Below are 49,605 nucleotides of genomic sequence, written 5' to 3'. Positions count from 1 at the left end.
ATTTTATCTATAACTCTTGCTTGAATATTTTACTAATCCTCCTATGGCTTTTTATTGAGTTTTTCAGCAAGCCCTAAATATCTACGATCAGTTTGTTGCAGTGCATGTAGGAGCAATGGGTTTAATGTTTGACGGTGCTCAAGGTCCTGCTGCTGGGCATGATGGCGCCCATGAAAGCGCTCTATTGTTACCGTGGCATCGTGAGTTGGTCTATAGATTTGAGAAAGCCTTGCAATCTGTAAACCCCAATGTAACGATTCCCTACTGGGATTGGACAGATCCTAAAGCATTGTCCGTTATTTTTAATGATGACTTTATGGGACCAAATGGTCAAGGAGTAACCCTCAACGTCCCGCTCGATAACGCTCAAGGTGGCCCTCCTGATATGTCGCTTGTTGATGGTTTCAACCCCAATCCAGGTTCAGGTAATCCTGGTGGTTTTGATCCGTCGCTTGTTAATAGTCAAGGAGCCAAGCCTAACATTCCGGCGATCGCTGTTCACGGAGGACCAGTTCAATCCGGACCTTTTTCCGCAGCTAGTGGATGGATTGCGAACCCAGAGTTACATTTCAAGTCGTCATCAGGAGAATCATTTGGCAGCCAAATCTTACGCTTTTTGCAAGTGCCGCCTACAAATAATTACCCTGTTCCTAAAGAAGATATAGAGCAAGTCCTCGCCTTTGACAAATATGAAACTTTTCGCCCAGCTTTAGAAGGATTTTTCAAAGTAGATAGCACTACTGGACAACAAAAGCCTGGAGTATATTTGCATAACTATTCTCATAGCTTGGTTGGTGGTGCTACTTTTGACTTTTCTGTAGGTCGTCCCGTACCTCTAGGTACATTAGCTGACCTTGCTACTTCCATCAACGATCCAGTATTTTGGCTAATTCATAGCAATGTGGATCGTCTCTGGGCTGAATGGCAGCAACATGGACATGCAGGTAGCAATCATTATCCTGCCGAGGGTGGACATTACGGAGAAAATCTCAACGACAGATTGTGGCCTTGGGACGGTGGTGAATCCACTCCGGCAAATTGGGGTTCCGGAGATTTGTTATCATTACTACCTAGTTTTTCACCTAATGATATTGTGACAGCAAAAGACACTCTGGAGTTGAGAAAGTACGGCTACACTTATGACACATTGAACGGTGCAGCTAACACACCTAATTGGAATTGGCAATGGAATTTTAACTAGTAACTTGTAGGGGTGAACAACTGTTCGCCCTTGTATTATGCGACTTATGCACTATTTACTAAAAAATAGATGGTTTTTCCAAAAGATTTTATATTGCCGATGTGAATGATTGTATCTAATGTATACATAATCACTTGTTCAACCTAGATTAAAGATCAGTCTTGTGAAGAAGCTCAAATCTTGACAAGACAATTACGTATGTATTATGAAAATATTCCGCAAAATCAAAACAGTATTGATTGCAAGTATGGTTGCTGCCCTGATCGTATTCGGATCTCCAGCAATGTCCTATAATGTTGAACAAGCATCTCATCAAATCCTCAAAGACAGTTATTCTTCACATCAAGCTAATTCCGTTCTTGCTCCCACAAACAACAACCTTCTCATTAGCAAAAAGATTCCGGCATCTCGAATCAAGGTGAGAAAAAACGTAGTTGACCTTACAGCACAAGAGAAATATGCCTTTATTGATGCTATCCGGACATTAAAAAATACAGTTCCAGAAGGTAGTAATATCAATATTTATGACCAGTTTGTTGCGGTGCATGTGGCAGCAATGGGTTTAATGTACGAGGCGGCTCAAGGTCCTGCTGCTGGGCATGATGGTGCGCATGAAAGCGATGTATTTCTACCGTGGCATCGTGAGTTTATATACCGATTTGAGAAAGCTTTGCAATCAGTAAATCCCAATGTAACAATTCCATACTGGGATTGGACAGACCCTAAAGCGTTGGAAGTTATCTTTGCTGATGACTTCATGGGACCAAATGGTCAAGGAGTAACCCTCAACATTCCCGATTTCGGTAACGCTCCTAATGGTTCGATGATGTCCGGTTTTGACGGTCAAGGAGCACCTAACTTCCCGGATTTCGGTAACGCTCCAAGTGGTTCGATGATGTCTGGTTTTGATGGTCAAGCAGCACCTAACCTCCCAGTAGTTAGTGTTCAAGGAGGACCTGTTCAGTCCGGTCCTTTTTCCGCTGCTAATGGATGGATTTTGAATCCAACCTTACATGTCAAGACAACGGGAGAACCGTTTGGTGAAGTACTCCTACGTTTTATGCAAGTTCCGCCTACAAATACTTACCCTGTTCCCCGTGAGGATGTGGAGCAACTCTTAACCATTGATGATTATAAAAATTTTCGTCTAGCTTTAGAAGGATTTATCAAACTAGATAGTTCTACTCAACAACCAACGCCAGGAGTCTTTCAGCACAACTATTTTCATAGCTTTGTCGGTGGAGCCACTTTTGATCCTGCTGTAGGTCGTCCTGAACCTTTAGGTACAATGGGTGCGCTGGCTAGTTCCATCAACGATCCAGTTTTTTGGCTAATTCATAGCAACGTAGATCGTCTCTGGGCTGAGTGGCAAGTAAATGGACATGCGGGTAGCGATTATTATCCTGCCGAGGGTGGACATTATGGTGAGAATCTTAACGACAGATTGTGGCCTTGGGACGGTGGTGAATCTACTCCAGCTAATTGGGTTCAAGGAGATTTGTTATCCTTAGTACCTGCTTTTTCCCCAGATGATATTGTCACGCCAAAAGACACTTTGAAGTTCCGAAAGTACGGCTACACCTATGACACTTTTAATGGTGCCGCTAAAACGTCTACTTGAAGTGTGCAATGAAAATTTAATGCCTAATCTGTAGAAGGGCGAATGGCTGTTCGTCCTTCTATTATACTTAATTAAGCGGATGTGTTAAGCTTAGAGGGGAGATCGCCCCATCCTGTATCTAGCTAATAGAAGCAGATTGACATTTTTATCAATCCGTATTAGATTAATGGGATTAAGGTGAGTGCTGTGGTAGTCCTAGATAGAGAATTAATCACAAAAGCGTTGGAAAGCAAGGTGGGTAAAGTTATCCACTACCAGTTAGAACAAGTTCGCGTAGAGCTTGACAGGCAGTTTTGCGAAAACTCTCTATCAAAAGAAGTAGTTAATGACCTGACAAAAATCCAATGTATCATTAATGATGCATTTGTAATTGGTGAAAAAAAAGAATTAGACCTAATTAATAAGATTGACCTAGTTTTAGATAAAGTCAAACTTATCAACAGAGAAATCAGAGACTTTCAAAAAAAACACGAAGAGCCTTTACCAGACAAAATATTTGAAGACTTAGACAAAATCATACTTTCCTGCGTAGAGAAACTAGTATCAGCAAGGAAACAGTTAGAGCAAATGCAAAACACTCTAGCTATAATTGTCCAAGCTGGAAAGGAACTTGAAAAAGACGGAAATAAAGACATATTCAAGAATTGGGCAGAAGCTGTTGAATTCTTAGCAGAAGCTTTAGAGGAATGCCTAGAAAACTTTCCAGATATTCCACTAGGCATGGTTGAAGATTTGGCAACAGGACTGTTATCAGCAACATCAGAAAAAACTTACGAATTAACAAGCAAAGAAAAATATAGGAGCAGAATCAAATATGCCGCAACATTTATTCTAGAGTTAGTAAGGAAAAAGCGATATCAGTACTTAAGCAGCAAAAGTGCCGAAGCTAAAGCAATAGAAAGAATAAAAAACACTGAAGAAACAGAATGGATTGTTGTATCAGAACCAGGAAAAACCATTAATATAGATCAGATTAACGAACGACTAAAGAAACGTGGATACAACGTCCAAATTTCACATAAAAATTCATCCGCAGGTTAAAAAACAAGACTTACCAGAACTGTCTCAAGAAATGCAGGACGACTTCTGGCAAGTCTTCATACCTATCCTAGAAATAGATCCGTATAGCTGTTGTGGATTTTCTAGTCACGACTTAGTAAGAGAGTTAAAAGGATGGCGAGCACTTGAAATAGAACGCGAAGTCGAAGGATACGAGGAAGTTTATCGCCTAGTTTACCAAATTACTGATACTCTAAAAAATAAAAGCGTTGAAATAATAAGCTTTGGTCTACACGACCCTGCATACGACAAAGCATACGAAAGGGTTGGGGGAAGAGGAAGAAGATAAAGAGGCTGATAAGGATTTAAGTAATATTACGAAAGAGTGAGGGGACGCGATCGCGTCCCGGCTTGACCTTTGAAAAAACCGTTACAATCGCCTCTTATGGAGAAGAAACTCTGCTCAATAAGATATCAATGTTAATATAAGCTTCTCCATTTTCATAAGTAATAAGCTGGTCCGTTAAATATAAGGGACTTCCAGCAGCGAGTCGGCGCAAATCCAATAAAGTTCCAAGTGCTTCAAAGCGATCGACTTTAGCAGGAAGAGTAACAATGATGTCTGAGTTTGCACACTTACTGCCTTTAGTTCTAGCAACACAAATTACACCAATCTCATTGATGATATCAGTTCTAATATATTGGAGCCAACCATTGTCATAATACTTTTGAAATCTTTGAGAAGCCTCTTTACATCGTAATTTTGGTGTGTTAGCTGAATGGTTCAAGTACTCAGATAACCAGTAAATCATGTGAATTTCATTACCACGCTTTGTACGAGCAATGGTTGCAGGTACAGTTTTTCCCTGGTCAGTAGTTCCTGTTCCGCAAAAGAACTTCTCACTCCTAGCTATACTAGGTTCATGAAAACTTGCTGCTACTCCAAGTACAATCGTAGCTTTAAGCAAAGTATGAGCAAATTTAGAGAGTTTCACAGTTATGCGACATATCTTAGCGCAATTTGTATTGGCATTTACCGTCATCTTGCAATCCTGCTAAAATCTTGAAGCAACATTTTCTAATTCAGCAATGTTTAAGGGTAAAAGTACTAAGATTATTTCTTTTGATGTCACAAAGCCTTTCATCCCTCGCCAGACAGAAATTTCAGAATGCTTGTCATATTTTGGGTAAGTACGCAATTGGATTTACTGCACCATTTATATCTCTACCATCTACGGGTGAAGGTGTACGAATCTCAAAGTGTAAGTGTGGTCCGGTACTCAACCCAGTGCTACCCATTAAAGCAATTGTTTCACCTTTGCCCACCTTTTTACCTACCTGCACCAGAATCTTACTGATGTGACTATAGCGAGTCATGATGCCATCGGGATGGCGGATATCCACAATGTTGCCGTAGCCATCGTTGTTCCATCCTGCCTTTTCAACTACACCATCAGCCGCTGCATAAATTGGCGTACCTGTGGAGTTAGCAATATCAATACCCTTGTGCATTCTTCCGTAGCGCCAACCATAGCCCGCAGTCACGACACCCTTTGCATGCCAAATGTATTTAACAGAGGCAGTTGAACTGTTATTAAGCTTTAATGACGGAAATCTCGGTGCGGCGGTAGAGGATACCTCTTGCTCTGAAAGAGGTTGATCCTGAGTAACACTTCGCTGAGATGCCAGGATAACTTCTTGTTCCCAGTTTCTAAAAGTTGCACTTGAAACACCATAGTTCCCAGATGCTCCTGTCAGCGTGCGAATTTCTGTAGCTCCATGAATAGCCACCAGTTCAGCATTCTCATTAAGAACTGGTCCACCACTCATACCTGATATAGCAAAGTTATCGTAACCCAGATTATAACCGTTCCATCCTCTTTTCGGGATAGTAGTAATTTTTGCAGTAATAAATGTATAATTTCGACCTAAGTTAAGCGGTCCGACTGCTGGATAACCAGCAAAAAAGACTGTCATTCCCTCCTTTAAGCTACTAGAGTCTCCTATCTTAGCAACTTGGTAGCTTTGGTTACTTCTAAATTCTAAAACTGCTATGTCTACTCCATGCTTACGCCAGATTTGGTCTTTGTTAACTTTATACAATTTATCATCGTAAGTCCGAACCTTATATTCACCTTTCCCTTCAATCACATGCCATACGGTAAGAACTTTATATACGTCGTCCTTTTTACCAATAATTACTCCTGACCCTGGATTGTAGCCCTCTATACTAACTGTGATTTTTTTAGTAATATCACTGACCTCAAACGATTGTAGGGCTGTAGCCAACAGAGGCTGAAGAGCCACTACTACCAAAATCATCACTATGCTAAATAGTGCTGATACAGTTCTATAAGAGAGCCTCATATAAAAGTTTTTTGCGGGTTAGAGAAGATGTTTTACTTTACACTAGCAAAAATTTTCATTGGTTGAATTATATGTAAACCGGGTATATACTTAATTATTAGTTGATTGTTTTGCAAAAATTTGTTATTGAAGAGGAAAAACACGTATCAATGGATATTGCTCCAATTATTACATCTACTGTAGCTCTGCTAGTTCCGTATCTAGCCAAAGTAGGTGATGGGATGCTTCAGAAAGCTGGCGAAGACGCCTGGGACAAGATGAAGAAGCTCTACCAAACCCCATTCACAACAAGTTCAGTCTGGACAAAGACGACTATGCTCAGCAGACTCTCAAACGCTTAGAAGAGAAACCTTCAGAGGAGAGACGCCAAAGGGCTTTAGCTGATATCTTGACCGAAAAAGCAGAAGCTGAGCCAGAGTTTGCACAGGAATTAAAACGGTTGGTGCAAGACACGATTCAAGACAAAAACGTTGGGCAGTTCCTCACTCAGGTCTTTGGGGGAGAAGTAGGGCAAATTCTTAACATCAATCAAGCAGGTAATATAACATTTAACGAGAACAAGTAACTAATACCTAGCTTTGTGTAATGCCACTTAATGACTTGCCAGAAAAAGAAGCTTTAAAAGCATTAATGGAAGAAAATCCTCTTAATCCAGAAGATATACTTGCATGGAAAATTCTTAAAAATTTGTTGCTTCAAGATACTGAAGGCAGAGCATTACTAGCTCAACTGAAAACAGGGGAAGAAATTTCAGCAAATAGTTTGAAGCAGTGGATTCGAGGGCATTCAGAGCAAATTGAACCAAAGTTAGAGACAACCGTATCAGATAGTCAACTAGATAAAATTATCAATATTGCGAGAGCGGAAACAATAGTTATCCAACAGAGAAATTGGACTCATAAGTATAACAAGCAAGCTAATCTTTTGCATCGTAAGATAGGAGTATCTCTACTTTCGATAATTCTGATAATAGCAGTATTTGTTTTAGTCGGTACTTTTATCAAAATAGGCGATCGCCTAAATCTTAAGTATTTCTTTAATAACCCATCTGTATCTTCTATAAATTTTTTGACATATAGAGATTCCAGTCACAATCTTGCAATCAAGTATCCAGAAGATTGGGTATATCAAAAGATTAATGACCCTTTCACCCATGAAGTTGTAGCTTTTATCCCCTCTTCTGAAGCCCATACAATGCAAGAGGCAAAGGCAGAGCTTATTATCACTCACGAGAAGTTGTCACAAACTTTAACACTTTCTAACTATGTTAACAAATTTATTAATCAACTCAAGAAAGATAGAAAGTTTAGTGAATTAAGATTTCTTCAAAAGGGAGATACAACATTTGGCAATCGTCCAGCCTATGGGATAATTTACACTGCTCAGATTGGAGCTAGGAATTGGAAATTTATGGAAGTAGTTACACTGAAAAATGCTCAAGCATATTTAATTACTTATAAAGGAGATATATCTGAATATTCAAGATATTATAGCACTAATCAAGCAGAAATCACCCGCTACAAGAAAGCGAGTGATTTTTGAGAAGTATTAATGCTTACCGTTCGTTACTGATGTTGAATCTGACATATAAATGCCTATGCTAACCTCGGCTGGTTTCTTGAACACCCTTAATGGCGGTAGTAGTCACGATCGCGTTTGCGATCGCGATCATACTCACGGTCGCGGTCACGATCATAGCGGCGATCGCGTTTGCGATCGCGATCATACTCACGGTCGCGATCACGACCACGACGATAGCGGTTTTCTTGATATTGCTCTTGATTGTTGCTACTTTCAGCGTTTTGAACGTTAGTACTATAATCTATAGCCTTACCGTCTTGCTCTGTGATCTGCTGATTGTATTGGTCCTGATCGTTAGCTTGGGCAGTAGTGGGAGCGATGAGCATCGCCGCCGCTACTAGACCAAGGGCTAAAGTTTTTTTCAACATCTTTTTAGACCTCAACAGTTGTGTGTGGTTGGAATAGAAATAGCGTTGCTTGAGTGAAAACGCTCTTATTTAGCAACGCCTAATACCTTTCTCCAATAGTAGCTATTTTAATAGCATTTTCGCCAAAAAAGTTATTTTATTGATAACATTTTCAACTGTTAATGATTAACATTAATCCTCTCTAAAAATGTTTAATAATAACTTTATAGTAATAGAAATGCCAACAAACATTACATTAAAGAAAACGAGTTTGTCATGAGTTTTGCGAGTGAATGGCTTGTTCACACAACAGTCAAAAGTGCATTACTTAGGTGAGCAGGGCGAGATAAACAAGGGCAGTGTCCTCCAGGTAACTCAATCGTATCGACTCCCAAGCGTTTACGTGCAGCGTACCGCGACCAAGTAGGAGAAAGTATCCGGTCGTCTGCGCAGACAATGTACACGCACTCCACGTCAGGGAAAGCTTGTAGAGGGCTTTTCTCATAAATATATGCCATTGATTGCTGCGATCGCATATTGGAAACTGCCCAACGCGCCACATCCGATTGACAATCGTGAAAGAAAAACTCCATTGCTACTGCTTCATCTGAAAAGTTTTTCCCCACAGAAGCTGGGTTGAACATATCAGGTTCATCACGGAATCGATCCAAAATCGCCTGTTCTGGTTTGTAATTGAGTGATTTAAGGGTATCAGAATCCATGTGATGATAAAATTGGTCAAGTGTACTGGTTTCTTGGTAAGGAATGAGTGCAGTCAGGAATACTAGCTTACGAACCCGACGTTGAGTGGCAACAATCGGAATAACAGTACCAGCCATTGAATGACCGACTAATATTACATCGTCCTCATCTTCAGGTAATGCCTGAATTACTGCATCGGCAAAATCGGACAAAGTAGCATCCGGGTTTTCAATAGGTAGATCCATTGCTACTGTCTTGTGATCCCGCGCTTCTAGATGAGGAATTAGCAGATCCCAACACCACGCGCCTTGATAAGCACCATGAACTAAACAAAAAAGAGTCATATCGATTTTGGATTTTAGATTGGTAATTGACTTGTAAGTAAGCGTAAATAAATGCTCGTTGGTAGTAAGGGCTTCAGCCCTTATAACCTACGCCCCTACGCTAGGAGTCGGTACTACGAACGTAGAGTTTATTTTATATTTAATTTTACCTACTTACTTAGTAGGCGCTACCATTGTAGTTGACTGGCGTCTTTCATGAGAGAATTTGAGAATGAAATGGACACTTGAAGAAGCCCAAAAACAGCTACCCTCAATAATTAATGCGACAAGTCTTGAACCTCAACTAATCTACACCGAAGAGGAATTAGTGGCTGCTGTAGAGCCTGAGCTTTTCCGTGAATTTTTAAACTGGCGGCAAAAAGCTGCACAAACATCTTTAGCTCAAGCCTTTAAAGAACTTCAGCAGTTATGTACCGAAGAAAACTATAGCTTAGAGATACCACTACGAAGTAATTTATTCCTGAATCAAAGGGAAAAAGTGTAAATTGTTTGAGACTGTCTCCTTTCAAGTAACAACTGGTCAAATTGTCTCCTGTGCCAAAAAAGGAGCAGTCTTGGTGGCGATCGCCAAGGTTGAAAATTATGTGATGGGTAAGGTTGCTATGTATCCTCAGGAGGAGATGCGACGGCTCCAACAAATGAAACAGGAATTTCGTAAAGAGTTCGATATAGATCCAAATAATGAGGCAAGATTAGAGGAGATAAAAAGGCTAAAGAAGAATTATGAACGTTCTCAAGAAATGTTTGAATCAATTAAAAGTATAGGATTAACAGATTCTGTTGATGACATTAATAAGATTATTTTACACTTACTCTTGGTAGGGGAAAAAGTAACAGTTGAAAATAGAGTTGAGCATTCAAGTAATCTAGAAGGAGCGAGTGGTCAACTTAAGGTTTTGAGTACATGGGTAATACTGCCAGATAGCACAAGATACCTGTCATCTATTCAGTTCCGTCGGTAGTACGAAACGAGCAAGGATAATTCGTATTGAAAAGTTTAGTTGGCTTAACTATGAGCGTCAAGTTTGAAAACTATTGTTCAATTTTTAAGTAAGGAGCCTAAGCAATGGAAATTAATGAATTAATGATGCTGACCGATCAGGATATAGATTACAGGAGTTTATCGGAAAATACACTCAAGGAACTTGCTTTAGGTGATGAATTATTTATTGCAACTTCTGCTCTTGGAGAATTGTCAAGACGAAAAATTAGTATAACGGCTTTAATTGCTTGGGAAATTTTGTCCAAGTCACGAGGCGATCGCTATTTACAGGCATCTGCACTAGAAATACTTTTTAACCTAAATCGAGAACAGGCTATGGACTATATCAGCAAACAAGCACAACACAGCAATCCTTATATCTTGAATACTATCTTGGAACTAATGATAGAAAACGAATCTGAATTTAAGTCCGAGCGTGCTTTATCTATTGTTCGCATTGTTGGTGAGCGACTCCAAGAGTTTGACGAGTCAGCAGAATATCCCTCAATGTTTCTTCGAGATAGCTTTTTAAAACTATACGGTTATGTAAAAAACATCCAGGCGGTAGATGCGATCGCAACACCATTTAACTAAAAACAGTTAGCGGAGATTTTGTTGAATTCAGCACTCCCCTATCTTTTGTAGCAAAAAAATGAGTAATATTCAAGAAAAACATACAGTAGCGATGGATTTAGCTGAAGCAGCATTTCTAGCTAAACTTAAAGGTGATTTGGAACAAGCGTTGCAATTAACTCGGCAAGCATTTGAGAGCGAGCAGGCAGCAGCAGCTTTAATTGCTAATCAATTAGACGCTGAACCAACACGCTCGGTTTTGCATCGAAGTGCCGCAAATCTTGCTGTTAACTGTGGAGAATTGCAAGCAGCAGAACGTTTGATAGCCACAGCTTTATCTGGAAATCCACCGACTGAAATAGCCGAAGAATTGAAAGATTTGTTTATTCAAATTAATTTACGTCCCTATTTACAACGTCACGGCATAAGTGTTGATAACGAACAAATTAAGGCTTTAATTTTAAAGAATGCATGATCAAGTTGAAAAGGAAGCGATGGGATATTGCGTCCGGGTAATGTATTAAATATGAACAAAAACTGCCAAAGATTCCATTGTAGCTGGGTTAGAGTTCAGTAATGTTTTCACTTTCGTTTCTGTTTCGGAAAGATTTGTCGGAGAATTGACTGCATTACTTGGCAAAACTTCTTCCCAAGTTAAAGTTTGAACCCCTAGCAACTGTGCTACTGCTTGGGCAGTTGTTTTGCTATTAAATAGCATTTGCCGCACTTGTATTTGCTGTTCATTTAGTGCTGGTGCTTCTTCTACCTGAGTGGCAACCTGTAAAGAGGTAGATTGCTTTACCCAAGATGGTTGCCAAGAGTCGAAACCACTCAACTTTTTGGGAAAACAAGCGGCTGCTTCTTTCACTAACACTTGTAGAATTTGGGCATGAGGGCGCAAACGTAAAATTAAACTGGGTAGCCACGGTAGTAAAACTGTATCTGGCACAGAGGCAAACACTTGACTTAACAGTTCAACTACAAACCGACTGATGCGGGGAGCAAATGTTAGTGCGAGGATAAATCCATTCAGATAATCAGGGAACGTTTTGAGTAGCATGGGATTGGTGAGTACCTGATTAAAGAACTCACGCATCTGTTCTATGGTTCGTCGTGACAGCAACCATTCTGTTGTCCACAGCAAACCTAGTTTTGCGGGATCTTCTAACTCTTGAGTTGCCTGTTGCACTCCAATCATTAACTGACTGCGATTACAACCTAGTGACAGTGCCAAACTTTCTAGGGTAAAGATAAAACCTAACATTCCGGCAATTTGTTCGGGCGAAGTACCTCTGTCGGCAAAGGCTTGGGGCAAGAGTGTGGCATAATGTCCGTATCCGGTGACGACAAATCGCTCAATCCAATTTGGTAAACCTGTTGGTGTAGCGCGGTAGTAATGTACTAAACGCCGCACCCGCTCAAAAATTTTCGGTGCTTCTTCTGCACCTGTCTCTTGCTTAAGTAATGAGATTGCATGTTCTCCTAATTCTTGGGTTAAGCGGGGACTATATAGATATAAAATGCTATCTTCTGCTGCTTTTAGGGTAGTGCTAGTTGTTGCCTGGGCGTCAAAAGCTGACTTTTTTAGCCGCGCTTCCAATACTTGCTCAATTGTCACTCCCTCGTAGCCCAGCATGATAATTTCTCGCTGATATCTACCGATACGAATTTCCCAAGACTCTTGCAACGGCTTATGCCCCAGACTTCGCTCTCCCATTATTGGTTGCACTAAACGATCGCCTACTAAATAATGTAGCCGCCACAGCACATCCGAACAAGGCAACCACTCCGGTTGTTGCTTAAAGTCCATTAAAGCACGTTGATTAGTTTGACCGAGTAAATTAATCCCCAGTGGTGCAAGACGATTGTATACATCTTGAGCTAAGGGTGGTAACGATGCATAACCAACTGTACCAACGCGATCGCCTCCTAGTAAAATTTGACATAGTTGGTAGATATTGCGTTTCTTGGGAGTGCGATCTTTCTCCAAACAAGTGATGGCAGCATCTTGAAAATCATATGGTGTGGGATGCGCCCGATTCCGCATCCCAGCTAACAACATTGAAGTTTGATAGATAGCGATGGCATCAGCAGTACTTGACAAATATCCATTTTTACGCGCTGATGCCACAATATCCGCACACCATTGCAGTAACTGTTCTGTATCCGCTGCTACCAAATCAGGTGGACGAGTCAGAAAATCTGCCAGTGTTGAGTTTGTGAGTGAGGGAGTTTGTGAGTGAGGGAGTTTGTGAGTGAGGGAGTTTGTGAGTGAGGGAGAAAAAGACAAATTCTCCTCTGCTCCCCTGCTCCCCTGCTCCCCTACTCCCCTGCTCCCCTGCTCCCCTACTCCCCTACTCCCCTGCTCCCCTGCTCCCCTGCTCCCCTGCTCCCCTGCTCCCTTTGTCTTCCCTGTCTTTTCCAAAACAAACGGTTTTAACTTGGCTACCTTTAGGCTCTTTTTCCAAGTTGCTTCTGCTAGTGTTACCGTGCCAGCAGGATGGTTAAACTGGTATTCAATTGCGGCAAAGCTGGATGGAATTAGCCCATAAAGCCATTTAGTCTCGGTAAGTTCGGGAATTGACCACACAGTATCATTTGCAACACCAAATTCGGGAACATCATTTACAGTATGTGCTGCGCCACAAATATAAATACCTTCATGAGGAGCAATGTTCTTGGTTTGCATGTGCTGCTTAATACGAGTCCACATGTAACTTTCGCGGAGGCGATCGCTCTTCTTATCCTTCTCCTGACGCCCCAATCGCCGCATCAAGCTACCAATCAGAAACATCACTTGGCGATAGGTTTCATAATCAGCACCAATAATTGCCTGCTCAACATACTGATCCCACCATTCCGCAAAGTGGCGCGTATTGGAGTTACGCAGCAAAAACCCCAGAAATTGGTCAAAAGTAGGCGTAATACTGCCAACTTCCACCCCAACCGCTGTACCGTGCATCTTAGCTTCCTCTGTTGGCGGTACTTCTGATTGTTCATGCTGTGGGGGTGGTTCCCATTGAAACACAAAATCAACCGCTCGATCTACAAACACCAGTTGTGTTTCAGGATGTTGTAAAGCATAGGCAATAGCTTGATACTCAGCAGAAGCTTCAGTTAAAGGTGCTACCACACTCAAAGGCATCAACTTGGGCGAAAATGTTTTCGACTCAGCCGCAAAAGCCTGCAATGCTACGGGTAATTTGCAATCGCGCAAATGCTCTACACAAGACAGCAAATCCTCACACATTTCCAGGTAAATTACTTTTGGTGATATCCGATGCAGTCGTTGTACCATCTGCAATGCCGAAGATGGTGAGTGATGACACACCGGAAATATTTCCAACGGTTCAGACGCAGCCCTTTCTACATCTTTGACTAAAGCTGTTAAGAGTTCACTCAAGGGTTGAGCATCTGTAGCAAACTTTTGGGCTGCATCAAGTAGTTGTTCTTGTAGAGCATTTAATGCGGTTGGCAGGTTAACCATAGTTATTTTCTCATCATTCCCATTGCTTGTTTTCCCCCTTCGAGAAATGCTTCCCACTCTCCTTTTTGCTCTTTGGTGCGTTTCTCGACAACTGTATGCCAAAATTGGTTGAGAACGGAGACATCTTCAGGCAGTCGGCGTACTAGGGTACCGACAAGTGATCGCGCTAGTGCTCCTGCTTCTATTGTAGTGCTATCAAAAAAGCGACTGTGGAGAATGGCATCTTCTAACACACCTATTTGTTCGGCGGTAGATAGGGAAGACTCTAATCTTTGATCTTCAGAATTGGCTGCGGCGGTTGTTTCCCGTAAATCGGCAAAGGTTTGCAACAGTACATCTAGTAATGTTGGCGGTACGTCAACTTCAAAACCATGACGACTCATTAATTCTTTAGTGCGGAACAGGATAATTTCTTTCTCCTGTTTTTTGTTTGTTACTACGGGCATGTGTACAAAGTTGAAGCGTCGTTTTAAGGCAGAGGATAGTTCATTCACACCGCGATCGCGACTGTTAGCAGTGGCTATAATGTTAAAGCCTGGTTGAGCAAAGGCAATGTTATCTGCTTTCAATTCAGGTATAGAAACGTACTTTTCGCTTAAAATTGAGATTAGTGCATCTTGTACATCAGATGTGCATCTTGTCAACTCCTCAAAACGTCCCATTGCACCAGTTTGCATTGCTGTCATTATAGGAGAGGGAATTAAAGAGTCAGGAGATTGACCACTAGCAATTACCATTGCTACATTCCAAGAATACTTGATTTGGTCTTCTGTTGTTCCCGCTGTTCCCTGTACTACATAAGTGGAGTTACCACAAATGGCTGCGGCGAGTAATTCTGCCAGCCAGCTTTTACCCGTTCCCGGATCGCCAATTAACAATAAACCTCTGTCTGATGCTAGAGTAACAATCGCACGTTCGGCGATCGCTGTATCACCATACCATTTCTGGGCAATAGGACGATCTAGTTTTTGGGCAGGAGTACTACCTAAGACAAATGTCCTTACCATCTGAGGTGATAATCGCCAAGAAAAAGGTTTGGTTCCTTTGTCGATTGAGGCAAGATATTCAAGTTCCTCTTTATATTTAATTTCTGCTGGTTGCCGGAGTATTGTTGTAGTAGTTTTTGTTTTTGCCATTTTATTAACTATATCTATTCAGTAATTGTTTCTAACTTAAATTCAACTTTATCGTATAGTTCTGGCAGGGGTATTTGAAATGGTACAGATGCTAGAGTCAGCACTGCATCACCTTCATATTCAGAAAAAAGCCATTTGTTATCCTCTATTTTTGAGTATTGTTCAGCATAAACTTCTGTTTGAGAAATCAGAATGTATTCTCTTAATGTAGGAATTGAACGATAAAGTTGAAATTTCCCTACTTTGTCATATTCTTCTGTAGATGGTGATAGCACTTCGGCAATCATCACCGGATTGGTAATTGTATCTTTACGCCCTGGGGCTAACTCTAATTTACCTGCTACCACCATTACATCTGGATATGTGTACAATCGCGTTTTTGGTATCCATAAACGCATATCATTCATAAATGCATCAAATGGTTGCTTTTTCAGAGCAAAATTTAGTGCAGCATAAAAGTTACCTGCTATCCGATTGTGATTTGGTGTTCCTCCGGGCATAGGGAATATCTGTCCTTGATAATATTCACTTCTAAGTTCAGCTACAGTTTCTAGTTCCAAATATTCTTCGGGGGTGTAGTAACGTTGTTCTGTGACTTGCATAGTTTTTCTTTAAGTAACAATGACCTTCTTCAATTCTTGAATTAATTTCTTCGGACTGCCTGTTAAGATTGGTGTACCTAATTCCTTCAAGCGATCGCGAAACCATTGGTTAACACTAAAGTAACCCGAACTTGTCACCGCTCCTACTGGTATAAAATGTAAACCAGATTCTTTCAAAGACTTGATGTAGTCAAACAAAACTTGGTCACTACCGCCTTCGTAGAAGTCGGAAATCAAGACTAATACCGTATTGCTTGGCTCCATAATTTTTTGTGCGGCTTCTACCAGTGCTTCATATATATAAGTACCACCTCCTAACTCAGTACGTAAAAGTACTTCAAAAGGATCGTGTACCCACGGTGTTAAGTCTAGTACTCGCGTATCAAAAGCCAGCAGATGCACATCGACATTGGGAAGTCCAGCAAAAATCGAAGCGAGAATTGTACACTGCACCATCGCATCAACCATTGAACCAGATTGGTCAACGACAACAATCATGCGAGTCGGTGTTTTCTTTTTCCCCGTATGACGATAGTATAAACGGTCAACCAACAATTGCTGTTCCTCTGGACTCCAGTTAGTCAGGTTTTTCCAGATAGTGCGCTTCAAATCCAGATTGCGGAAAACCCGTTTCGGCGGAACTGAGTAATCTATTTTACCAGAAACTGCCTCTCGCACTTGTAGGCGCAAAACTTCCGCCAATTCATCAATAAATTGCTGAATTAACCGTTTAGCATTTTTCAAAGAGTTACCCGACAAATTTGCTTTATCGCGGAGAAGTTGCTCTACTAATGCCATTGAGGGTGTTAACTGACTAGCTAATTTGTCATCTTTGAGTACCTCCCGCAACGCCATTCGCTCAACTAGTTCGCCTTCTAATGCTTTCAGTGTGGCGCGTAACTGTTCTTCTGTAACGGTAAAACCCTCGCCAGTACCACTACCCGCACCGCTACTACCCTTACCTACACCAATATTTGGTTGTTGCCCACGTAAGCTACCTGGTGGATAACCAAGCGCCTTTTCCAGATAGCTCAAATCTCTAAGCCATTGAGCATATTGCTGTGCAGAAACTACACTACTTTGAGTATTAGGACCAAAGGCATTCAGTAGCAGTTTAGAAAAAACCAGCGCACGACGCAATGTTGAGGAATTAACTTCCCCTGCTTCTCCTGCTCCCCCTGCCTCCCCTGCTTCTTCTGCCTCAGATACCATTAGCGCAAGAAAATCTGGTTCTAACTCAGGGTAGCGCTGGAGCAAGTTCTCAATACTAATGTTGGGATCGAGGATTAGCTGCGGCAAGTCTAACTCATCTACGATTTCGCCAGACATGCGCTCAAAGTTTGCACCTTCTTCAGTAAAGCCGAACATACTGGAGAGTAATCTCCAGTAAAGTACTTGACGACGTTGAGCTATCTGTACATCAATCATTTAAAGTCACCTCAACGCTTGCGGAGTAAACGGCTGGCTCGTTCTTGTAAAGTAGCAACTGTGCTTGTTTTTGGCGGTGTTTTGAGAATTTTGGCTGCTTTTTGCCCGGTGAAAATGGTTTTACCTTGCACTGTTGCTGCTAATGGTTGCACAGCCCAACGTCCAGCATCAAAGCGCAAAAGTCCAAATATTTCACTGGATTTACTCAGGGCTTCTGTGTTTAGTTCTGATAATGGGCTAATACGCTCAGTTGCTATGGGTAGCACTCCTCCATCTTGGCAATTTAGAGTGAGTACGTTGTTGTTAGTACTGGTTTTATAATTACTCAAGAATACAGGTTCGGCAAGTTGTACTGGATGGCGTAATGTGGGAGAAATCAAGCTGGGTGTGAAGATTTTAGAGGCACTAGGAGAGAAAAACTCTGCTGCTTTCTTCATCAGATTATAATTGCTGCCTACTTCGGCATCTCTTTGCCAAAGCAAGTCGCCTGTTGGTAATAAAGGAACATCATTTAAGTGTAGTACTTGATTCTGAGTCAAAGCATCTAGTAAAACAGTAGCGTGAGGAAATAGCAGCCAAATTTGATCGCCACTAATTACATCAACTTTATAAGCAGACAGTGTAATTCTCACTTGTTGAACTGAAGCATTTGCTGTCAGCAACCCGTAAGCGGTGAAACTAACTAAATGGGCGTGATGACGCAAGTCTAACCCTAGCAATTCTAAAGTGCCAGAGATCGTTTTTGGCTGTTGCAGTACTGCGGGATGCAAAGTACCTACCATAGCTTGTGTCCATAAATCTACCCAACGGTAGATAGGAATTGTGCTGCTGTCAGCTATTGGAACCCGATTGACTAATTCGTGATAAAATCCGGTGAGGAGAGCGGCTTGGCGAATCAAGTGCGGTTCTGCCTGAATTTGCTCTAGAGTTTTCGTGAAATGAACTAAAGTTGAGGTATCGAGGCGGGCATAACCCACCAAAGCGATTTCCATCAACCAGTGACGAACACTTTCCAACCAGACTTGCGCATGTTCGGGAACTTCGACAGGATCATTCTCCGCGATTATTACATCTCCCTCTTTTCTTCCTAACAAGTTTCTAGCTTGAGAAAGCAAGGTATCAAATAGTGAGCCTTGTAGGGCAGCACGTACAGCAGCTAGAACGGTGAAATGTCGCTCGACAAACTCATTGCCTTGGATGGCAGTACAGGCATCCGCGAGAGTTTGGTGTAGCGGTGTACCTGTGAATATCCGTAGGAGAGTGTTTAATGTCTGGTGGTGTTGATTGTCGAGATTAGCGAAACCAGTAATAAAGCATTGATCTAATTCGGCAATCAAGTCTAATGCTGCTTGAGTACCTTCGGGAAGTTGGTTCAGTGTGTTGATAGAAGTCATAAATGTTTAGTTGTTAGACGAACCAACTCATTTCGGGTATTGGCTGGTTTGATGTACCTAATTCTAAGTAGCGTAGATAATTGAGAAAACGACTAAATACCTCGCTGACTGATTCTTTTTTTACTGTGCCTTTACGGGCAAGGATATCCGCTGCGGCTTTGAGTTGGCTGATGTCGCCGGGAACTTTTAAAAAATTGACAACTTGCACAATGCCTACAGAAGCGATCGCCTCCTCTAGCAATGCTTGCAAATGCTTGCACGAGTATCCGCGTAAACCACCGCAAGGGCGATTGTTGTTAGTGCTGCAATAGAAGTTCAACGTTCCCGCTTCAAAGAAAGAAACATATACCCTTTCGATATCAGAACCACTAGAAACAACTCCTTGCAAACGACCATTAAACATTTCCACAAAGGGAACTTCTTTAATGTTTCGTTTGCCAACCACTGTATTTTGAGCCGGATAATTGAAAGATGAATTAGACATTTAAAGTAGTAATTTCTAACGAGCAAAGTAAAATGTATATTCTTTTTATAGCACAAAATACTTACCTATTCAGGTCGTATCTGTTATCCAGTAAAGCCGTCAATACTAGACTTCTGGTAACTTTATCTTATTACAGAATGCCTCATTACTTGAGTATAAAACAATGTGGACTATACGTAAATTCACAATAATTTGGAATATTAAATACGTAAAAATACTGTTTTTAGTAATTTGAGAATAAATATCTTTATTATTTTAAATAAATAAAATACAAATAATTGAAAAGAAAAAGTATACAAATCAGAAGCCCAACTTCTTTAAGAAGTCGGGCTTCTATCGGAATCTGAAAATTACGCTTTTATCCTTCTGCCTTCTGCTCTGATGCCTTTGTTTAAAATTAGAAGCGGAAGCCAACACCTGTTTGTAAGCTCAGGGCATCAGCATCACTGTTTTTGTAGGCGTCAATACCCCACTTAGCATCACCGTAAACAATTACGTTTTTCGCAACTTCGGACTCAGCACCCAGGGTAACTACAGGCGCATTCTGGTTGCCCAACTGACTAGCTTCACCTTCATCAGTCACGAAGGAGTAACCACCACCGATGTAAACGTTAGTGTTTTTGGCGATTGGTGCATCATAAGTCAGCATCGGCATAGCTGCGGTTGAATCACCACCAAATAGAACAGAACCACGAACAGATACAGGTGACTTGGGAATAGCAACTCGTCCTTGAATATTTCCACCTAATAAGGCTGCATCGTTTTGTTGTCCACCATTGGTTAACCCAGCAGAAAGACCTGCACCAAGGTAACTACCGTTCATACCGCGTGTTGTGGTTGATGTTGTCTGTGATATGGTGGTAGTATTTGTTTGAGCGCTGGCGATTCCACCAGTGAGAACAACAGAAGCAACAGCAAGTGCAGATACTGCCAAAGTTTTAATAAGTTTCATAAGTTTGTCCCGACTAGATTTATGTGTAATCAATACTCTCTAGTACTAGAATCTCTTTTTTGACAAACTTTGCCCTCACACACTTTGGTCATCCAAATGGGTGAAATAGCTTCCACCTAACTTGGTGAGCCTACTAGGGAAATTTGGGAGTATAATATATGAAAATTATTTCTCATCAACATTCAAAACATTCGTAGAGACGGGATATATCGCGTCTCTACAGGTAAATTCATACTAGCAACTTTATGGGATATACAACGGAATTCGTAGGGAACTTTCAGCTTAACCGTCCCTTGTTTGACTTTGAGGTACTTTACCTTTTAGAATTTGCTCGTACTCGACGAGTCAAGCGATCGCCTACAATACTTGCCACAATTCCCGATCCTGGTAGAGATGCCGTTGGTTTACCATTGGGTGAAGAAGGTGGCTATTTTATTAACGAGTTGCACCCACAAGCAGAATCCTCGGTGCTTGATGATAACCGTCCTCCCAAAGGACAACCCGGACTTCATTGCCAGTGGCAACCTACATCTGATGGGCGAGGTGTGGAATGGGATGGGCATGAAAAATTTTACCGTTATGTTGAATGGTTGCAATACCTCATCGTTCATTTCTTTATTCCCTGGAACTATCAACTCAATGGAACGGTAAGTTGGCAGGGGGAAACCTCCTCGGACAAAGGACAAATTGTGGTGGTAGACAATCAAATTGTACAGCCACAAAATGCTGAAGCTAAATTAGCTGTAGCCACCAGTCCTATTTCTGTACCAAGTAGTGTATGGAGCGGACTCCACGCCATTCATACCACCGATCCAACTATACTAGTAAGTTGGGTGGCAACTTTGAGATCCTGCGCTGACTTGGGCTACTCTGATACTGCTGGTTGGATTGAAGCGAATTTGACGGGATTGTATGGAGTAGGAATAGATAGGGGCTTTCAAGATCAAGAAACGGGAGAAGTATTTATACCCACCTACACGATTGGCTTCCACTAAGTTTTAGTGAAGGGGTGCAATCAGAAAATTTTTCAGGCGATCGGCTAAAATTTGGACATGGGGTTCTTGGAGAATGGTATAATGATCCCCTGGTATTTGGCGAATTTCTACACCAACCTCAGTTAACCTGCTCCAGCCTTGACTTGGGTCATAGGTTTGTTTCTTCAATTTCTCACTAGCGCACAAGAGAGTAATTTTACCTCGGTAGGGCTGGGGTGTATAACAAGACTTTGCTTGAAGGTTGGCTTTGAAAACCTGCACATAATAGCGCATCTGCTGCACTTCAACTTCTGGAGGCAAGATATTGAGCGTTTTTGCTTGTTCTAGAATGTAATTTAATTGCTCGTTCGATTCCATTTGCTTGAGTTCATCAACACAGACGGATAGTTCTTTCCCAAAAAGACCGCCTATGTCCATAGCAAGAGTAGCTACTACCATCGCTTCATCCATTTCTTCACGCTTGTTGCTTGTAATGGGCGCATAACTATCTATCAATGCCAGCAAAGCTACTTGATGCCCACAAGAGTGCAACTGCTGTGCCATCTCAAAAGCTATGATACCACCTAAAGACCAGCCTCCTATCCGGTAGGGACCTTGAGGCTGAATCGTTTGTAGTGCTTCAATATAATGAGAAGCCATGTCCTCGATGCGGGTATGGGGTTCTCGTTCCCCATTCAGCCCAGGTGATTGCAAACCATAAAACGGTTGTTCAATGCCCAGATGGCGGGCTAAATCAGCATAGCAGAGGACATTGCCACCGATTGGGTGGACGCAGAAGAAAGGTGGCTGCGCTCCTGAAGGCTGAATTGCTACCAACGGAGACGAGGTTTGGAAATCTGTTTGTTCGCCAAGAAGACTTGCCAGATGTTCAATAGTTGGATTTTGGAAGAGTGTCGCTAGGGGCAGGTTTTTCCCGAACTGCTTCTGAATCTGAGCCATCAGCCGGATGGACAAAAGGGAATGCCCTCCCAGTTCAAAGAAGTTGTCATGGATGCCTAAGCGCTCCCGCCCAAGAACTTCAGCCCAAATGGCGGCTAACATTTCTTCAGCTTTGTTGCGGGGTGCAACAAAACTGGCTTCTTGATGACTGCGGGATATATCTGGTGTGGGCAGGGCGCGGCGATTTACCTTACCGTTAGGGGTTAAGGGTAACGCCTCCAACATGACAAAATGCGAAGGCATCATATAGTCGGGCAGTTTCTTTTTGAGAAATGAGCGCAAGTCTACGAGCGATAATTCCTGTGCTTGAGAGGGATCGGCTACTAGATAGGCAACTAAACGCTTGTAGCCTGGTATGTCTTCTCTCACTTCAACCACTGCATTTCTGACTAAAGGATGATCTCGCAGTTGATTTTCTATTTCCGTTAATTCGACTCGGATTCCTCTAATTTTTACCTGATTGTCTTTGCGACCCCTCAACTGAAATGTGCCATCATTCAATAACCGTGCTAAATCGCCTGTTTTGTAGAGCAAATCATTGGGATCTTCACTAAATGGGTTGTTGACAAAAACCTTTTTAGTCAAGTTTGGGTTTTTGTAATAACCTAGCGTTTGATAGGGAGTTCGGATGTAAAGCTCGCCAAAAACTCCGCGAGGACATACATTTCCCCACTCATCCAGTACTACAGCCCTAGCTCCTTTCATCGGCTTGCCAATAGGAATGAACCCTCGTTCTAGATCGGACTTTTGGATTTGGTGATAAAATTTCACCATCGTGGTTTCACTGGCTCCATAAAGATTGACCAGTTTAATTCGACTCTCATACACTTCCATCCACCTATTGACATCAGATATAGGCAACGTCTCCCCTGCCATCAAAATGTATTTTAGTGACTGGAATTTCTTCTGATGTAGATGACTGCTGGCGATCGCCCCAAACACCGTCGGTACGCAGTGAATCAAATTAATCTTCTGAGTGTCAATCCAATCTACCAGTTCCGTTGTTCCCATCATCAATGGCTTTTCCGGAGGTATGCAGATAGTCCCTCCCACACATAGCGGGACAAAAACATCTCTTAACAAAGCATCAAATGTAGGCTGTGTAAACTGGCTTACCCGCCATCCATAATCAATATTAAATGTTTCGATCTCCCACTTGATGAAGTGAGAAATTCCTTTGAGTTTTCCTGCTATACCCTTTGGCGTTCCTGTAGAACCTGATGTATAATAAATGTAGCATAAATCGTTTGGATCAAGGTCAACAATCGGTCTTTCTGCACTGAAATCTACTAAGAATTTACTGCTCTTTATTTGCCCCTCATTGCTAAAAGCGTATTTACTATTTTCCCCCAAGTTAATAATCTTGTAATTGTTGTTATTTGCCGAATTTATTTTATTCACTAAATCTTCATATTTTGAGTTAGTAATAAAACAATCTGGCTCCACATCCGCAACAATTTGGCTGAGCCTACTTGCCGGAAAATCTGGATCGAGAGGTACGAATACGCAACCCGTTCTGAGGATTCCAATCAGCGTTACAATTATTTCGATCCGATCATCGAGAATCACCGCAACAATCGAACCCTTTGATAGCTGCGCCATCAAGCAATTTGCTAATCTGTTAGCCATTTCATCAAGGTTGCTATATGATACTTGGCAGCCTTTATACTCAAGGGCTATTTGTTCAGGGAATCTCTGACAAGCTTGATCGAGCCACTCTATGATTCCTGTACCCAAGCCATTCACGGGCGAACTGTGGCGTACTAAAGTGACTTGACGATTCATCTGGGAGTCACCGTTAAAACACTCATTAAGCATCGATAAACCTCCAAAAATCCTTTGCTAGCTTTAAAAGGGGGTCTACAATTTTATAATCTTTATTAACTTGACATTTGATGAAATACTTGGTGATGAGATGAAGTTCAGTACATGACTCCAGATGTTTGATTAAAATTTCCTCTGTTCCTGCCAAAATTGCCTCTGTACAATCGCCAAAGGTTAGATCGGAGTAAAGAATGCACGCGGGCAATTCTTGCTCAATATCGGTCAAATTTTCTTCATAAATGGTTTGTAGGAATTCAGCGGATGCCAATGGTTCCATCCCGCCCAAAATCCCCAATAGTTTTTTCATAAATTTGTAATTCTGGAATCCTGTAATTTTCACAAGCCGAAAAAACCTCTCGGCTCAATGGAGTGTAACTTAAAATTCCTCCTCCAAGTTATCGTTGAAAGTGCCAAGTAAGTCTTTGATCTCAGTTTCACTCAACAACGACAAGGAAGAAATCGGTCGATCGCTTGATTTGACGATGTCAGCCAACAAGTTCTGCCAATGACGCAGCATACTGGCGATCGTCGCATCTTCAAAAAGATAGCTATTGTAAGTCAACTCTAGTAGAAGTCCTTCTTTGAGTTCACCAACCGTCACAGACAAATCAAACTTTGAGCTAACTGTCAAATCCGGAAGGGTTTCGATTGTCAAGTCCGCAAGTTCTATGCGATCGCGATCAAACTTAAGCAGATTAAACCAAACCTGAAAGATTGGGTGACGGCTGACATCCCGTTCTGGCTGCAATTGCTCCACTAAATGCTCGAAAGGCAAGTCTTGATGTGTATATGCTCCCAGAGCCACTTCACGTACATGCAAGAGTAACTGCCTAAAACTGGGATCACCTTCCAAGTGAGTACGCAACACTAGGGTATTGACAAAAAAGCCAATTAGTCCTTCTATCTCTGTAAGATTGCGGTTGGCAATGGGGGTACCTACACAAATATCATCTTGCCCACTATAACGCCATAGCAATATTTGGAAAGCTGCTAACAACGTCATGAACAAGGTGACACCTTCAAACTGACTCAAAGTCACAAGCGAATCACTCAGTTGACGAGAAAGTACTATGGACTGCTTTGCCCCTCGAGAGGTTTGATGTGCTTTTCGCGGATAGTCGGTTGGCAGTTCCAACACAAAAGTCGCGCCTTCTAGTTGTTGTTTCCAGTAAGCTAATTGCGACTCGTAACCCCCTTGTTGGAACCACTGCTGCTGCCAATAGGCAAAATCTGCGTACTGAATTGGCAGTTGTGGTAGCACTGTTGACTTATTTGTACAGAAGCCCTCGTATAGTGCTGCTAACTCCCGCACAAATATACTCATTGACCAACCATCAAAAATAATATGGTGCATTACCAATGATAATACGTACTCATTTTGTTTCAAATGAAACAATTTAGCTCGAATCAATGGTTCATTACTTAAGTCAAATCCTTGCAGTGCTTCTAGTTTTAGCATTTCTTGGCAAGTCATTTCGCGCTCAGTTTCTACAAGTGCTTGTAGGTCTACTGTCGCTAATGATAAAGTTAAACTCAAAGCAATAACTTGAACTGGTTTCCCATCTTGTATAGCAAAGTTAGTACGTAAAACTTCGTGACGGCTGATGATACAGTTGAGGCTTTGTTGTAGACCAGCGACGTTGAGTTCACCGTAAAGACGCACAGCCACAGGGATGTTGTAAACGGCATTGCCAGGTTCTAACTGTGCTAAGAACCATAACCGCTGCTGGGCAAACGACAATGGTATTGCTTGCTCTCGTCTCACTGGTAACAGTGGCAACAATAGTGATGAACCGGACTGAAGGGCTGTTTCAACGCACTGTGCCAAGGTTGATACTGTAGGGTTTTTAAACAGATCGCGCAAAGGTATTTCTACTGCCAAACTCGTCCGTATTCGTGAGATGATTTGAGTGGCAAGTAAGGAATGTCCTCCTAAGGTAAAAAAGTTATCATCAACTCCCACTTGCTCAATGAGAACTTCTGCCCAAATGTTGGCGATCGCCTCCTCAATGGGTGTCCTTGGTGCGATTTGCTTCACCGGACCTACTGTCTTCGGCACAGGCATTGCGCGGCGATCTATCTTACCATTAGGTGTTAATGGCATGGCATCTATAAACACGAAGGCAGCAGGCACCATGTACTCAGGTAGCCGATCAAGCAAAAAGCTGCGCAATTCACTCGCTACTAGGGATTGTTCTGGTTTAACTACCACATATGCCACTATTCGCTTATCGCCAGGAATATCCTCTCGAACCATGACTAAAGTCTGTTGCACTCCTGGATGTGTACCTAGCGTGGCTTCAATTTCTCCCAATTCGATGCGAAAACCTCGTATTTTTACTTGGTTATCCAAACGCTCCAAGTATTCAATAGTACCATTTACCAAATAGCGTGCCTTGTCACCAGTTTTATATAATTTTGAATTTTGAATTTTGAATTTTGAATTGTAAAAGGGGTTGGGGATGAATTTCTCTGCTGTCAACTCTGGACGGTTGAGGTAGCCTCGTGCCAGTCCATCACCACTAATGTACAACTCGCCTGGTACACCAATGGGCAACGGCTGTAGTTGTGCGTCTAGCACGTAGGCTTGAGTGTTAGCAATGGGGCGACCAATTGTCGGTAAAAGCGATCGCTCCTCGAAAGGCACTCTTCCAGAAGTCGTCACAACAGTGTTTTCCGTTGGACCGTAATTATTCACCAGTGCAAAAGGATGAGAGGCATTGGGATAATGATGCAGTTGATCTCCACCTGTGAGTAATATACGTAAAGCTACCTCCTGTTGCCAATTTAGCTGCAATACCTTTTCTAAAAGAGGTGTTGGTAGGAAGCTAATGGTTATTGCTTTTGCTCCCAGCCACTTGACTAGTCTCTCCGGATCAAGGTAAGTTTCACTATCTGGAAAGTAAATACTGGCTCCCGCAGTCAGATAGGGCCAAATTTCCCAGCCGCAAGCGTCAAATCCTACTCCGGCTATCTGAGTTGCCCGATCTGATGGTAAAACCCCAAACGCTTGTTGATGCCAAAAGACGAGGTTTAACAATCCGCGATGTTGAACCATTACCCCCTTGGGTTGTCCTGTAGTGCCAGAGGTGTAGATTACATAAGCGAGGTTTTCGATCACATGATTGCTAGGATTTGCACCTCCATCAGCACTGTTCTCCCATTCTCCATCCAAGCAGACTACTTTTGCATAATGATTTGGTATCCTCTCAACTAACCGTTGTTGTGTCAACAGTACCGACAAGGCGGCGTCAGAGAGCATAAATGCCAATCGCTCACTAGGGTAAGCTGGATCGAGCGGTACGTATGCGCCTCCTGCCTTGAGAATACCCAACAGTCCCACTACCATCTCAATGGAGCGCTCTACACACAACCCAACTAGTACCTCTGGTGCTACACCCAATGACTGGAGATGGTGCGCTAGTTGATTGGCTTTTGTGTTCAATTCTTCATAGGTAATTTGTTGTTTGTCAAATACTACTGCCACAGCATTAGGTGTCCGCTCAACTTGTTCCTCAAATAGCTGATGGATACACTTGGGGGGATACGGTGTTTGGGTGTCATTCCATTCCACTAACAATTGATGACGTTCCACATCAGTTAACAGAGGTAATTCCCTCATCGGTTGGTTTGGATCGGCTACAATTGCTTCAAGTAAAGTCTGAAAATGCCCCGCCATTCTTTTGATCGTATCAGCATCAAACAGGTGAGTATTGTATTCCCATTGCCCAATTATTCCTTGGTTCGTGTTCTGTAAAGATAAAATCAAATCAAACTTTGCTGTGGCTGTTTCTATTGCTAATGAACTTACCGTTAAGCCTGCCATGTGTACTTGGGGTATCGGCTCATTAAGCACCAACATCACCTGCACTAATGGTGTGTAGCTTAAATCACGCTCCGGTTGCAATTCTTCTACTAACTTCTCAAAGGGAACATCTTTATGAGTATAGGCTCCCAACGCTACATCCCGGACTTTTGCCAGTAGCTGTGTAAAACTAGGATTACCTGACAAATCAGTGCGTAGCACTAAGGTATTGACAAAAAATCCAATTAATGTATTAATTTCCGGGCGATCGCGGTTAGCATGAGCCGTGCCTACACAGATATCAGTCTGTCCTGTATAACGAGAAAGCAATACTTGAAACGCTGCCAAGAGCGTCATAAACAAAGTAACACTTTGCCGCTGACTTAAACTCTTCAACGCCTCTGTTAACTCAAAACCAAGTGCAACTGTTTGACGCGCTCCCCGGAAAGTTTGAGTTGCTGTTCGCACGCGATCGGTTGGCAATTCCAATAAAGCTGGAGCGCCTTCTAGCTGTTGCTTCCAATAAGCTAGATGGGACGAAAGTACTTCTCCTTGCAACCACTGCCGCTGCCAAACAGCAAAGTCGGTGTACTGAATCGGTAACTCAGGTAGCTCTAACGACAAGTCATTGCCAGCTGAGTAGAAAGCTGCTAATTCCTGGACAAATACGTCCATTGACCAACCATCCCAGACAATGTGGTGGATTTTTAGCAGCAACACATGTTCTACCTGTGTTAGCTTAACCAGAGTGGCTTGGATTAACGGATCGCTGACAAGATCAAAGGGTCTTTGGGCTTGTGATGTGGCTAATTGCTGACAAGCGATTTCTCTGTCACTCTCAGGTAGTTCACCCAAATCCACTACTGGCACTGTCAAAGTCAAGCTGTCCGCAATCACCTGAACTGGTTGCTCATCAACAGTTGTGAAGTTGGTACGTAAGGCTTCGTGACGTTGGATAATCTTGTTGAGGCTCTGCTGTAGCGCGACGACGTTGAGAGAACCTAAGAGTCGCAGAGCTTCTAATTCGTTATAGAAGGGGTTATTTTGCTCCAACTGACTTAAGAACCATATTCGTTCTTGGGCAAAAGACAGAGGCTTCAATATTTGTGAAACTCTAACAAGGGGTAGCTCAGTATCACTTGCGCTTATGTTGCCTTGGCGCAGCAACTTGACAGTTGGTTTTTGTAAGTATTGAGCTAAAGCATGTACTGTCGGGTGTTGAAATAGTGTTACAATTGGCAGCCCTGCACCAAAGATTTGGATTAATTTTTTATGAACCTGAATCACGAGTAAGGAATTACCACCCAACTCAAAGAAATTATCATAAATTCCCACTTCTAACTGAAGCACTTCTTGCCAAACAGAGGCAATAAGTTTCTCCGTCTCCGATTGGGGCATGACTAGCGCCCCCGCCAATGGACGAGACAAGTCTGGTTGAGGTAGCGCACGGCGATCTATTTTACCACTGGGTGTCAGAGGCATTTGATCGAGCATGACGATCGCTGCTGGCATCATGTAATCGGGTAAGTGTTCTCTCAAATAACTCCGTAACGCCAACTCTAATTGAGGAGCCACTTGTCCCTGTACGGGAACTACATAAGCGATTAACCTTTTAATGCCAGGAACATCTTCTCGGAGGACGACTGCGTTCTTGAGAACAGTCGGATGTTTTGCTAATAATCCCTCAATTTCGCCCAATTCGATGCGGAAACCACGAATTTTAACTTGACGATCAGCGCGACCGAGATGTTCAATGTTACCATCTGGTAAATAACGTGCCAAATCCCCAGTTTTATAGAGACGTTCAAAATTAGAGGATTCCCCCCTGCTCCCCCTCCGGGTTCGCAGTCGCCTGCTGCGGGAAACCCTCCCGCAGCGCTGTCTCACCTGCTCCTGTGCTCCCCCGCTTCTTCCGAAGGGGTTGGGAATAAACTTTTCTTGAGTTAGATCTGGGCGGTTGAAATAGCCTCTAGCAAGACCCTCGCCACCGATGTATAATTCGCCTAGTACGCCCACGGGAACAGGTTGATAAAACTCATCCAATATATAAGTTTGGATATTGTTGATGGGACGACCGATGGGAGGAAGTATCTGCCAACTGTTCGCATCCCCCGTGAGGGTGAAAGTTGTTACATCTTGGCACTCGGTTGCACCGTAATGATTATGCAGCGTGCAACCTGTTTGCCGGAAAAAGTTGGCAATGGTGGGTGTAATATGTAACTGTTCGCCAGCCGTCATCACCTCACGCAAAGTGGTGGGAATCCGATCAATTACTGCCAACTGCTGTAGGGCAACAAAGGGAAGATAAAGTTTAGAAATCTGGTTTTGAGCGATCGCATTCAACAAAGCTTCGGGATCGTGTCGCACTTCTTCTTTGATCAACACTAGCGTTTGCGAAGAACACCAAGTGGAAAAGATTTCATGAAAGGAGATATCGAAGCTCAGGGAAGCAAATTGTAGCAAGGCTCCTTTTGTTCTATTTTGAAGATGCCAGTCAATCAGATTAGCAAGAGCTTGGTGTTCCATCATCACACCTTTGGGCTTCCCTGTAGAGCCGGAGGTGTAAATCACATAGGCTAAGTTATGTGGTTTCACTATACTGACTGGATTCGCATCACTCTCAAGAGAGATTTTTTCCCAGTCATCCAGGTAAACTATTTCTTGGTTTTTGGTATCTAGTGCTATTTGTGATGATGCGTTTAGTAAAGTCTTAGTAGTCAGTAGCACTTGCACGTTGGCATCTGACAACATGTACTCCAAGCGTTCCTTTGGATAGGCGGGATCTAATGGTAAATAAGCACCACCAGCCTTAAGAATAGCTAAGATGGCGACCATCATCTGTGGCGATCGCTCTTGATAAATGCCAACTAACTCTTCTGGTTTGACTCCCAGCTTTTGTAGGTGATGCGCCAATTGATTGGCACGGCAATTGAGTTCTCTATAAGTTAATCGCTGGTTTTCCCAAATTACCGCAACAGCTTCGGGAGTTTTTTCTACCTGAGCCTCAACTAGCTTATGAATACAAGTTCGAGCATATTCTGTTTTTGTGTTGTTCCACTCCACTAGTAGTTGATGCCGTTCTACTTCAGTCAACAGCGGCAGTTCGCCGATCCGTCCTTCTGGAGAAGCAACAATACTTTCGAGCAAATTCTGAAAATGCTTCAGTATACGGGCGATTGTCGCCGATTCAAATAAGTCGGTATTATACTCCCACGAAAAGACCAATTTAGAGTCTGTGTCTTTGATCGAGATACACAAATCGAATGGTACTGTTTTACCTTCTACATCCAGTGGTGTCATGGTTAGGGAAGGTAACTCTAGGGTTGGCATCACGGAGTTAAAGATAAACAACACCTGGAAAAACGGACTCAGAGCTAAATCCCGTGGTTGTAGTTCCTCCACTAACTTTTGGAAAGGGTAATCTTGGTGGTTGTAAGCTTGGGATATCACCTCACTCACGCGAGACAATAACTGGCGGAACGAGGGATTGCCTGACATATCAGTCCGCAGCACCAAGGGGTTGGCAAAGTACCCGATTAATTCCTCCGTATTAGGGAGGCGACTTGATACAGGCGAGCCTACTATGATATCTTCTTCTCTGGTGTAGCGGTAAAGTAATGTTTTGAATGCTGCTAGCAGGGTTGCAAACAGGGTAACTCCCTCCTGCTGACTCAGGTGCTTGAGTTGCTTACTGAGAGAGGCAGAGAGTTTCAGCCGTTGGCTTGCACCTGAATAAGTTTGAATGGCAGGTCTTGGGCGATCTGTGGGCAGTTGTAATATGGGTAGGTTATCCCCAAGTTGCTGCTTCCAGTAGGTTAGCTGAGTGTTGAGAATTTCTTCTTGTAGTTGTTGTCGTTCCTGAAGAGCAAATTCTTTATACTGTATGGGCAATGGTTTTAGTGGAGACGGTTTACCAGCACAGAAGGCTTCATACAGCGCAGCTACTTCTTGAAAGAAGATGGTGGTGCGATCGCCATCACACACAATGTTGTGCATACTTAATACCATTATGTGTAAGTCTAGCGACTTCCGCAACAAACTAACTCGCCACAGGGGTTCAATGCTGAAGTTGAAGGGAGAAAGGACAATTTGAGTAATCAGTCGTTGAGCTTCCTGCTCTTGTTCAGTTGCGCTTAATTTTTGCAGGTCTATTACTGGTAACTTGAACTTAGAGGGTGAATTAATTATCTGCCTTGGTTGCTCGTCAATGACATTAAAGGTAGTTCGTAAAATTTCATGCCGCCTGACAATTTCATTAATACTCTGCTCTAGTATTTCCGCTTTGAGCAAGCCTGTAATTTGAACTGCTCTGCGTATGTGGTATGCAGGATTTCCTGGTTTCACTTGTTCAAGCAACCACATCCGCTCTTGTGCAAAGGATATGGAAAAACTCTCTTTTTTATCTGAATTAAAACAAATAATTTGTGTTTCCATATCGTTTTATCTTTTACCAGCATTTGAATATTACTATTTTTCGTCTATCAATTTATGTAATTATTTATTATATTTATTTATTATTTTAATACTTTTTATTAAACTATTTTACAAAATAATTTAGGTTCAAGAAATAGTTTTATGTTAGTAAATCGAAATGGAAAAATTTTAAATATGTGCTGGCAGGGGTGATATAGCAGCTTTTTTAAGATTGATATAGCAGTCCTAAATGATTTATGAACATAAGTGTTTCCTTTCTTCTCCTGTCGGAGACGCTGCGCGAAGGCGCTCTTGGCGTCTTGGCGGTTCATTAAAAAAGTAACGTTCAGAAGTTAAAATCAAGATGATAATCAGGAAGCTAAGTGAAATTGTTCATACAGAAAGAGACATTGCCTGGGGAAATGGGCAAAGTCGTAGGTTTCTGATTGAAACAGATGGAATGGGCTATTCACTCACAGATACTATTATTTACCCAGGCACAGAATCACTTTTAGAATACAAAAATCACAAGGAAACTTGCTACTGTCTTGAAGGAGAAGGGGAGGTAGAAGTAAATGGTGTTGTCTATCCAATTCAACCAGGCACTATGTATGCTCTTGATCGACATGACAAACATTATCTTAGAGCAAAAACGCCCCTGAGACTAATATGTGTATTTTCTCCCCCTTTAAAAGGAAATGAAGCCCACAACCTTACGAATGGCGAAAGTTCTTGTTACTAATGCGTGACAACAGTATTTTCTTCAACAACACTTTCAAATGTGTTGGGCAATTGTACCGCAAGCGCCAGCATTCTAATAGCGTAGAACAAAGACAAAGCCAACCACAAGATATGGTTACTTTCAAACTTACTGGCGGCAAAAGCAGCAGGCGCAAATCCCACTGTTATGGCAGCTAAGCTCACATTGCGGAGAGTATGCCCTGCGGCTAAACCCAAGAAGTACCCTTCCAATATCCAATCAATTGAAACGCATACAATTATGAGTAGCACCCAGGGAAGAAAAATTTCAATGTTAGAGGTGACTTCGGTATGGTTGGTTAACAACCCAAAAACGGTGTTAGGAAATAACCAACACACTCCGCCGAAACACAGCCCTACTAGCAGACTACTGACAACAGAAACATAGGCTAGGGGTACTAACTGTTGTGAAGCTCCTTTCCCTTTAAAGTTTCCACTCAAAGTTGCTGTGCTGAATCCCATTCCTTCAGCAACATAGCTGCTCAAAACGGAGATTTGCAAGAGCAAGGCATTTTGAGCATAGATAATTGTCCCCATCTGCGCACCCTCGTACCTAAAGGTGAAGATGGCAAAGAAAATCAGGAAATTGCTGACAAAGATATTTCCATTGAGACTTAAAGTGGAGTGTATAGCTGTTATGTCCCAGATTTTTCCAGCTATTGCTCGTACCTCTTGCCACTTAATTTCTGTACATAAAAAAATCAATCCTACCAATAGAAATAGGTATTGGCTTGCAGCATAGGAAACTCCTGCTCCCATACTTTCCCAACCTAAGCGGACAATCAAGAGGTAGTCGAATAAGATTTTAGCACCATTGCCAATGACAGATAAAAGCACTACTAAACCATTTTTTTCTCGTCCTAGAAACCAACCAATCAAGACAAAATTGAGCAAAATTGCCGGAGCGCCCCAAATTTGGGCGTTGAAATAGGCAAGCCCTGAAGCTTTTACTTCTGGAGCAACATTGAGCAGGGCAAAACCCAGTTCTCCCAAAGGGTACTGCAAAAGTACGATCGCGCTCCCTAGCACTAAAGCAATTAAACCATTACGCAGTCCCACTAACAACACAGCTTCTGTGTCATCTCTTCCCACAGCTTGGGCTGTTACCCCAGTTGTACCCATTCTTAAAAATGTGAGTACCATGTAGAGGAAGTTAAGTATATTTCCTGCTAGGGCTGCTCCTACTAAATGGTGGATTTCACTGAGATGACCCAAGAAGATGATACTGACTAAATTTGCCAGTGGCACCATGATATTAGACAGCACATTGGCTAGCGCCAGTCGGAAGAAGCGAGGTACGAAATCATACTGACTTGGGAGGATCAAGTTCATAAATTAACTTCTAGTGACCAAAATCTTTACTCAAACAGAGTATACTTTTTACATTACTTTGGATTATATTCTTTATTTGTGCGATCGCTCACCATAGAGTTTAAGGGTGCTGAATAATTTTGCGGATTTGATTAGCTTCTTGTAAGCTTTTTTCTACTCCTCCTTCTTCAATTCCTTTAACATAGTTAATTTTGATTTCTTCCAGCAAATCGATTAGTAAAGAACGAATTTCCTGGATGTTCTGTTGATTTTGGATTGCTACTTGTAACGCGGCACCGAAATTGTCAATCAAACGATTGGATAGTGTTGCTGCCTCAGGATCTTCTAATAAAGTTGTCATAGTGGTGTAAGCTGTTTGAGAAATATCTTTTACTAATTGCTCTGTTAACTGAGTGGGTAATTGATTTAATCCAGGAACATTCTGCAGTTGTTGATAGGCAGGAGATTGACTCAGAATAGTTTTAATGCTATGATGCAGCATTGCTTCTATATCTGGTTGAATTTTCGGCACAACTTGATAAACTGTGAGGTGAAGGATGCGTGTGGCGATCGCCTTAATTTCATCGGTATTATTAATATCAATATAATGGCGCGTTTGTGGTCTTAAGAACCAATCTATAATTTTACCATTTTGAATTGCCTCTTGAATTTGAGTAATCAAACGAATCGCGACAATTTCAGTTATTTCTTCAGCAAAATTAGCAGCCACATCCTCATTAATTTGCTTGCGGATAAGTTCAATATTGATTAAATTAGCTTGGTTAAGGCGAACGATTACAGGAATGATTCGTAAGAATCTCCAGAATGGTAGTAGTAAGAAAATATCGTACCAACGCTTTAGTATTGCTTGTCGCCAAGTTAACTCAATTTCTCGGCGACTAATCAAAAAGGTGCGCCCGATTAATTCTAAGGTAAATAACACAACAAATGGGAAGTCAATCAGCCAGAAACGATTGATAGGCTTACCGTTAATGCCAATGTGGCGGTAGTAGTTGGTTTTGATTAATGGTTGAATCTGAGTATGAAAAAAATTAATTTCTGATTGCCAACCAGCTTTCTGAAGATACGGCTCACTCCAAAATAATCGGAAGGCTTGATGCGCTGATTCCATCTTCATGCGATCGCGCATTAAATTCTTAATACTTTCTAGAGTACCACTTTTATTAGCTCCAGCAAAAGGATTATCTTTAATCATCTCATCACTAAGATCCCGCAATTGAGCCAATAAGGTTTCTGTCGCCGATGACTCTAATCCTGTCGGCAAAACCTGTTCTAATTGATATACTTTATTGAGATAATTTTGCGTATCTCGATGAGGCTCAATGCCTTTAATGGGGTCATATAACTGAGTTAAGCTGCTCATTTCCTGTAAGTATAAATCACGCCAAGGTATGTAGCTCATATCAAAAAATACTAAAAATAAGTTAACTACAGCAATTATTGCCATCAATCGGTTAAACCAGAGGTGACGACGGGTTACGGGTTCTTTGGTAAGTTCTGGAGAGAATAGCATAGTTGGTTAATTGTATTTATTCCTCAAAAAGTATGAAGTTTTTTCGGAAAACTTGCAAACATTTTTGCCCATTAGTAATAACTGATGTATTTGTCAATACAAGTAGGGGCAGATTGTCGGTGGAACCCCCCAGCCCCCCTTGGCAAGGGGGGTACTAAATCCCCTCTTAAAAATAGGGGTTTAGTATTCCCTTGAAAGAGAGTTTAGTGTCCCCCAACGCATCGGGGGGTTGGGGGGTTCAAATCTAACTATATAGGATACATTTTTTCGGTGTTTATTAACACTTTGAGGAGAAAAATAAGAGTGTAATTTTATTCAGTGATATTTATAATATTTTTGTAAACATCAACAAATATTAGTTTTATCTATAGGAGGATTGTGAATAGAGAGAAGAATGGTAGAGTGATATATAAAAGATCAAGGAGCCTTTAGTAATTATGGAAATCAAAGAAAACTTTCTAGATGAACGCGATACAGACGATCATCTTAACTTTGGTTCTTATAAACTCAGCCCAATCACTGAAGCGGAAAAGGCTAAAGCTGAGAAAATCATTGCTAATGGTTGGAATATAGCAAAAAACTCCCCGCACTGCTCACCGGAAGAAATTTGGGCAGATTTTGATGAAATTCGCGCTCGGATAGCAGCAGAAAGTGACAGAAAATCGGCTTAAAGTTGTAATAGACACCTCTGTTTTTATTGCTGCATTGTTAAGTAAAAATCCGACAAGTGCTGCTGTGAGGATTGTAGATTGTTGGAGTAACGGACAATACACTTTAGTCACATCGCCTCAACTACTAATGGAGTTAGTTGTCGTTTTGAGTAGACGTGGAGTATCTGCAAAAAAATTACAAGACTTAGTAGCAGCGATCGCTAAAACTAGTTTATTCATTCCTGGAGCTTATGAAGCAACACGATTAGATCACATCGATCCAAACGACAACATGTTTTTAGCAGCGGCTTATGAAGCAAAAGCTAATTATTTGGTGAGCTTAGATACTCAATCTTTGTTGCCTATTAAATACTATCACGGCACACAGATTCTCAGCCCTGCGCAATTTCTAGATGTTTTAAATTAAGTAGGGTGGGCAATGCCCACCCTACCACCTAATTAATAATGATTACCGGCTTTGCGATGATGGACAGCAGTAACGCTATCAGATTTTAGTAGTTTACCATTGTCAACAGTTGCATACACAACCCAGTGATCGCCACATTCCATGCGCTTATTGACAGAACATTCAAGATATGCTGCGGCATCAGTAAGAATGGTACAGCCGTTATCAGCAACTCCTGTGGGAAAGTTGGCGAATCTGTCTTCTCCTGGGGCAAAAGATTTACGGAAGTGCTTCATGTACTCTTGATGATTGCCTTCAGGAAGGATATTTAAAGCAAACTTACCACCTTGATGCATTAGCGATTCAATTGCTCGATCTTTAGCAACAGCAACTGAAATACCGGGTGGGTTAAAAGTAGCTTGAGAAACCCAAGCGCCTAACATCCCGGTAGAGACTTCACCCTGCTTTGCTGTAAGTACGCAAACTGAACCAACTATTCTACCTACAGCTTGTTCCATTGGAGTAGCAGCTGCTTGGGGCAAACGCAGTTTTTTCGCTTTCCTCAAAGCTTGGGCAAAGTCTGTACCAGTTTCTTCAATCTGCTTGAGAGCAACATCAGAGGGTTTAAACTTTACTCGCGGAGTTTCAAACCCAAATCGATATCCCGCATCTCGGAGTTTACCTTCCACGAAATCAATCGCTTCGCCACTCCAACCATAAGAACCAAATACCCCTGCTAACTTACTGTTGTCACCAATTGATAACACAATACCCAACGCAGTGTGAATGGGTGTTGGTGCATTACCACCGATTGTGGGAGTACCAATGATAAAGCCATCGGAACTTTCTACAGCAGCACGGATTTCATCAGGCTGAGCAAATTCGCAGTTAATCGACTCCACAGCTACCCCGCCTTTGGTCAAGCCAAGAGCCATCGCCTGTGCTAAAGTTGCTGTATTTCCGTAAGCTGAGGCATAAAGTAGCGCAACAGTGATCTCCCGCTCAGTTTGAGAACGACTCCATTGTTCATAAGACTGAGTCAATTCCATCAAACCATAGCGAACCAAGGGACCATGAATTGTAGCATACATTCTCACTTGCAGTTCGGAAAGTTTCTCCAAAGCAGCTTGTAAGTGAGTAGCATGGGGAGCCATGAGACAATCAAAGTAGTAACGCTGATCTTCCTTTAAGACATCCCAGTCTTCATCAAAAACTTCATCGCTACAAATATGCGCACCAAATAGCTTATTCGTATAGAGAATTTGCGTCTGTTGATCGTAGGTACATAATCCTGAAGGCCAACGTGGACTAGGTATAGGAACGAATTTTAAAACATGTCCCTTGCCTAAGTCTAGAGTTTCTTTTCCGCGCATCACGATTACATTCAATTCATGATTGGGGAAAGTAGCACGTAAATTGGCAGCAGCAGGAAGAGAACAAACAAAGGTTAGCTGTGGGGCAAGTTCGAGAAGAGCTTTGAGAGTTGGCACTCGGTTGGGATTAAAGTGTCCTAAAATCACATAATCCAACCGTTGTAAGTCAAAGCTTTGTTGTAATGCGTCTAAATATATTTGGGTAAAGGTTTCTGGCGGTGGATCGATAATTGCTGTTTTATCTCCAGCTATTAAATAGCAATTTGAAGTGGTACCCCTAGCTAGTGCATATTCTATTTCAAATCGCAGACGTGTCCAACTCCGCGCTCTTATCAGTGTAGTGTTGGTAGCAATGGGCAGAACCTGTACATCGCGAGGATTTGAATTGTTCATAGTTTTTGTGTGAAGGGATAAGATAGCTTGTTGTTAATTGCTAATGGCTAATTGCTAATTGTTAATTGTTAATTGTTAATGGCTAATTGCGCAGTGTTTTTTACTATTAGCAATTAGCATTTTTACTATTAGCAATTAGCATTTTTACTATTAGCTATTAACCATTAGCAGCCTTAACAGATATGCAAGTTAATTTCGCAACAGTTTAGTAGTAATTCCCAACTTTGCGATGACGCACGGCTGTTAGTCCGTCGGGGTTGGAAACTCGACCATCAGAAACTGTGCAGTATAATAGCCAGTGGTCACTACATTCGATGCTGCTGACAACAACGCATTCCATGTAAGCGAGAGCGTCTGTGAGAATTGGGCAACCGTTTTTCGCTGTTTGGGTTTTTATTCCGGCAAATCTGTCAGCACCGGGAAGCAAGCGTTTGAGGAAGTGTCTCTTGATATCCTGATAGTTTCCTTCTTCTAAAACGTTGAGTACAAAGCGATCGCCTACTTGCATCAACGAGTCAATTGCTCTATCTTTAGCTACAGCTACTGTAAATCCCAGTGGTTGTAAACTAGCTTGAGCTACCCAAGAAGCAACCATTGCACCTTGAATTTCATCTTTTTTGGTGGTGATAATATATAGTCCGGTGCTAATTCTACCGAGCGCTTTTTCCATGTTCACATCAAGGGACTTTATTTGCTTGATGTTGCGCTCACGTACAATTAATTGTCCTAAGTCTACCCCTGCTTCCTCACACAATTGGAATGTGGCTTTTGTCGGAGCTTCTCTCATCCGAATTGGTGGGAATGCTTCTTTGATGCCCATGTCGATAAATTTTCTGCGTAGGGGATCGATGGGTTCATCATCTTCGCCGTAACACTCAAATAATCCGATTACTTGCTTGTCTTTGGCAACAGATAGCAATGAACTAATCCCTGCATGAGCCGCGACATTGGCACTTGGGGGCATACCGATGACAATACCAGATGCTCTACCCGCTAGTTCTTGTACTTCGTGGGTTTCGGCTGTGGTTAAATCCATCATTTCCACGCCTACTTCTGTTTTTTGTACTCCCTCAGCGATTGCTGCCGCTAAGCGATTGCTGTAGCCGTAGTCTCCGGCATAGTATACGGCAACTATTGTTTCTGCCTTCGCTTGTTTTTGGCTCCAATTTTGGTAACATTCCCGCAATACTTCCAGGTTGTGGTATAATAGCGGTCCGTGACCGTTGGCAACGATTTTAATTTTACCTAATTCGCCCATTTTCTTCATGGCGTTTAGCAAGGAACGGGCGTTAGGACCCATGAGGCAGTCGTAGTAGAATTTAAAGTCGGGTTCGATCGCCTCTAAGTTCACGTCAAAGGTGTCGTCGCTACAATAGTGCATCCCAAACGCATCACAAGTGAAGAGGGTTTGGGTTTTGCGATCGTAGCTAAAGATTGTGTCAGGCCAGTGTAAGTTAGGTGCGCTGACAAATTCTATCTCATGTCCTTGACCTAAGTCAATGCGATCGCCACTCTTGACTATCCGCTTGGAAAATGGATCGTGAACCAGGTTATCTAGAAATTGAAGTGCTACTTTTGACGCTAAAACTGTAGCTCTGGGCGCTAATTGCAAAACATCTTCAACTAAGCCGCTATGATCTGGTTCTGTGTGGCTGACTATTATATAATCGATTGCCTTTGGATTCACAAGGCTTTTGAGAGTATCTAAATACAATTGGCGAAACTTCGTGTGAGAAGTATCCACCAAAGCAATGCGATCGCCTTTAATTAGATAAGAGTTGTATGTCGTACCGTTTTGTAGTCCGAATTCAATATCAAAGCGATCTCGATCCCAATCAAGGCTGCGAATCGCCGTTGTGTTAGGAGCGATTTCGACAGTTTGTATAGTTAGCCGTTTTTGGGCGTTCTCTGTGAGCGCTACCATTCGTCGTCTCCCTTGCACAAATCATCAGTCCTCTTTATTTTGCTCATAAATATTTTTGTAAAGTTGTCAAATATTTGCTATTTTTCTAAATTTATTTTGTAGCTTATATTTCTATTTATTGGCAATATTTTTAACTACAAAACTGTTATTAATAATCTTTTTCTATTGATAATAATTATAGCTAAAAAATCGGTTGGTTTTCCTAACTATGAATTTAATAAATATGACAAAAATAAGATTCTCTTAGATTCCCGACTTCGTAAAAGTTGTCGGGAATCTAGTTTACCCTCACAAAATCATCACAATTTTTTAATAAATTCAGTATTGGAAAGCTTGCGTGATGGAGATAACCATGAGCCTTAATAAAGGTAAGGGCTAAGAACACTCATTCCGTTAAAACGGACTGAAAAAGTTATATATTCAGTGTAAGTACTTATAACATATTTTACTTTATTTTGTTTACGGTAATAAATTAATACCATTAATCTACTAGTAGGAAAAACCATGACAAATATGCTACAAAAAAATGAGGCAGCCAGGTTGCAAGCTTTACTAGACTACCAGATTCTTGATACTGAGCCAGAAGTAGCGTTTGACGAACTGACGCATTTAGCGGCATATATTTGTAAAACCCCTGTTGCCTTAATTAGTCTGCTTGATACTAATCGCCAATGGTTTAAGTCGAAGATTGGTTTGAATGTCAATCAAACACCACGAGACATTGCATTTTGTAATCATGCAATTGTGCAACCAAATGTTTTAATTGTTACAGATGCACTCCAAGATGAGCGGTTTGCAACTAACCCTTTAGTAACCAGCCCACCTCATATCCGCTTCTATGCTGGTGTACCTCTAATTACACCAGAGGGGTATGCGCTAGGAACACTTTGTGTGATAGACTTTAAACCAAGGGAAATAAAAGAGCAACAGCTAGTTGCCTTACGTATGTTGGGTCGTCAAGTCATGGCACAACTGGAGTTAAAGCGTAAGTTATCAGATTTGGCATACTGTAATAGCGATCGCCAGCAGGTACGAAAGCAAATAATAGAACAAAATACGGCTCAGAAAAAACTTGAATCGCAATTATTTCGCTCTCAGCGTTTGGAAAGCATAGGTATACTAGCCAGCGGCATAGCTCATGATTTAAACAATATCCTGACACCCATATTGATGACTGCTCAACTTTTACAGACACAAATTCAAGACGAGCGCAGTCGGCACTTATTGTCTATTCAAGTAAATAATGTCAAACGCGGAGCTAATTTAGTTAAACAGGTGTTATCATTTGCCCGTGGCATCGAAGGTAAGCGGACAAATGTTCAAGTTAGACACATTATTTTAGAAATTAAACAGATTTTGACAGAAACATTTCCTAAATCCATTGAAGTTTGTACGGACATATCATCAGAACTTTGGACTGTTTTTGGCGATCCCACTCAACTGCATCAGGTATTAATGAATCTTTGTGTCAATGCTCGCGATGCCATGGCTGATGGTGGTATATTAACCATCTCGGCTGAAAATTTGGTCATTGACGAACACTATGCCAAAATGAATCTTGATGCTCAAGAAGGTTGCTACATCGTCATTACTGTTTCTGATACTGGAACGGGTATTCCGCCGGAAATAATTAATAGAATTTTTGAACCATTTTTTACTACTAAAGAAGTAGGTAAAGGTACAGGGTTGGGTCTTTCTACCGTAATTGGTATTATTAAAGGATACAGTGGTTTTGTCAACGTCTATAGTGAGGTAGAAAGAGGCACCAGATTTAAAGTGTATTTAAAAGCAGACGAGCAAAAAGAACCACAGCAAGCACAACAGTTGCAACTAATTGCTGGCAATGGTGAATTGGTGTTGGTTGTAGATGATGAAGTGGCAATTCGCGACACGATTAAATCAACCTTAGAAGCATATAACTATCAGGTACTAACTGCCAGTGATGGGATCGAGGCATTAGCCATATACGCTCAGTATCAGCAGAAAATTAATTTAGTGTTACTCGATATAATGATGCCTTCGATGGATGGAATGACAACTATCCGCATGTTAAACAAAATGAATCCTCACTGCAAAATTATTGCTATGAGTGGACTAGAGTCAAATGCTAAAATAGCACAAGCAATCAATCATGGGGTGAAAGCATTTTTGTCTAAGCCCTGCACAGCAAAGGAATTATTACAGACGATTAACGAGCTCAATAGCAGGAATGAATCTCAATGAGGATTCTCATCGTAGAGGATGACGAGTTTACTGCTACAGCACTCGCAACAATCCTCGAACACCAAAATTATGCCGTAGAATTTGCAATGGATGGTCAAGCTGCTTGGGATTTACTACAAGCTTTTGACTACGATCTGATCATACTTGATGTTATGTTACCCAAATTGGATGGCATTAGTCTTTGTCGAGTTGTGCGTAAGCATGATTTGAAAATGCCCATCCTCTTACTTACAGGTAAAGACAGCAGTCATGATAAAGCGATGGGGCTGGATGCGGGAGCAGATGATTATCTCGTCAAGCCTTTCGATGCAGAAGAATTAGTTGCGCGTGTACGTGCTTTATTACGTCGAAGCAACTCTACTTTACTACCTGTACTGGAGTGGGGTAGTCTACGCTTAGATACGACAAGTTGTCAAGTGACATACTCTACACAACTTGTCAAAGTGACGCCCAAGGAATATGCTTTGTTGGAACTGTTTCTGCGCAATCCTCAACGTATGTACAGTTGTAGTGCAATCTTAGATCGCGTTTGGTCTTTTGACAACACGCCAGGAGAAGAAGCAGTTAGAACTCAAATTAAAGGTTTGCGCCAGAAGCTAAAAGCAGCAGGAGCTGCTAGTAATTTGATTGAAACTGTCTATGGCATTGGGTATCGTTTGAAACCAATTGGTAGAGACGTTGCAGGCAACGTCTCTACAGAGGAAAATCAACAGCAGCAAACATTGGCAGCATTAGCTGGTGTTTGGGATCGATTTAAAGATAGAGTTAGTCAGCAGGTATCAGTAATTGAACAAGCTGTAGAAGTTGTATGGCAAAATACGATCAGTAGAGACGCCATTAATGGCGTCTCTACCTCATTACTAACTCAAGCCTCCCAAGAAGCTCATACATTAGCAGGTTCACTTGGCACTTTTGGTTTGAATGAAGGCTCTCAACTTGCAGCCTGTATTGAAAATTATCTGCACACGGCAATTGACAATAAACAAGCAAAGCATCTGCGGAAATTGGTACAGCAATTACGTAAAGAAATTGAGCAACCTCCTCAGTATGAAGTTTCAACATCTGTGACATCAGATGAAAGTCCCAAATTATTAATAATTGATCGAGATATCCAACTTGGGAATGAATTAGTTACCCAAGCAGAAATTCAAGGAGTCACAGGAGAAGTAGCAACTTCGCTGTTTGAAGCTCAGGAGAAAATCAGGCGTAATCCACCCAATGTCGTGTTACTCGATCCTGCTATTGGCAACACAACAGAAGAAGGTTTGGCACTGTTGGCACAATTACAGCAAACCTCATCAATCCCAGTTTTGATTTTTACAGCTAGTGATAGTTTGGGTTCTCGCTTAGAAGTGGCTCGTTTAGGTTCTCGCGCTTTTTTACAAAAACCGTTACCTGTAACTCAGGTAATGGAAGCTATTAACCACGTACTACAACCAAATGATACTGATTTAGAAGCAGTAGTTATGGTTGTAGACGATGATCCTCAGATTTTAGCTACTTTGCGGACTTTACTGATTCCTTGGGGAATTAAGGTAATTACTCTTGAAGATCCTCGACGATTCTGGGAAACTTTAGAAGCATCAACACCAGATTTACTAGTCTTAGATATTAAAATGCCCCATGTCAGCGGAATTGAACTTTGCCAAGTGGTGCGCAACGATGTCAACTGGGGCGGATTGCCCATTCTTTTTCTGACAGGTTACACTGATGCCACGACTGTGCATCAAGTTTTTGGTGTTGGTGCAGATGATTTTGTGAGTAAACCAATTGTTGGACCAGAAGTAGTTACTCGCATTCTTAATCGTTTGGAGCGTGTCAAGTTACTACGCACTTTAGCTGAAACTGATCCTCTTACTACAGTATACAACCGAAATCGGGCAACGCAAGATTTGAATAAGTTCTTGCGTTTGAGCGTGCGGCAAAAACAACCACTTTGCTTGGCTATCCTAGATGTGGATAACTTTAAATATGTTAACGATACTTTTGGACATGCAACTGGTGATGCGGTGTTACGCCGATTTGGGCAACTACTGCGGCGCTCGTTTCGTTCTGAGGATGTGGTTTCTCGTTGGGGTGGTGAAGAGTTTGTGGTTGGGATGTACGCTATGAGTCGCACTGAGGGTGTGCAGCGGTTGAATAAGGTGCGAGAAACTTTGCACCAGCAGGAGTTTATTGCTGTGAATAAAAGTAAGTTTCGGATCACTTTTAGCGCTGGTGTAGCTCAGTGTCCGGAAAATGGCACTGATTTACAATCATTATATATGTCTGCCGATGCCGCACTTTATCAGGCAAAGGCAGCCGGACGCGATCGCGTTGTAGCTGTAGTTTAATTAAGTATACAGTATATGAGAGCTTCCTTACATAAAGAACTAGCAGATATCAAGTTTGCTTTAGATGAGTCTTCGATTGTCGCGATTACTGATTTCAAAGGCACGATTACTTACGTTAATGATAAGTTCTGTGAAATTTCTAAATTTTCTCAAGTAGAATTGTTGGGACAAAACCACCGCATTATTAATTCTGGTTATCATCCCAAGGAATTCTTTCAAGACATGTGGGTGTCTATTACCAGTGGGAAGGTTTGGAAAGGTGAAATCAAAAACCGTGCTAAGGATGGAACTTGTTATTGGGTAGACACTACTATTGTACCATTATTAAATAGTGAGGGAAAACTTTATCAGTATGTGGCAATTCGTAGTGATATTACTGAACGTAAACGGGCAGAGGAGGCTTTGCGACTAAGCGAAGAACGCTTTCGCTTGTTGGTGGAGAGTGTAAAAGACTACGCAATATATATGCTCAATCCAGATGGATATATTGTCAGTTGGAATGCTGGGGCGGAACGTATTAAAGGTTACAGTACATACGAAATTCTGGGTCAGCATATTTCCTGCTTTTATCCAGTAGAAGATATCCAAAAGGGTAAGCCAGAGCAAGAACTGAGGATAGCTGCGGTTGAAGGTAGGTTTGAAGACGAGCGTTGGCGTGTACATAAGGATGGTACGCGGTTTTGGGCAAATGCGATCGTCACAGCTTTATATGATGAGTCCGGAAATCTCAGTGGTTTTTCTAACGTTATTCGTGATATTACTGAGCGCAATCGCAATGAAGAAGCTCTACGTAAAGCTAAGGATGAGTTAGAAATGAGAGTGGCAGAGCGTACAGCAGAGTTGATTGGTGTTAACGCTCAGTTGAAGTCAGAACTTGATGAGCGCAAGCGCACCCAAGAGGCTTTGCGTTTATCTGGGGAAGCGCTCGAACGGCTTAGTCGTCAAAATGAATTGATTTTAAATTCTATGGGTTTGGGCTTGTGCGGATTGGATAAGTCTGGTAAAGTCACATTTGTTAATTCAGCCGCCGCTAAACTGTTGGGGTATCAAGTATCAGAGTTAATTAACCAGCCGATAGAGATGATTTTGCCTTTGTCGAAGCCAGATGGAACACCTTATACCTTGACAAATTCTCCCATTTATGAGTCACTGTGGGATGCGTCAGTAAATCAAGTAACTAATGAAGTATTTCGGCGGAAAAATAATTCGAGTTTCCCAGTTGAGTATGTGTCAACTCCAATTCAAGAACAAAATGTGATTACGGGAGCAGTGGTTACTTTTAAGGATATAACCGATCGCCAAGAAGTGGAGCGGATGAAGGATGAGTTTATTTCTGTTGTCAGTCACGAACTTCGCACACCCTTGACTTCAATTCATGGTTCTTTGGGTATGCTCAAGAGTGGACTGCTAGATCCTAACTCGGAACGGGGTAAACGTCTACTAGAAATTGCAGTAGATAGTACTGATCGCTTGGTACGATTAATCAACGATATCTTGGATATTGAGCGCATTGAGTCGGGTAAGGTGACGATGGTGAAACAGGCTTGCAATGCAGCTGAAGTGATGAGTGAAGCAGTAGATGTGATGCAATCTATGGCACAACAATATGAAGTAAGTTTATCTATTTCACCAGTAACAGTACAATTGTGGGCAGATAGCGATCGCCTAATCCAAACTCTTACCAATTTGCTCAGTAATGCGATCAAATTCTCGCCCTCAGGAGCAACAGTTTGGTTGAGTGCGGAAATTTTAGAAACTCCCTCACTTCCCCACATTTTATTTAAGGTGAAAGACGCTGGGCGAGGTATTCCCGCTGACAAGTTGGAAACTATTTTTGAACGCTTTCAACAAGTTGATGCTTCTGACTCACGTAATCATGAAGGTACTGGTTTAGGCTTGGCGATTTGCCGTAGTATAGTACAACAGCACTCTGGGCGGATTTGGGCTGAGAGTATCTTGGGTGAAGGTAGTAGTTTCTACGTCACTCTACCAATCTTTAATCAAGACGGTGGTGGCGATGGCAGTTAAACGCATTTTGGTGATTGATAACGAGGAGTATATCCGAGAAGTCGCTCAGATTTGCTTGGAAACTGTTGCTGGTTGGAAGGTTTTGACTGCTGCTGATGGGAAAACTGGATTAATCTTGGCGCAAAGTGAACAGCCTGATGCTATATTACTAGATGTGATGATGCCGGAAATGGATGGTCCTACGACCTTTCAACATTTACAGGCTAATGCTGCAACTCAGCACATTCCAGTGATTTTACTTACAGCTAAAGTGCAAGCTTCTGATCGACGTAGATATACATCTTTGGGAATGAAGGCAGCGATTGCCAAACCTTTCGATCCTCTACAGTTGGCAAATCTTGTCGCAGAAGCCTTGGGTTGGAATTTATAAATTGTTGTATGAACGATGAGGGAACGTCTCTACAGGATTTGGGTTTTCCTCACGAATTCCTCAAATTGTTTTCCTATGATCAACATCAACAATACTTCTATTTATTCATATAAAATTATCTATGGTTGTCATGAGACAGCCCGGAAGGGAGTCGTTGATGGAAACAGTGAGGAAGATTAATAATGAGTTGGCGATCGCTGGACAAGTTACACTAGAACAATTGCCGACTATTGCCCAATCAGGATTTAAGTCAGTGCTTAACTTGCGCTCGCCCCAGGAAGAAGGCTTCTTGAGCAATCAGCAACATAATGCTGAAGCTTTGGGACTTTTTTACCTGAATATTCCCGTTACATTTGAGACTATGAATTATGAAATTATTACCTCTGTATTCTGTGCAATTAATCGACTACCATTACCTATATTAGTACATTGTGATAGTGCTATGCGCTCGGCGGCGATCGTTTTAATGTATATTGCCGTGCGCCAAGGTGCGACTCTCCAAGAAGCATTTAACCAAGCTGAACAATTAGGCTTATTCAAGATGCTTCATCAGAAGTCAACGTGCTAATCCATAATTCATTAGCTATGGCGGTTATCATAAGTATGAAATACACCTCTTGTGGGGGAGGCATCTTGCCTGCCCCGCTAGGGCGACGACAGGCAATTACAAAGCGTTAAACTCTTCAACACTGATTCCGGCTTGTCGTAGAATACTGCCAAGTGTACCAATAGTTATTTCCCTATAACGAGGCACAATCGCAGTCAAGGTTCCTTCATCTGTAGATTTGCCAAACTTAACGTGACTGCCCTTTTGACTAATTTCCTCAAAGCCAGCTGCTTCCAATTTACGTATCACCTCACGAAAATGTAGTGGTTTAAGCGGCACCGACTTCTACCTCAATTGTTTTGATTTGAGGAGTTATAGTAGCAACTGGTGGCTCAAAATGCAATGACAAAGCTTCACCCAAATTAGCTAAAGCCTCTTGTTCAGTCTCTCCCTGACTTGCAATGTCAACTTCTAGACATTGTGCTACAAACCAATTACCTTCAAGCCATACACTAGCAGTAAAATTTCGTTTCATAACTTCGACCGAGAGCGTTATTGTTTGTAATATTTATTGTGTCACAGCATTCATAGGAGATTACCATAGCTCAAATCTTGTTCAATCCTCCGCAACCTTAAACGAACTAGATGCGATCATATTTGCTAAACTGCTTGTAGGCGAGATTTATGGGAATCAACTATGCCTTTTCCCTTTACTGGAATGAATCCCTATTTAGAGCATCCATCTTTATGGTCTGGTGTTCATCATAGATTGATTAGTGCGATGCCTGCGGCAAGCCGCTGACGCTCGAAGACTCGCTACCGCTTCGCTAACGCGTCTACGCTAATGATTTAGCTCCCCAAATCCGCCCTAAGTATATTGTTGCCATTGAGGAGCGAGTCTATCAAATCAGCGGGGAGGAATCACTTCTGATTGGTGTTCCTGATGTCTCGGTGCAGCGAGCAAAAACTGTAACTAACAAAATCGAGTCTAGTGTTGCTGTTGTAGCTCCGACTGCGCAACCGATAGAGGCAACAATTCTTTTACCAGAAACTTTAAGTCCAAAAGTGGAGAGTGATTATCGGATTTTAGTAAGTCGCAGCGATAAACGTCCAAAAGCAGAACTTTATGCGTTTAATCTACCAGATAGAATTCCTCAGTTTGCTTTACCCTTACAGTCGCAAGATGCAGAACCCTGGGTTGACTTACAAAGGCTAGTGCATGAAATCTACGATCAAGGAGGGTACGATCTCAGACTTGATTACAGTCGAGAGCCAATGCCTAGTTTATCACAAACCAATGCTGCTTGGGTAGATAGGTTATTGCGGGAGCAACGATTGAGATCATAGCAGTGTTACTTATGAAATGTCCAAAAGGCTGAAGAAATCGCCTGCCCCCCTTATCCAAGGCTACGGTGTACACACAAGTCTGAAATAGCTAATAGACTAACCCCTCCCTAACCCTCCCCGAAAATCGGGGAGGGAATTAGATTTTTAGTTTTCCCCCGAAAATCGGGGAGGGAATTAGATTTTTAGTTTTCCCCCGAAAATCGGGGAGGGAATTAGATTTTTAGTTTTCCA

Annotated in this window: 41 protein-coding genes and 2 pseudogenes; 22 read left to right on the top strand and 21 right to left on the bottom strand. The window is 41.9% G+C overall.

Going from position 1 to position 49,605, the window contains the following annotated elements; translation table 11 throughout:
• Window positions 1-79: 79 nt before the first annotated feature.
• The 4 genes from ICL16_RS17655 (at window position 80) to ICL16_RS17640 (ending at window position 4,170) form a co-directional block, all read left to right on the top strand.
• Entirely contained in the window at window positions 80-1,201 is a 1,122-nt protein-coding gene (locus ICL16_RS17655) for a tyrosinase family protein (RefSeq protein ID WP_337907054.1), read from the top strand.
• A 283-nt stretch (window positions 1,202-1,484) separates the two neighbouring features.
• Window positions 1,485-2,822 carry a tyrosinase family protein gene (locus ICL16_RS17650; RefSeq protein WP_238360816.1) on the top strand — a complete coding sequence of 446 codons (1,338 nt, stop codon included), beginning with the start codon at window positions 1,485-1,487 and terminating at the stop codon, window positions 2,820-2,822.
• Window positions 2,823-3,008: 186 nt separating this feature from the next.
• Entirely contained in the window at window positions 3,009-3,863 is an 855-nt protein-coding gene (locus ICL16_RS17645; protein WP_190830104.1) for a hypothetical protein, read from the top strand.
• Window positions 3,817-4,170 carry a hypothetical protein gene (locus tag ICL16_RS17640; protein WP_190830102.1) on the top strand — a complete coding sequence of 118 codons (354 nt, stop codon included), beginning with the start codon at window positions 3,817-3,819 and terminating at the stop codon, window positions 4,168-4,170. Before ICL16_RS17645 ends, ICL16_RS17640 begins: the two co-directional genes overlap by 47 nt.
• Window positions 4,171-4,264: 94 nt before the next feature.
• Here the strand turns inward: ICL16_RS17640 and ICL16_RS17635 are convergent, their stop codons facing one another.
• The 3 genes and pseudogenes from ICL16_RS17635 to ICL16_RS45705 all read right to left on the bottom strand — a co-directional run.
• Window positions 4,265-4,816 (bottom strand): COP23 domain-containing protein, encoded by a 552-nt coding sequence (locus ICL16_RS17635; RefSeq protein WP_190830100.1) that lies wholly within the window; start codon window positions 4,814-4,816, stop codon window positions 4,265-4,267.
• A 181-nt stretch (window positions 4,817-4,997) separates the two neighbouring features.
• Window positions 4,998-5,414, bottom strand: a pseudogene (locus tag ICL16_RS45710) (M23 family metallopeptidase); the annotation flags it as partial.
• Between the two features lie 186 nt (window positions 5,415-5,600).
• Window positions 5,601-6,143 (bottom strand): annotated as a pseudogene (locus tag ICL16_RS45705) (S1 family peptidase); the annotation flags it as partial.
• Between the two features lie 194 nt (window positions 6,144-6,337).
• Between ICL16_RS45705 and ICL16_RS17625 the strand changes: the two are divergent.
• The 3 genes from ICL16_RS17625 to ICL16_RS17615 are packed head-to-tail and all read left to right on the top strand — an operon-like array spanning window position 6,338 to window position 7,730.
• Window positions 6,338-6,529, top strand: a complete 192-nt coding sequence (locus tag ICL16_RS17625) for a hypothetical protein (RefSeq protein WP_190830098.1) — start codon at window positions 6,338-6,340, stop codon at window positions 6,527-6,529.
• 47 nt (window positions 6,530-6,576) lie between these two features.
• Window positions 6,577-6,753 (top strand): hypothetical protein, encoded by a 177-nt coding sequence (locus tag ICL16_RS17620; RefSeq protein WP_190830096.1) that lies wholly within the window; start codon window positions 6,577-6,579, stop codon window positions 6,751-6,753.
• A 20-nt stretch (window positions 6,754-6,773) separates the two neighbouring features.
• Window positions 6,774-7,730, top strand: coding sequence for a PsbP-related protein (locus ICL16_RS17615; RefSeq protein ID WP_190830094.1), 957 nt, complete (start codon window positions 6,774-6,776; stop codon window positions 7,728-7,730).
• Between the two features lie 86 nt (window positions 7,731-7,816).
• On the opposite strand, the gene ICL16_RS17610 is transcribed toward ICL16_RS17615, so the two are convergent.
• Both ICL16_RS17610 and ICL16_RS17605 read right to left on the bottom strand, forming a co-directional pair.
• The gene (locus ICL16_RS17610; RefSeq protein WP_190830093.1) at window positions 7,817-8,137 is read right to left on the bottom strand and encodes a hypothetical protein; all 321 of its coding nucleotides are present in this window, start codon (window positions 8,135-8,137) and stop codon (window positions 7,817-7,819) included.
• A gap of 281 nt (window positions 8,138-8,418) precedes the next feature.
• Window positions 8,419-9,162, bottom strand: coding sequence for an alpha/beta fold hydrolase (locus ICL16_RS17605; protein ID WP_190830090.1), 744 nt, complete (start codon window positions 9,160-9,162; stop codon window positions 8,419-8,421).
• A gap of 211 nt (window positions 9,163-9,373) precedes the next feature.
• Between ICL16_RS17605 and ICL16_RS17600 the strand changes: the two genes are divergently transcribed.
• The 4 genes from ICL16_RS17600 to ICL16_RS17585 all read left to right on the top strand — a co-directional run bounded on the left by ICL16_RS17600 (window position 9,374) and on the right by ICL16_RS17585 (window position 11,192).
• Window positions 9,374-9,646 (top strand): prevent-host-death protein, encoded by a 273-nt coding sequence (locus ICL16_RS17600; RefSeq protein WP_190830088.1) that lies wholly within the window; start codon window positions 9,374-9,376, stop codon window positions 9,644-9,646.
• Between the two features lies 1 nt (window position 9,647).
• Window positions 9,648-10,124: a hypothetical protein gene (locus ICL16_RS17595; protein WP_190830086.1), complete on the top strand. Its 477-nt coding sequence runs from the start codon at window positions 9,648-9,650 to the stop codon at window positions 10,122-10,124.
• 104 nt (window positions 10,125-10,228) lie between these two features.
• Window positions 10,229-10,738 carry a hypothetical protein gene (locus ICL16_RS17590; protein ID WP_190830083.1) on the top strand — a complete coding sequence of 170 codons (510 nt, stop codon included), beginning with the start codon at window positions 10,229-10,231 and terminating at the stop codon, window positions 10,736-10,738.
• Between the two features lie 58 nt (window positions 10,739-10,796).
• The gene (locus tag ICL16_RS17585; RefSeq protein WP_190830081.1) at window positions 10,797-11,192 is read left to right on the top strand and encodes a hypothetical protein; all 396 of its coding nucleotides are present in this window, start codon (window positions 10,797-10,799) and stop codon (window positions 11,190-11,192) included.
• Window positions 11,193-11,237: 45 nt separating this feature from the next.
• Here the strand turns inward: ICL16_RS17585 and ICL16_RS17580 are convergent, their stop codons facing one another.
• The 7 genes from ICL16_RS17580 to ICL16_RS17550 all read right to left on the bottom strand — a co-directional run bounded on the left by ICL16_RS17580 (window position 11,238) and on the right by ICL16_RS17550 (window position 20,200).
• A complete protein-coding gene (locus ICL16_RS17580) occupies window positions 11,238-14,204 on the bottom strand; it encodes a DUF5682 family protein (protein ID WP_190830079.1) in 2,967 nt (988 codons plus the stop codon).
• Window positions 14,205-14,206: 2 nt separating this feature from the next.
• Entirely contained in the window at window positions 14,207-15,340 is a 1,134-nt protein-coding gene (locus tag ICL16_RS17575) for an ATP-binding protein (RefSeq protein WP_190830077.1), read from the bottom strand.
• 14 nt (window positions 15,341-15,354) lie between these two features.
• On the bottom strand, window positions 15,355-15,942 hold the full coding sequence (locus tag ICL16_RS17570; protein WP_190830075.1) for a Uma2 family endonuclease: 588 nt from the start codon (window positions 15,940-15,942) through the stop codon (window positions 15,355-15,357).
• 9 nt (window positions 15,943-15,951) lie between these two features.
• Window positions 15,952-17,370, bottom strand: a complete 1,419-nt coding sequence (locus tag ICL16_RS17565; RefSeq protein WP_190830073.1) for a VWA domain-containing protein — start codon at window positions 17,368-17,370, stop codon at window positions 15,952-15,954.
• An 11-nt stretch (window positions 17,371-17,381) separates the two neighbouring features.
• Entirely contained in the window at window positions 17,382-18,764 is a 1,383-nt protein-coding gene (locus ICL16_RS17560) for a hypothetical protein (protein ID WP_190830071.1), read from the bottom strand.
• Between the two features lie 13 nt (window positions 18,765-18,777).
• Entirely contained in the window at window positions 18,778-19,248 is a 471-nt protein-coding gene (locus ICL16_RS17555) for a hypothetical protein (protein WP_190830069.1), read from the bottom strand.
• A gap of 397 nt (window positions 19,249-19,645) precedes the next feature.
• Window positions 19,646-20,200: an outer membrane beta-barrel protein gene (locus ICL16_RS17550; protein ID WP_190830067.1), complete on the bottom strand. Its 555-nt coding sequence runs from the start codon at window positions 20,198-20,200 to the stop codon at window positions 19,646-19,648.
• A 245-nt stretch (window positions 20,201-20,445) separates the two neighbouring features.
• On the opposite strand from ICL16_RS17550, the gene ICL16_RS17545 reads away from it, so the two are divergent.
• A complete protein-coding gene (locus tag ICL16_RS17545) occupies window positions 20,446-21,195 on the top strand; it encodes a hypothetical protein (protein ID WP_190830065.1) in 750 nt (249 codons plus the stop codon).
• A gap of 3 nt (window positions 21,196-21,198) precedes the next feature.
• On the opposite strand, the gene ICL16_RS17540 is transcribed toward ICL16_RS17545, so the two are convergent.
• From ICL16_RS17540 to ICL16_RS17530, 3 genes are all read right to left on the bottom strand, one after another.
• Window positions 21,199-23,952, bottom strand: a complete 2,754-nt coding sequence (locus ICL16_RS17540; protein WP_190830063.1) for a non-ribosomal peptide synthetase family protein — start codon at window positions 23,950-23,952, stop codon at window positions 21,199-21,201.
• Window positions 23,945-24,265 carry a hypothetical protein gene (locus ICL16_RS17535; RefSeq protein ID WP_190830061.1) on the bottom strand — a complete coding sequence of 107 codons (321 nt, stop codon included), beginning with the start codon at window positions 24,263-24,265 and terminating at the stop codon, window positions 23,945-23,947. Before ICL16_RS17535 ends, ICL16_RS17540 begins: the two co-directional genes overlap by 8 nt.
• Window positions 24,266-24,334: 69 nt before the next feature.
• Window positions 24,335-32,197, bottom strand: a complete 7,863-nt coding sequence (locus ICL16_RS17530) for an amino acid adenylation domain-containing protein (RefSeq protein ID WP_190830059.1) — start codon at window positions 32,195-32,197, stop codon at window positions 24,335-24,337.
• 343 nt (window positions 32,198-32,540) lie between these two features.
• Between ICL16_RS17530 and ICL16_RS17525 the strand changes: the two genes are divergently transcribed.
• The gene (locus ICL16_RS17525; RefSeq protein ID WP_190830057.1) at window positions 32,541-32,918 is read left to right on the top strand and encodes an ectoine synthase; all 378 of its coding nucleotides are present in this window, start codon (window positions 32,541-32,543) and stop codon (window positions 32,916-32,918) included.
• Here the strand turns inward: ICL16_RS17525 and gntT are convergent.
• Complete coding sequence (gntT, locus tag ICL16_RS17520; protein WP_190830055.1) at window positions 32,915-34,267, bottom strand: guanitoxin biosynthesis MATE family efflux transporter GntT; 1,353 nt, start codon at window positions 34,265-34,267, stop codon at window positions 32,915-32,917. The genes ICL16_RS17525 and gntT overlap by 4 nt on opposite strands.
• Before the next feature lie 100 nt (window positions 34,268-34,367).
• Window positions 34,368-35,780 carry a hypothetical protein gene (locus ICL16_RS17515; protein WP_190830053.1) on the bottom strand — a complete coding sequence of 471 codons (1,413 nt, stop codon included), beginning with the start codon at window positions 35,778-35,780 and terminating at the stop codon, window positions 34,368-34,370.
• Between the two features lie 437 nt (window positions 35,781-36,217).
• Here ICL16_RS17515 and ICL16_RS17510 point away from each other — a divergent pair, with 437 nt between their 5' ends.
• The gene (locus ICL16_RS17510; RefSeq protein WP_190830051.1) at window positions 36,218-36,451 is read left to right on the top strand and encodes a hypothetical protein; all 234 of its coding nucleotides are present in this window, start codon (window positions 36,218-36,220) and stop codon (window positions 36,449-36,451) included.
• Window positions 36,432-36,857, top strand: coding sequence for a putative toxin-antitoxin system toxin component, PIN family (locus ICL16_RS17505; RefSeq protein ID WP_190830049.1), 426 nt, complete (start codon window positions 36,432-36,434; stop codon window positions 36,855-36,857). Before ICL16_RS17510 ends, ICL16_RS17505 begins: the two co-directional genes overlap by 20 nt.
• 32 nt (window positions 36,858-36,889) lie before the next feature.
• On the opposite strand, the gene ICL16_RS17500 is transcribed toward ICL16_RS17505, so the two are convergent.
• Both ICL16_RS17500 and ICL16_RS17495 read right to left on the bottom strand, forming a co-directional pair.
• Window positions 36,890-38,602 (bottom strand): diflavin flavoprotein, encoded by a 1,713-nt coding sequence (locus tag ICL16_RS17500; RefSeq protein WP_190830047.1) that lies wholly within the window; start codon window positions 38,600-38,602, stop codon window positions 36,890-36,892.
• Window positions 38,603-38,807: 205 nt separating this feature from the next.
• On the bottom strand, window positions 38,808-40,526 hold the full coding sequence (locus ICL16_RS17495; RefSeq protein ID WP_190830046.1) for a diflavin flavoprotein: 1,719 nt from the start codon (window positions 40,524-40,526) through the stop codon (window positions 38,808-38,810).
• Window positions 40,527-41,030: 504 nt separating this feature from the next.
• Here ICL16_RS17495 and ICL16_RS17490 point away from each other — a divergent pair.
• The 5 genes from ICL16_RS17490 to ICL16_RS17470 all read left to right on the top strand — a co-directional run bounded on the left by ICL16_RS17490 (window position 41,031) and on the right by ICL16_RS17470 (window position 48,048).
• Window positions 41,031-42,749: a hybrid sensor histidine kinase/response regulator gene (locus ICL16_RS17490; protein ID WP_190830041.1), complete on the top strand. Its 1,719-nt coding sequence runs from the start codon at window positions 41,031-41,033 to the stop codon at window positions 42,747-42,749.
• Window positions 42,746-45,082, top strand: coding sequence for a response regulator (locus ICL16_RS17485; protein ID WP_190830034.1), 2,337 nt, complete (start codon window positions 42,746-42,748; stop codon window positions 45,080-45,082). Before ICL16_RS17490 ends, ICL16_RS17485 begins: the two co-directional genes overlap by 4 nt.
• Window positions 45,083-45,097: 15 nt before the next feature.
• Complete coding sequence (locus ICL16_RS17480; protein WP_190830032.1) at window positions 45,098-47,110, top strand: PAS domain S-box protein; 2,013 nt, start codon at window positions 45,098-45,100, stop codon at window positions 47,108-47,110.
• The gene (locus ICL16_RS17475; protein WP_190830030.1) at window positions 47,100-47,480 is read left to right on the top strand and encodes a response regulator; all 381 of its coding nucleotides are present in this window, start codon (window positions 47,100-47,102) and stop codon (window positions 47,478-47,480) included. The genes ICL16_RS17480 and ICL16_RS17475 overlap by 11 nt, the downstream gene beginning before the upstream one ends.
• Before the next feature lie 157 nt (window positions 47,481-47,637).
• Window positions 47,638-48,048, top strand: coding sequence for a protein tyrosine phosphatase family protein (locus ICL16_RS17470; protein ID WP_190830029.1), 411 nt, complete (start codon window positions 47,638-47,640; stop codon window positions 48,046-48,048).
• Window positions 48,049-48,144: 96 nt separating this feature from the next.
• Here the strand turns inward: ICL16_RS17470 and ICL16_RS17465 are convergent, their stop codons facing one another.
• The gene (locus ICL16_RS17465; RefSeq protein ID WP_190830028.1) at window positions 48,145-48,366 is read right to left on the bottom strand and encodes a type II toxin-antitoxin system HicA family toxin; all 222 of its coding nucleotides are present in this window, start codon (window positions 48,364-48,366) and stop codon (window positions 48,145-48,147) included.
• On the bottom strand, window positions 48,356-48,562 hold the full coding sequence (locus ICL16_RS17460) for a type II toxin-antitoxin system HicB family antitoxin (RefSeq protein ID WP_190830026.1): 207 nt from the start codon (window positions 48,560-48,562) through the stop codon (window positions 48,356-48,358). Before ICL16_RS17460 ends, ICL16_RS17465 begins: the two co-directional genes overlap by 11 nt.
• Before the next feature lie 162 nt (window positions 48,563-48,724).
• On the opposite strand from ICL16_RS17460, the gene ICL16_RS47285 reads away from it, so the two are divergent.
• Window positions 48,725-48,829, top strand: a complete 105-nt coding sequence (locus tag ICL16_RS47285) for a DUF4058 family protein (protein WP_337907052.1) — start codon at window positions 48,725-48,727, stop codon at window positions 48,827-48,829.
• Window positions 48,830-48,888: 59 nt separating this feature from the next.
• Window positions 48,889-49,374 (top strand): DUF4058 family protein, encoded by a 486-nt coding sequence (locus tag ICL16_RS17455; protein WP_337907053.1) that lies wholly within the window; start codon window positions 48,889-48,891, stop codon window positions 49,372-49,374.
• The last annotated feature ends 231 nt before the right edge of the window (window positions 49,375-49,605 follow it).

Source organism: Iningainema tapete BLCC-T55, from assembly GCF_014698965.1.
GTDB lineage: Bacteria > Cyanobacteriota > Cyanobacteriia > Cyanobacteriales > Nostocaceae > Iningainema > Iningainema tapete.
This window is presented reverse-complemented; position numbering and strand designations above follow the sequence as displayed.

Excerpts from the sequence above, each read along its gene's own strand:
- ICL16_RS17525 (WP_190830057.1), top strand. The coding sequence starts at position 32,541 with ATGATAATCAGGAAGCTAAGTGAAATTGTTCATACAGAAAGAGACATT.
- ICL16_RS17545 (WP_190830065.1), top strand. The coding sequence starts at position 20,446 with ATGGGATATACAACGGAATTCGTAGGGAACTTTCAGCTTAACCGTCCC.
- ICL16_RS17490 (WP_190830041.1), top strand. The coding sequence starts at position 41,031 with ATGACAAATATGCTACAAAAAAATGAGGCAGCCAGGTTGCAAGCTTTA.
- ICL16_RS17540 (WP_190830063.1), bottom strand. The coding sequence starts at position 23,952 with ATGCTTAATGAGTGTTTTAACGGTGACTCCCAGATGAATCGTCAAGTC.
- ICL16_RS17575 (WP_190830077.1), bottom strand. The coding sequence starts at position 15,340 with ATGGCAAAAACAAAAACTACTACAACAATACTCCGGCAACCAGCAGAA.
- ICL16_RS17470 (WP_190830029.1), top strand. The coding sequence starts at position 47,638 with ATGGAAACAGTGAGGAAGATTAATAATGAGTTGGCGATCGCTGGACAA.
- ICL16_RS17500 (WP_190830047.1), bottom strand. The coding sequence starts at position 38,602 with ATGAACAATTCAAATCCTCGCGATGTACAGGTTCTGCCCATTGCTACC.
- ICL16_RS17585 (WP_190830081.1), top strand. The coding sequence starts at position 10,797 with ATGAGTAATATTCAAGAAAAACATACAGTAGCGATGGATTTAGCTGAA.
- ICL16_RS17535 (WP_190830061.1), bottom strand. The coding sequence starts at position 24,265 with ATGAAAAAACTATTGGGGATTTTGGGCGGGATGGAACCATTGGCATCC.
- ICL16_RS17475 (WP_190830030.1), top strand. The coding sequence starts at position 47,100 with ATGGCAGTTAAACGCATTTTGGTGATTGATAACGAGGAGTATATCCGA.
- ICL16_RS17615 (WP_190830094.1), top strand. The coding sequence starts at position 6,774 with ATGCCACTTAATGACTTGCCAGAAAAAGAAGCTTTAAAAGCATTAATG.
- ICL16_RS17530 (WP_190830059.1), bottom strand. The coding sequence starts at position 32,197 with ATGGAAACACAAATTATTTGTTTTAATTCAGATAAAAAAGAGAGTTTT.
- ICL16_RS17460 (WP_190830026.1), bottom strand. The coding sequence starts at position 48,562 with ATGAAACGAAATTTTACTGCTAGTGTATGGCTTGAAGGTAATTGGTTT.
- ICL16_RS17570 (WP_190830075.1), bottom strand. The coding sequence starts at position 15,942 with ATGCAAGTCACAGAACAACGTTACTACACCCCCGAAGAATATTTGGAA.
- ICL16_RS17580 (WP_190830079.1), bottom strand. The coding sequence starts at position 14,204 with ATGGTTAACCTGCCAACCGCATTAAATGCTCTACAAGAACAACTACTT.
- gntT (WP_190830055.1), bottom strand. The coding sequence starts at position 34,267 with ATGAACTTGATCCTCCCAAGTCAGTATGATTTCGTACCTCGCTTCTTC.
- ICL16_RS17605 (WP_190830090.1), bottom strand. The coding sequence starts at position 9,162 with ATGACTCTTTTTTGTTTAGTTCATGGTGCTTATCAAGGCGCGTGGTGT.
- ICL16_RS17550 (WP_190830067.1), bottom strand. The coding sequence starts at position 20,200 with ATGAAACTTATTAAAACTTTGGCAGTATCTGCACTTGCTGTTGCTTCT.
- ICL16_RS17560 (WP_190830071.1), bottom strand. The coding sequence starts at position 18,764 with ATGACTTCTATCAACACACTGAACCAACTTCCCGAAGGTACTCAAGCA.
- ICL16_RS17485 (WP_190830034.1), top strand. The coding sequence starts at position 42,746 with ATGAGGATTCTCATCGTAGAGGATGACGAGTTTACTGCTACAGCACTC.
- ICL16_RS17565 (WP_190830073.1), bottom strand. The coding sequence starts at position 17,370 with ATGATTGATGTACAGATAGCTCAACGTCGTCAAGTACTTTACTGGAGA.
- ICL16_RS17510 (WP_190830051.1), top strand. The coding sequence starts at position 36,218 with ATGGAAATCAAAGAAAACTTTCTAGATGAACGCGATACAGACGATCAT.
- ICL16_RS17495 (WP_190830046.1), bottom strand. The coding sequence starts at position 40,526 with ATGGTAGCGCTCACAGAGAACGCCCAAAAACGGCTAACTATACAAACT.
- ICL16_RS17625 (WP_190830098.1), top strand. The coding sequence starts at position 6,338 with ATGGATATTGCTCCAATTATTACATCTACTGTAGCTCTGCTAGTTCCG.
- ICL16_RS17515 (WP_190830053.1), bottom strand. The coding sequence starts at position 35,780 with ATGCTATTCTCTCCAGAACTTACCAAAGAACCCGTAACCCGTCGTCAC.
- ICL16_RS17480 (WP_190830032.1), top strand. The coding sequence starts at position 45,098 with ATGAGAGCTTCCTTACATAAAGAACTAGCAGATATCAAGTTTGCTTTA.
- ICL16_RS17600 (WP_190830088.1), top strand. The coding sequence starts at position 9,374 with ATGAAATGGACACTTGAAGAAGCCCAAAAACAGCTACCCTCAATAATT.
- ICL16_RS17555 (WP_190830069.1), bottom strand. The coding sequence starts at position 19,248 with ATGTCTAATTCATCTTTCAATTATCCGGCTCAAAATACAGTGGTTGGC.
- ICL16_RS17610 (WP_190830093.1), bottom strand. The coding sequence starts at position 8,137 with ATGTTGAAAAAAACTTTAGCCCTTGGTCTAGTAGCGGCGGCGATGCTC.
- ICL16_RS17650 (WP_238360816.1), top strand. The coding sequence starts at position 1,485 with ATGTCCTATAATGTTGAACAAGCATCTCATCAAATCCTCAAAGACAGT.
- ICL16_RS47285 (WP_337907052.1), top strand. The coding sequence starts at position 48,725 with ATGCCTTTTCCCTTTACTGGAATGAATCCCTATTTAGAGCATCCATCT.
- ICL16_RS17590 (WP_190830083.1), top strand. The coding sequence starts at position 10,229 with ATGGAAATTAATGAATTAATGATGCTGACCGATCAGGATATAGATTAC.